52 protein-coding genes and 1 riboswitch (2 of these 53 only partly in view) are annotated in these 56,711 nt (G+C 64.0%); of the genes, 22 read left to right on the top strand and 30 right to left on the bottom strand.

The features are described from left to right. The 8 genes from BPRO_RS24280 to BPRO_RS24315 form a co-directional block, all read left to right on the top strand. Positions 1-406: the 3' portion of an FAD-dependent oxidoreductase gene (locus BPRO_RS24280; RefSeq protein ID WP_011485714.1), read on the top strand. Its footprint begins 932 nt before the window's first position; only the last 406 of its 1,338 coding nucleotides appear in the window; its start codon lies beyond the left edge, outside the window; the stop codon is at positions 404-406. Positions 407-600: 194 nt separating this feature from the next. Beyond that, a complete protein-coding gene (locus tag BPRO_RS24285) occupies positions 601-1,098 on the top strand; it encodes a rubrerythrin family protein (protein WP_011485715.1) in 498 nt (165 codons plus the stop codon). A 200-nt stretch (positions 1,099-1,298) separates the two neighbouring features. Then, a complete protein-coding gene (locus BPRO_RS24290) occupies positions 1,299-1,463 on the top strand; it encodes a rubredoxin (protein ID WP_011485716.1) in 165 nt (54 codons plus the stop codon). A 70-nt stretch (positions 1,464-1,533) separates the two neighbouring features. Further along, on the top strand, positions 1,534-1,794 hold the full coding sequence (locus BPRO_RS24295; protein ID WP_041389061.1) for a DUF2061 domain-containing protein: 261 nt from the start codon (positions 1,534-1,536) through the stop codon (positions 1,792-1,794). Continuing rightward, entirely contained in the window at positions 1,791-2,999 is a 1,209-nt protein-coding gene (locus BPRO_RS24300; RefSeq protein ID WP_011485718.1) for an FAD-dependent oxidoreductase, read from the top strand. Before BPRO_RS24295 ends, BPRO_RS24300 begins: the two co-directional genes overlap by 4 nt. 184 nt (positions 3,000-3,183) lie before the next feature. Further along, the gene (locus tag BPRO_RS24305) at positions 3,184-5,502 is read left to right on the top strand and encodes an NADP-dependent malic enzyme (protein WP_011485719.1); all 2,319 of its coding nucleotides are present in this window, start codon (positions 3,184-3,186) and stop codon (positions 5,500-5,502) included. Between the two features lie 180 nt (positions 5,503-5,682). Next, a complete protein-coding gene (locus tag BPRO_RS24310; RefSeq protein WP_049764297.1) occupies positions 5,683-6,111 on the top strand; it encodes a ribonuclease domain-containing protein in 429 nt (142 codons plus the stop codon). 64 nt (positions 6,112-6,175) lie between these two features. Further along, positions 6,176-6,601, top strand: a complete 426-nt coding sequence (locus BPRO_RS24315; RefSeq protein ID WP_011485721.1) for a barstar family protein — start codon at positions 6,176-6,178, stop codon at positions 6,599-6,601. Positions 6,602-6,840: 239 nt separating this feature from the next. On the opposite strand, the gene BPRO_RS24320 is transcribed toward BPRO_RS24315, so the two are convergent. The 3 genes from BPRO_RS24320 to BPRO_RS24330 all read right to left on the bottom strand — a co-directional run bounded on the left by BPRO_RS24320 (position 6,841) and on the right by BPRO_RS24330 (position 11,859). After that, the gene (locus tag BPRO_RS24320) at positions 6,841-7,782 is read right to left on the bottom strand and encodes a ribosomal RNA small subunit methyltransferase A (RefSeq protein ID WP_049764176.1); all 942 of its coding nucleotides are present in this window, start codon (positions 7,780-7,782) and stop codon (positions 6,841-6,843) included. Positions 7,783-7,976: 194 nt separating this feature from the next. Continuing rightward, positions 7,977-9,398: a peptidylprolyl isomerase gene (locus tag BPRO_RS24325; protein ID WP_011485723.1), complete on the bottom strand. Its 1,422-nt coding sequence runs from the start codon at positions 9,396-9,398 to the stop codon at positions 7,977-7,979. Beyond that, positions 9,391-11,859 (bottom strand): LPS-assembly protein LptD, encoded by a 2,469-nt coding sequence (locus BPRO_RS24330; RefSeq protein WP_011485724.1) that lies wholly within the window; start codon positions 11,857-11,859, stop codon positions 9,391-9,393. The genes BPRO_RS24325 and BPRO_RS24330 overlap by 8 nt, the downstream gene beginning before the upstream one ends. 117 nt (positions 11,860-11,976) lie before the next feature. Here BPRO_RS24330 and BPRO_RS24335 point away from each other — a divergent pair, with 117 nt between their 5' ends. The 3 genes from BPRO_RS24335 (at position 11,977) to BPRO_RS24345 (ending at position 15,283) form a co-directional block, all read left to right on the top strand. After that, positions 11,977-13,143, top strand: coding sequence for an aminoglycoside phosphotransferase family protein (locus tag BPRO_RS24335; protein WP_011485725.1), 1,167 nt, complete (start codon positions 11,977-11,979; stop codon positions 13,141-13,143). Positions 13,144-13,240: 97 nt separating this feature from the next. Next, positions 13,241-14,023, top strand: a complete 783-nt coding sequence (locus tag BPRO_RS24340; RefSeq protein ID WP_011485726.1) for a 16S rRNA (uracil(1498)-N(3))-methyltransferase — start codon at positions 13,241-13,243, stop codon at positions 14,021-14,023. A 9-nt stretch (positions 14,024-14,032) separates the two neighbouring features. Continuing rightward, positions 14,033-15,283 carry an MFS transporter gene (locus BPRO_RS24345; RefSeq protein ID WP_011485727.1) on the top strand — a complete coding sequence of 417 codons (1,251 nt, stop codon included), beginning with the start codon at positions 14,033-14,035 and terminating at the stop codon, positions 15,281-15,283. A 235-nt stretch (positions 15,284-15,518) separates the two neighbouring features. On the opposite strand, the gene BPRO_RS24350 is transcribed toward BPRO_RS24345, so the two are convergent. Continuing rightward, the gene (locus BPRO_RS24350; protein ID WP_011485728.1) at positions 15,519-16,505 is read right to left on the bottom strand and encodes an alpha/beta hydrolase; all 987 of its coding nucleotides are present in this window, start codon (positions 16,503-16,505) and stop codon (positions 15,519-15,521) included. 6 nt (positions 16,506-16,511) lie between these two features. After that, positions 16,512-18,014 (bottom strand): M20 family metallopeptidase, encoded by a 1,503-nt coding sequence (locus tag BPRO_RS24355; RefSeq protein WP_011485729.1) that lies wholly within the window; start codon positions 18,012-18,014, stop codon positions 16,512-16,514. 194 nt (positions 18,015-18,208) lie between these two features. Here BPRO_RS24355 and BPRO_RS24360 point away from each other — a divergent pair, with 194 nt between their 5' ends. Beyond that, positions 18,209-19,081 carry a DUF72 domain-containing protein gene (locus tag BPRO_RS24360; RefSeq protein WP_011485730.1) on the top strand — a complete coding sequence of 291 codons (873 nt, stop codon included), beginning with the start codon at positions 18,209-18,211 and terminating at the stop codon, positions 19,079-19,081. Between the two features lie 33 nt (positions 19,082-19,114). Here BPRO_RS24360 and asd read toward each other — a convergent pair whose 3' ends face one another. Together asd and BPRO_RS24370 are read right to left on the bottom strand one after the other, a co-directional pair. Continuing rightward, a complete protein-coding gene (asd, locus tag BPRO_RS24365; RefSeq protein ID WP_011485731.1) occupies positions 19,115-19,969 on the bottom strand; it encodes an archaetidylserine decarboxylase in 855 nt (284 codons plus the stop codon). A 115-nt stretch (positions 19,970-20,084) separates the two neighbouring features. Further along, positions 20,085-20,282 carry a heavy-metal-associated domain-containing protein gene (locus BPRO_RS24370; RefSeq protein WP_011485732.1) on the bottom strand — a complete coding sequence of 66 codons (198 nt, stop codon included), beginning with the start codon at positions 20,280-20,282 and terminating at the stop codon, positions 20,085-20,087. A gap of 358 nt (positions 20,283-20,640) precedes the next feature. Here BPRO_RS24370 and BPRO_RS24375 point away from each other — a divergent pair, with 358 nt between their 5' ends. From BPRO_RS24375 to alkB, 4 genes are all read left to right on the top strand, one after another. Continuing rightward, on the top strand, positions 20,641-23,091 hold the full coding sequence (locus BPRO_RS24375; protein ID WP_011485733.1) for a heavy metal translocating P-type ATPase: 2,451 nt from the start codon (positions 20,641-20,643) through the stop codon (positions 23,089-23,091). Then, positions 23,088-23,513, top strand: coding sequence for a Cu(I)-responsive transcriptional regulator (gene cueR / locus BPRO_RS24380; RefSeq protein ID WP_011485734.1), 426 nt, complete (start codon positions 23,088-23,090; stop codon positions 23,511-23,513). Before BPRO_RS24375 ends, cueR begins: the two co-directional genes overlap by 4 nt. A 66-nt stretch (positions 23,514-23,579) precedes the next feature. Continuing rightward, entirely contained in the window at positions 23,580-24,308 is a 729-nt protein-coding gene (locus BPRO_RS24385; protein ID WP_011485735.1) for a 2OG-Fe(II) oxygenase, read from the top strand. Between the two features lie 18 nt (positions 24,309-24,326). Further along, positions 24,327-24,980, top strand: a complete 654-nt coding sequence (gene alkB / locus BPRO_RS24390; RefSeq protein ID WP_011485736.1) for a DNA oxidative demethylase AlkB — start codon at positions 24,327-24,329, stop codon at positions 24,978-24,980. Between the two features lie 7 nt (positions 24,981-24,987). Here alkB and otnI read toward each other — a convergent pair whose 3' ends face one another. The 15 genes from otnI to BPRO_RS24465 all read right to left on the bottom strand — a co-directional run bounded on the left by otnI (position 24,988) and on the right by BPRO_RS24465 (position 41,018). Next, complete coding sequence (otnI, locus tag BPRO_RS24395; protein WP_011485737.1) at positions 24,988-25,809, bottom strand: 2-oxo-tetronate isomerase; 822 nt, start codon at positions 25,807-25,809, stop codon at positions 24,988-24,990. Between the two features lie 5 nt (positions 25,810-25,814). After that, positions 25,815-26,489 (bottom strand): aldolase, encoded by a 675-nt coding sequence (locus BPRO_RS24400; RefSeq protein ID WP_011485738.1) that lies wholly within the window; start codon positions 26,487-26,489, stop codon positions 25,815-25,817. Between the two features lie 72 nt (positions 26,490-26,561). Continuing rightward, complete coding sequence (gene otnK / locus BPRO_RS24405) at positions 26,562-27,845, bottom strand: 3-oxo-tetronate kinase (protein WP_011485739.1); 1,284 nt, start codon at positions 27,843-27,845, stop codon at positions 26,562-26,564. Beyond that, a complete protein-coding gene (gene denD / locus BPRO_RS24410) occupies positions 27,845-28,864 on the bottom strand; it encodes a D-erythronate dehydrogenase (protein WP_011485740.1) in 1,020 nt (339 codons plus the stop codon). Before denD ends, otnK begins: the two co-directional genes overlap by 1 nt. Before the next feature lie 77 nt (positions 28,865-28,941). Continuing rightward, positions 28,942-30,234 carry a TRAP transporter large permease gene (locus tag BPRO_RS24415; RefSeq protein ID WP_011485741.1) on the bottom strand — a complete coding sequence of 431 codons (1,293 nt, stop codon included), beginning with the start codon at positions 30,232-30,234 and terminating at the stop codon, positions 28,942-28,944. A gap of 157 nt (positions 30,235-30,391) precedes the next feature. Continuing rightward, positions 30,392-30,904, bottom strand: coding sequence for a TRAP transporter small permease (locus tag BPRO_RS24420; protein ID WP_011485742.1), 513 nt, complete (start codon positions 30,902-30,904; stop codon positions 30,392-30,394). Between the two features lie 41 nt (positions 30,905-30,945). After that, on the bottom strand, positions 30,946-31,914 hold the full coding sequence (locus BPRO_RS24425; RefSeq protein ID WP_011485743.1) for a TRAP transporter substrate-binding protein: 969 nt from the start codon (positions 31,912-31,914) through the stop codon (positions 30,946-30,948). A gap of 46 nt (positions 31,915-31,960) precedes the next feature. Next, complete coding sequence (gene ltnD / locus BPRO_RS24430) at positions 31,961-32,857, bottom strand: L-threonate dehydrogenase (protein WP_011485744.1); 897 nt, start codon at positions 32,855-32,857, stop codon at positions 31,961-31,963. Between the two features lie 185 nt (positions 32,858-33,042). After that, the gene (locus BPRO_RS24435; protein WP_011485745.1) at positions 33,043-33,819 is read right to left on the bottom strand and encodes a FadR/GntR family transcriptional regulator; all 777 of its coding nucleotides are present in this window, start codon (positions 33,817-33,819) and stop codon (positions 33,043-33,045) included. A gap of 48 nt (positions 33,820-33,867) precedes the next feature. Next, entirely contained in the window at positions 33,868-35,952 is a 2,085-nt protein-coding gene (locus BPRO_RS28145) for a SulP family inorganic anion transporter (protein WP_369794629.1), read from the bottom strand. A gap of 78 nt (positions 35,953-36,030) precedes the next feature. Beyond that, positions 36,031-37,401 (bottom strand): chromate efflux transporter, encoded by a 1,371-nt coding sequence (gene chrA / locus BPRO_RS24445; RefSeq protein WP_011485747.1) that lies wholly within the window; start codon positions 37,399-37,401, stop codon positions 36,031-36,033. Then, positions 37,398-38,291 carry a chromate resistance protein ChrB domain-containing protein gene (locus tag BPRO_RS24450; RefSeq protein WP_011485748.1) on the bottom strand — a complete coding sequence of 298 codons (894 nt, stop codon included), beginning with the start codon at positions 38,289-38,291 and terminating at the stop codon, positions 37,398-37,400. The genes chrA and BPRO_RS24450 overlap by 4 nt, the downstream gene beginning before the upstream one ends. Before the next feature lie 139 nt (positions 38,292-38,430). Continuing rightward, a complete protein-coding gene (metW, locus tag BPRO_RS24455) occupies positions 38,431-39,039 on the bottom strand; it encodes a methionine biosynthesis protein MetW (protein WP_011485749.1) in 609 nt (202 codons plus the stop codon). Next, positions 39,036-40,160 carry a homoserine O-succinyltransferase MetX gene (locus tag BPRO_RS24460; protein ID WP_041389063.1) on the bottom strand — a complete coding sequence of 375 codons (1,125 nt, stop codon included), beginning with the start codon at positions 40,158-40,160 and terminating at the stop codon, positions 39,036-39,038. Before BPRO_RS24460 ends, metW begins: the two co-directional genes overlap by 4 nt. Before the next feature lie 294 nt (positions 40,161-40,454). Then, positions 40,455-41,018 (bottom strand): TMEM165/GDT1 family protein, encoded by a 564-nt coding sequence (locus tag BPRO_RS24465; protein WP_041390253.1) that lies wholly within the window; start codon positions 41,016-41,018, stop codon positions 40,455-40,457. A gap of 1 nt (position 41,019) precedes the next feature. Beyond that, positions 41,020-41,222: riboswitch (yybP-ykoY riboswitch) on the bottom strand. Between the two features lie 164 nt (positions 41,223-41,386). Between BPRO_RS24465 and BPRO_RS24470 the strand changes: the two genes are divergently transcribed. The 4 genes from BPRO_RS24470 to BPRO_RS24485 all read left to right on the top strand — a co-directional run bounded on the left by BPRO_RS24470 (position 41,387) and on the right by BPRO_RS24485 (position 44,690). Further along, entirely contained in the window at positions 41,387-42,589 is a 1,203-nt protein-coding gene (locus BPRO_RS24470) for an ammonium transporter (protein ID WP_011485752.1), read from the top strand. Between the two features lie 92 nt (positions 42,590-42,681). Continuing rightward, positions 42,682-43,248, top strand: a complete 567-nt coding sequence (locus BPRO_RS24475; protein WP_011485753.1) for a sigma-70 family RNA polymerase sigma factor — start codon at positions 42,682-42,684, stop codon at positions 43,246-43,248. A 73-nt stretch (positions 43,249-43,321) separates the two neighbouring features. Continuing rightward, the gene (locus BPRO_RS24480) at positions 43,322-43,555 is read left to right on the top strand and encodes a zf-HC2 domain-containing protein (protein WP_232291468.1); all 234 of its coding nucleotides are present in this window, start codon (positions 43,322-43,324) and stop codon (positions 43,553-43,555) included. Between the two features lie 679 nt (positions 43,556-44,234). Beyond that, positions 44,235-44,690 (top strand): RNA recognition motif domain-containing protein, encoded by a 456-nt coding sequence (locus tag BPRO_RS24485; RefSeq protein WP_011485755.1) that lies wholly within the window; start codon positions 44,235-44,237, stop codon positions 44,688-44,690. Between the two features lie 237 nt (positions 44,691-44,927). Here BPRO_RS24485 and BPRO_RS24490 read toward each other — a convergent pair whose 3' ends face one another. The 5 genes from BPRO_RS24490 to ltrA form a co-directional block, all read right to left on the bottom strand. Continuing rightward, on the bottom strand, positions 44,928-45,704 hold the full coding sequence (locus BPRO_RS24490; protein ID WP_011485756.1) for an SDR family oxidoreductase: 777 nt from the start codon (positions 45,702-45,704) through the stop codon (positions 44,928-44,930). A gap of 57 nt (positions 45,705-45,761) precedes the next feature. Beyond that, entirely contained in the window at positions 45,762-46,472 is a 711-nt protein-coding gene (gene lptC / locus BPRO_RS24495; RefSeq protein WP_011485757.1) for an LPS export ABC transporter periplasmic protein LptC, read from the bottom strand. Then, entirely contained in the window at positions 46,469-47,068 is a 600-nt protein-coding gene (locus tag BPRO_RS24500) for a KdsC family phosphatase (RefSeq protein WP_011485758.1), read from the bottom strand. The genes lptC and BPRO_RS24500 overlap by 4 nt, the downstream gene beginning before the upstream one ends. Next, on the bottom strand, positions 47,065-48,072 hold the full coding sequence (locus BPRO_RS24505; RefSeq protein ID WP_011485759.1) for a KpsF/GutQ family sugar-phosphate isomerase: 1,008 nt from the start codon (positions 48,070-48,072) through the stop codon (positions 47,065-47,067). The genes BPRO_RS24500 and BPRO_RS24505 overlap by 4 nt, the downstream gene beginning before the upstream one ends. Before the next feature lie 72 nt (positions 48,073-48,144). Further along, on the bottom strand, positions 48,145-49,902 hold the full coding sequence (gene ltrA, locus BPRO_RS24510; RefSeq protein ID WP_011485760.1) for a group II intron reverse transcriptase/maturase: 1,758 nt from the start codon (positions 49,900-49,902) through the stop codon (positions 48,145-48,147). 1,051 nt (positions 49,903-50,953) lie between these two features. Between ltrA and BPRO_RS24515 the strand changes: the two genes are divergently transcribed. Both BPRO_RS24515 and BPRO_RS24520 read left to right on the top strand, forming a co-directional pair. Beyond that, complete coding sequence (locus BPRO_RS24515; RefSeq protein ID WP_011485761.1) at positions 50,954-52,948, top strand: monovalent cation:proton antiporter-2 (CPA2) family protein; 1,995 nt, start codon at positions 50,954-50,956, stop codon at positions 52,946-52,948. Positions 52,949-53,094: 146 nt separating this feature from the next. Beyond that, on the top strand, positions 53,095-53,658 hold the full coding sequence (locus BPRO_RS24520; RefSeq protein WP_011485762.1) for a histidine phosphatase family protein: 564 nt from the start codon (positions 53,095-53,097) through the stop codon (positions 53,656-53,658). 125 nt (positions 53,659-53,783) lie between these two features. Here BPRO_RS24520 and BPRO_RS24525 read toward each other — a convergent pair whose 3' ends face one another. The 3 genes from BPRO_RS24525 to mnmE form a co-directional block, all read right to left on the bottom strand. Next, positions 53,784-54,512 (bottom strand): hypothetical protein, encoded by a 729-nt coding sequence (locus tag BPRO_RS24525; protein WP_011485763.1) that lies wholly within the window; start codon positions 54,510-54,512, stop codon positions 53,784-53,786. 240 nt (positions 54,513-54,752) lie between these two features. Then, complete coding sequence (locus BPRO_RS24530) at positions 54,753-55,244, bottom strand: Crp/Fnr family transcriptional regulator (RefSeq protein ID WP_011485764.1); 492 nt, start codon at positions 55,242-55,244, stop codon at positions 54,753-54,755. A 169-nt stretch (positions 55,245-55,413) separates the two neighbouring features. Then, positions 55,414-56,711 carry the 3' portion of a tRNA uridine-5-carboxymethylaminomethyl(34) synthesis GTPase MnmE gene (mnmE, locus tag BPRO_RS24535; RefSeq protein ID WP_011485765.1) on the bottom strand. The gene runs 139 nt beyond the window's last position, so only the last 1,298 of its 1,437 coding nucleotides appear in the window; the start codon falls outside the window, past its right edge — the gene reads right to left on this strand; its stop codon occupies positions 55,414-55,416.

The following is a 56,711-nucleotide window of genomic DNA, read 5'->3' on the forward strand; positions in this document are numbered from 1 at the left end:
GGTGCAGGAGGAGGTGCAGGAGGAGGTGCAGCAAGGCGCGGCCGGTGAGAGCCGGGCCATCAAGCAAATCAGCACCCATTGCGGCCAGCTGTTCAGTGTCGACCACATCATCGTGGCCGCCGGCCTGCAAACGCCCCATCGGCTGGCCGACAGCGCGGGCCTGGCCTGGAACAACGGTATCGATGTGCATCCCGAGACGCTGGCCACCAGCGTGGAGGGCATTCACGCGCTGGGTGACTGCATCGCCATCGACGGACAGGTCAGCCGCTTCATCGAACCCATTGGCCGGCAAGCGCATACCCTGGCCGCGCACATTTTGGGCCAGCCGGCCGCGCCCTACCGGCAAACCGCCGTGCCCTTGCGCATCAAGACCGGCTCCTTGCCGTTCACGCTGCACCCGGCCTGAGCCCGGGCGGCAAGCGCCGGGTGGGCGGCAGCGCACCCCGAAGCCCTTGCTCGCTCACGGCGATGGTGTCAACCTGCGGCTCGTCATCGTTGCTATCAATCGCTTAGGCAAAACCAATTGGCTCATTCAATAGTATTTTTGTATCATTTCTCCTGTTACGATAATTTATAGCTATCAACCCACAGGAGTTCACGATGAGCACAACGCGACGCCCCGAAATCAAGACCATGGCCAATCTGGAGGCCGCCTTTGCCGGCGAATCCATGGCGCACATCAAATACCGCTATTTCGCCAAGCTGGCCCGCGAAGCCGGTGACGAAGCCACGGCGCGCACCTTTGAAGAAACCGCCGACCAGGAAGTCATGCACGCCTTCGGCCATCTGGACCTGCTCTACCCCAAGGCGACCATGACGCCCGCCAGGGCGCTGCAAATCGCCATCGATGGTGAAACCTACGAATACACCGAGATGTACCCGGGCTTCCGCGCAACCGCTGAAGCCGAAGGCAACGCGGCGGCCGTGGCTGAAATGGACGAGCAGATCGAGGAGTCCAAAGTGCATGCCGCACAATTCAAGGCCACCCTGGAAAAAGCCCAGAAACGCTTTGCGGCCCTGGCCCGGGTGGAAGAGCGCCACGCCAACCACTACCAGGCGCGGCTGAACGTTGTCAACGAAGGCGCCGCTGCGGCCTGAACCGGCGGACCCGCACGGCTGACCCGGCAAGGCAACCAAGTCTGTAAGACGCGGGCGCCAGCAGCGACTGATAGCCAGTACCATGAAAGCAGCAGCGCCGGCGCGATCGACGGCCCTGAGCGCTATATTTTTAATAGCTTGCAGCCCCGACAGCAAATGGTCCGGGAGCACTTTTAACACCTGAAACCGAAGGAATCCCCATGAAAACCTATCTCTGTATCGTTTGCGGCTTTGTGTACGATGAAGCGGCTGGCCGGCCGGAAGACGGCATTGCAGTCGGCACCCGCTGGGCCGATGTGCCCGAAAGCTGGGCATGCCCGGACTGCGGCGTTGCCAAGGCCGATTTTGAAGTGGTCGAAATTTAAGAAACCTACGCCCCCCGGCCCGTCATGCCGGCGTGGCCGGCCCTTGTTTATTGATTTTGTGGAGTCCGTGATGGCCAAACTTGCCCGCGCCAACTTAACTGCCCTGAAGAAAACTGCCAGCTACTACGTGCTGCACGTCACCGTCGCCGCATTGGTGGCCTACGCTGTCACGGGCAATTTTTTGCTGGCCCTGACGCTGAGTCTGCTGGAGCCCACGGTTCAGGCCTTTGCCTTTTTCTTCCATGAGAAAGCCTGGGAACGCTGGGGCGGACAGCGCAACGCGATGCGCGCCATGCCAGCGACGCCATTAACGGCAGGAGTAGCCGCATGACCCGGCCCGTGCTGGTCATTGGCGCCGGGCTGGCCGGCTGGACCACGGTGCGCGAGTTCCGCAAACTGGACAACGGCACGCCCGTGGTGATGATCACCGCGGACAGCGGCGACTTCTACGCCAAGCCGTCCCTGTCGAATGCCTTCGCGCAGGGCCGGCTGCCGGCGCAGCTCATCAGCACGCCCGCCGCCAAAATGGCCGAATCGCTGAATGTGACGCTGATGCCCCACACGCGGGTGGAAGCGCTTGATGTGGCGGCCAAAACCGTCAGCACGTCTGCCGGGACAATGGCCTACCGCGATCTGGTGCTGGCCACGGGCGCGCAGCCGATTCGCGTGCCGCTCGAAGGCCAGGCCGCGGACCGCGTGATCAGCGTCAATTCGCTCGAAGACTTCGCGCGTTTTCACGCGAAACTGCAGCCGGCGGGCGACGCCGCAGGCAACCGCGGCCGGCATGTGCTGGTCATGGGTGCCGGGCTGATTGGCTGCGAGTTTGCCAATGACCTGGCCCAGGCCGGCTACCGCGTCAGCGTGGTCGATCCCGGTACCCGCCCGCTGGCCGCCCTGCTGCCGGAAGCGGCCAGCGCGACCCTGCAGCAGGCGCTGGAGGGACTGGGCGTGCACTTTTATTTCGGCGCCACGGTGCGCGCGGTCGATCCTGTTGATCCGGCCACAACACAACCGGCAGGCGCGGATTCACTGGAAATTTCGCTGGCCAATGGGGAAGTCATTGACGCCAGCTGCGTATTGAGCGCCATTGGCCTGAGAGCCGACACGGCCCTGGCCCGGGCGGCAGGCCTGGCGGTCGACCGTGCCATTGTGGTCAATACCCGCCTGCAGACCAGCGCCGAGGGGGTGTATGCGCTCGGCGACAGCGCCCAGTACGCCAGCGCGGTGTCAAAACTGTCGGTGCATGGCAGCGCGCTGCCTTATGTCATGCCCATCATGGCGGCGGCCAAGGCGCTGGCCGCCAATCTGGCGGGCACACCGGCAGAACTGGTTTTCCCGCTGATGCCGGTTTCCGTGAAAACACCCTCGCTGCCGTTGGTGGTGGCCGCGCCGCAGCCCGGCACGGACGGCCAGTGGCACATGCCGGAAGCCGGTTTGTGGCAATGGATGGATGAGGCCGGCCTGCAGCGCGGTTTTGTGCTGGCGGGCGCGCAGACCGCCCAGCGCATGGTGCAGGCCAGGCGGGTCGCGCTGTAGGCGCTTGCACCGGCATGGGCCTGCAGGCCAGTGCCCATGCCCGGTTCCTTGGTAAAAAGTCAAAAGCGCAACACCTGATTTGCGTAGATTTACTGACTGGGGTTTTCCCCCGCAACGGCCTACAATCGCAGACCTTACAAGAAATTGACGGTCATACCGACCGTTTCTGCTGGAGACCCCCTAGATGCCGACACCCACCGCCGCGACGCCCGACAACCGTGACGAAAAACGCGCAGAACTGCGCCGCGCCGCGCTCGAATACCACGAGTTTCCCACCCCCGGCAAACTGGCCATCGCAGCCACCAAGCAACTCACCAACCAGCGCGACCTGGCGCTGGCCTACTCGCCCGGCGTGGCGGCGCCCTGCGAGGAAATTGTCAAGGACCCGAACGCGGCCTTCAAATACACCAGCCGCGGCAACCTGGTGGCAGTGGTGACCAACGGCACGGCAGTGCTGGGCCTGGGCGACATCGGCCCGCTGGCGTCCAAGCCGGTGATGGAAGGCAAGGCGGTTTTGTTCAAGAAGTTTGCCGGTGTTGATGTGTTCGACATCGAAATCGACGAAAAGGACCCGGCCAAACTGGTCGACATCATCGCCGCGCTGGAACCGACCTTTGGCGCCATCAACCTGGAAGACATCAAGGCGCCCGACTGTTTTTACGTGGAGCGTGAACTGCGCAAGCGGATGAAGATACCGGTGTTCCACGACGACCAGCATGGCACGGCCATCACGGTGGGCGCGGCGGTGCTGAATGCGCTGAAAGTCGTGGGCAAGGACCTGAAACAGGTCAAGCTGGTGACCTCAGGCGCGGGCGCGGCGGCGCTGGCCTGCCTCGGGCTGCTGATCAAACTCGGCATTCCGCGCGAAAACATCTATGTGACCGACCTGGCCGGCGTGGTCTATGAAGGCCGCACCGAACTGATGGATGAAGACAAGATCCAGTTCGCGCAAAAAACGTCGGCCCGCACCCTGGGTGAAATCATCGAAGGCGCGGACATCTTTTTGGGTCTTTCGGCAGGTGGTGTGCTCAAGAAGGAGATGGTCAAGAAGATGGCGGCCAAGCCCATCATTCTGGCCCTGGCCAACCCCAATCCGGAGATATCGCCAGAAGACGTCAAATCGGTGCGTGATGACGCCATTATGGCAACAGGTCGGACTGATTACCCGAACCAGGTCAACAACGTCCTGTGCTTCCCCTATATTTTCCGGGGTGCCCTGGACGCCGGCGCGTCAACCATCACCATCGAGATGGAAATTGCCGCAGTGCACGCGATTGCCGAGCTGGCCCAGGCCGAGCAGAGTGAGGTGGTGGCGGCCGCCTACGTCGGCGAGAAGCTCACCTTCGGACCGGACTACCTGATTCCCAAGCCCTTCGATCCTCGCCTCATGATGAAGATTGCGCCGGCCGTGGCCAAGGCGGCTGCCGACAGCGGCGTAGCCCTGCGGCCGATCCAGGACATGACCGCCTACCGCGAGAAGCTGCAAAGTTTTGTCTATGCCTCCGGCACCGTGATGAAACCGATCTTTGCCTCGGCCAAGACGGCGGCCCGCAAGCGCGTGGCCTATGCCGAGGGCGAGGAAGAGCGCGTGCTGCGCGCCTGCCAGATCGTGGTGGACGAGAACCTGGCGCGCCCGACCCTGATCGGCCGGCCCGCGATCATTGCCCAGCGCATTGAAAAGTTTGGCCTGCGCCTGAAGCAGGACCTCGACTACGACGTGGTCAATGTCGAGCAGGACCACCGCTACCGCGACTTCTGGCAGACCTACCACCGCATGATGGAGCGCCGCGGCGTGACCGTGCAGATGGCCAAGATCGAAATGCGCCGCCGCCTCACGCTGATTGCCGGCATGCTGCTGCACAAGGGCGATGTGGACGGGCTGATCTGCGGCACCTGGGGCACCACCGCCCACCACCTGGACTACCTGGACCAGGTGATTGGCAAGCGCGAGGGAGTATGCACCTACGCCTGCATGAATGGTCTGCTGCTGCCCGGACGTCAGGTGTTTCTGCTCGATACCCATGTGAACTACGACCCGACGGCGGAGCAGCTGGCTGAAATCACCACCATGGCGGCCGAGGAAATGGTGCGCTTTGGCATCAAACCCAAGGCGGCCTTGCTGTCGCACTCCAACTTTGGCTCGTCCAGCCAGCCCAGCGCCCTGAAAATGCGCCGCACGCTGGAACTGTTGCGCGACAAAGCACCCTGGCTGGAAGTCGACGGCGAAATGCACGGCGACATGGCGCTGGATGCCGATACCCGCGGCGTCATCATGCCCAACAGCACGCTGACGGGTGAAGCCAATTTGCTGGTGCTGCCCAACATCGATGCGGCCAATATTGCCTACAACCTGCTCAAGACTGCCGCCGGTGGCAACATTACCATCGGCCCCGTGCTGCTGGGGGCCAACAAGCCCATGCACATCCTGACTCCGACCGCCACCGTGCGCCGTATCGTCAACATGACAGCCCTCACCGTGGCGGATGCGAACGCGGCGAGATAACGAAGAATTAGACAGCTAGCACTAACTTACTAGCGGCTTATTCCCCGCTCTTGGTGCTTAAATTTTCAGCAGCCACTTGCGTTTTCCGTTCATATGCGGCAAACTACGCCTCTTGAAATTTAAGGGTTAACCCGAAAAATCTGGGTGGTTAAACCTGAATTCAAGAAAGGCATTTTTTGCATGTTGCGCAATGGTGGGCGCGGTGAACGGGGTCATTGGCGGGCGGCGGTAGCCGCTGGATTGTGGGTTCTGGCGGCAAGCCTGGTCGGGATAAGCCCCGATTTGGTGCAAGCCAGAACGCAAGCCAATGCAGGCCCGGTTGCAACGATTTCGGCAACCCAGCTGCCCCCTCAAGGGCGCGACATGATGAGGCTGATTTACCAGGGTGGGCCGTTCAGGTACGACAAGGACGGCGCAGTGTTTGGCAACCGGGAACGGATTCTTCCCGCCAGCCATCGCGGCTACTACCGCGAGTACACCGTCCGGACACCCGGTGAGCGCAGCCGGGGAGCCCGGCGCATTGTTTGTGGTGGCCTGAAACCCGCCGCACCTGATGCCTGTTATTACACCGATGACCACTATGCGAGTTTTCGCAAGATCGCTCCGTAAAGTTCAATAAATTGGACTGTGGTTGTTAATTCGAGTTTTTGACTTAAGAGAAAGAGAAGCGGAGATGGATACACCACTTCGTCGGGACAACGAAACGCCCTTGCGTGGCGTGCGGCCCAATATCGTGCAGTCCATACGCGCATTCCGCGTACAGGACCTGCAGGATGCGGCCACGCAGCTGAATCAGCATTTCCTGTATGCCAACCTGGGCAACGCCCAGAGCAAACAGGACGTGCTGGACATGATCGCGGCGCAATACACCTTCCCGGCACATTTCGGCAAGAATTTCGATGCGCTGTACGACTGCATGACGGACCTGGTCCACAAATCAGGCCCGCAACCCGGTTTCATCGTCGTGCTCGAGCAAATTCCGGCCAACGCCAAGTTTGACAAGGAAGCGCGGGAGCAACTGCTCGACATCTTCAGGGATGCCGCGGACTACTGGGCGGATCGAAAGATCCCGTTCAGATGTTTCTATTCTTTTCTGTAGCCCGCTCCCCAGACATTGGCCAAGGGGATCGGGCGAATGAGGCCCAGCAAGCAGTTGCAGACGGTGAAGAACCCATGCCTACCGACAAACTGGTAGACGTGTCACCGCTGGCGCTGCGCATGAGCAGTCCGTTTAACGCGGGGTACTGGCTCGCAGCCGCCTGACACCGAGGTTTCAGGCAAACAGAAAAAAGGCCGTCATCAGACGGCCTTTTTTCATGGCTGAACGCCTGGCAGGCACTACACGGCCATGGCAGCCACCTGCTGCGCCAGCGCCACATACTCGGCCACCGGCACCTCCTCGGCCCGGCGCTGCACATCAAATGCGCCCGGGAAGCCCCGCGCCGTCAGCCACTGGCCCAGGGTATGGCGCAGCAGCTTGCGGCGCTGGCTGAAAGCCACCTGCACGAGCTGGCTCAGCAGTTTGACGTCCAGCGCCGCAGGATGGGCATGCGGCACCATGCGCACGACCGCACTGTCCACTCGCGGCGGCGGGTCAAAGCTCTGCGGCGGTACAAACAGCACGTTTTCCATCGCGTAGCGCCACTGCAGCATCACGCTGAGCCGGCCATAGTCGCTGGTGGAGGGCGCCGCCACCATGCGGTCAATCACTTCCTTTTGCAGCATGAAGTGCTGGTCTTCAATCACGTCCACGGCATCCAGCAGGTGGAACAAAATGGGCGTGGAAATGTTGTAGGGCAGGTTGCCGACCACCCGGAGCTTATGAGCCCCCACGCTTGTCACTTCGTGTACTGCGCTGCCCCTCGAGGGGGCCGCTGCGCCTGCGGTCTGGCGAAGCCAGTCCCGCGGCCCCTGCTGGGATGAAGAGCCCGCAGGCTCCAGCCCCTTGGGAGCTGTTTCGGCTTGGGGCAGCCCTGCGCTGCGCACGGGGCCGTGTTGCAAGCGCTCTGCCAGTTGGCGAAAGTCCACCTTCAGGACATCCGATTCCACCACCGTCAGCTGCGGATGGGCGCGCAGCTGCTGGGCCAGATCACGGTCCAGTTCAATCACCGTGAGATGCCCCAGCCGCTCAACCAGCGGCTGCGTCAGCGCCGCAAGGCCGGGGCCGATCTCCACCACCGCCTGGCCCGCCCTGGGCGCAATCGCCTGGACAATACCTTCAATAATGCCCTGGTCCGTCAGGAAATGCTGGCCAAAGCGCTTGCGCGGGATATGTTTCACGATCAGTTCTGCCCGCCAAAGTTGGGGCCGCTCTCCGACAGGCTCAAGCAATTTCCCGCCGGGCCGCCCAGTGACAAGCGCGGGGACTCTCCAACCCAGCAGGGGCCGCGGGACTGGCTTTGCCAGACCGCAGGCGCAGCGGCCCCCTCGGGGGGCAGAGCGCTACACGCAGTGAGCAAACGTGGGGGCCACATTCACTGCGGCGATTCGCGGTATTCCACATAGGCACGGCCGCGGACTTCCTGCGCCCACAGCACATACGCTTCTTCCTGCTTTTTCCCGCGCAGGACGTTGCGCGCCATCTCCCGCTGGTCGCGCTGGGACATCTGCGCCTCGCGCCGCTCCAGCACCTGGATCAGGTGCACACCAAAGCGCGACACCAGCGGGTCGGAAATCTGGTTGGGAGCCAGGCCGTTCATGACCTTCTCGAACTCGGGCACAAACATGCCGGGATTGGCCCAGCCCAGATCCCCGCCTTGTTTGGCGGAGGCGTCTTCACTGTTTTCGCGGGCCAGGGCGGCAAAATCGGCCTGGCCGGCCAGGATGCGCTTCCTGAGCGCGGCCAGCTTCTCCGTGGCGGCGGTTTCGCCCTGCTTGGGGGACAGCCGCAGCAGGATGTGGCGGGCATGGGTCTGCGTGATGACTGAGCCGGGCATGCCAGCCTGCCTTTTTTCAATCACCTTCAGGATATGAAAGCCGGCACCGCTGCGTATCGGACCGGCGAGCCCGCCCACCTTCAGGCTCTTGGTGCTTTCCACAAAAAGCGGCGGGTAGCGGTCTGCCTCGCGCAGGCCCATCAACCCGCCAGTGCCGCGGGTGGGGGAATCGGAGAACTCATTGGCCAGGGCCGCAAAGTCAGCGCCCCCGCGCGCCTTATCCATCACCTGCTGGGCCTTGGCCTGCAAGGCTGCGACCTGCCCGGGCGTGGCATTTTCAGGGACCGCCACCAGAATCTGGGCCAGATTGAGGGCCAGCGAAGACAACTCGGTGCCGCCTTCCTGTTCGCGCAGGAACTGGTCAATGTCCTGCTCGGTCACCGTCACCCGCAAGTCGACCTCACGCTGGCGCAAGCGGCTGACCAGCAGCTCGTCGCGCAAATCAGACTCGAACTGGCTGTAGGCAATGCCATCGGCCTTCAGGCGACGGCGCAGTTCATCCACACTGATCTGGTTTTGCCGGGCGACCGTCTGCACGGCGGCTTCGACGGCGTTGTCGTCGACGCGCATACCGGCCGATCGGGCCAGCTGCAACTGGGCCTTGTCGCTGATCAACCGCTCCAGCACCTGCGGAACCAGTTCCCTGCGCGGGGGCAGGGGTGAGCCCTGCTGGATGATTTGCTGCTCGGTGCGGACCAGCTTGGTACGGACCTCGCTGTTGGTGATGGGCTCCGAATTCACGACCGCGACGATGAAGTCAGCCTGCCGCTGGCCCGAAGCGCTTCCGGCTGCAGCGCCCGCGCTGGCGGCGGGGGTGGGGAGCCGCAGCCCGCTGGAAGGCCGCAGGCTTTGGGCCTGCACGCCGATCAGGGGCAGGGTCAGCAGGAGCGCCAGCGCGGCAGCCAGGGGCCGGACGGAGAGCACTCTGGCGATTCCGGCGAAAAGACGGTCATTAGTCATAGGTGGTAAAGCGGCTTGGGGTGTTGATTTTCTCACGCAGGTATTGGTAGCGTGGAACGTTGGATTTGAGGGTTTCCAGAGGGTTCGCGCCAATGCGCGAAAAACCGACCAGTTCAAGCTGGAACAGGATCCGGGTGTCGGACGTTGCCGTGCCGTTTTGCGTGCGCTGCAGCACGACCCGGCCGATCCAGCAGCAGCCGTCGTATTCCACACCGACGATCGCGTCCACCAGCTTCCTGTCGGGCACGCTGTAATTCAGGCGCCCAACCGCATAGTAACGCCCTCCGCCCTGACCCTGCCCAGCCCCCAGGTCGCGCCCCTTGTCGCCCCACAGGTCATTGAGGGGCCACTGCCAGCCCACGTCAATCTGTTCGCTGATGTTGCGCTGGCGCCGGTACGCGGCGCTGATCACGCGGTAGTTTCCGGGGTTGTAGCGCACCCCGATCGAGCTGCGTTCGGACTGTTTGGTCTTGGGGTTGTATTGCACCGTGCTGTCAAAAGACCACTGCGGCACCCAGTTGACCGACGCGCCCACCAGCAAATCGCTGATGCGGTCGGTGATGGGCAAGGCGCCCGGCAAGGTCACGCGCTGGTCGGCAAAGCGCAGGCGCTGCGCGACACCCACGCGCACGGCCTCGGCACCGGTGGCAGGGTCCAGCAAACGGGAGGTCACGCCCAGGGTGAGCAGGTTGGCGTCTGAAATGCGATCGTTGCCGACAAAGGCATTCTCGGTAAACACCGTCGCAAAGTTGAAGTCATTGGCGCCCGAGTCGTAGTTGGGCAACAGGCTCTGGTCGCGGTAAGGCGTGCGCACATAAAAAGCCCGCGGCTCCAGTGTCTGGGTAAAACTGCGGCCCAGGAAGCCAGCCTGGCGTTCGAACTGCAGGCCGCTGTCCAGGCTGAAGGTCGGAACCGTGCGCGACGCCGACCGCGCGCCATTGACCAGCGGCGCGTCGAACTGGTAGCTGGTGGCGTGCAACTGCATTTTGGGGGTGATGAATCCGGCCGGCGACAGCCACGGGTGGCTGAGCTGGGCGCGGGTGAAGGCCCGGTTGCTATTGGGTTGCCCCGTCAACGTCCTGTCAGCGGAGAATCGGGTGTAGTCGCCCTCCACCGACCAGTCGAATCCGCGACCCAGGCCCAGCAGTGGCGCATCCACCCGGGTGTAATTGGCGGTGAACTGGGGCAGGCGGTCGTAGGGCGGGACGATGGGCGCGCTCAGGTCCTGCAGTGTCTGCCATTTGAGGGTGCGTACGGCAGCGGCAAAGAACCCACGGTTCCAGCTCACGGTGGCGTCCTGGGCTAGCAGACGCTGGGTGGTGGAGTTCGAGGCGATGGGGAAATCGCGCCAATAATCGTTGTCGCTGACCCGGCTCAAATTGAGGTTGACGCCCAGATTGCCGATGGCGGACAGCCCGCTGTCGATGGTGCCGCTGTGCTGGTAGCCGTAGGACCAGCGATCCCGGTTGCGCAACTTGTCGCCGGGCAGGATGTTGGCGCGCAGCTCGCCCTTGTAGGTCGGCTCCAGGTAGCGGAACTCGCCGGCCAGATCCACGCCGCGCTTGGTCATGATGGCGGGCGAGAATGTCGCATCGCGGTTCGGCGCAATGTCGAAATAATACGGTTGCCGCACTTCAAAGCCGTTGACCGAACTCATGTTGAGGGTCGGCGGCAGCAGGCCCGACTTGCGCTTGTCGCTCAGCGGAAAGCTGAATTTGGGAAACCCCAGAATGGGCACGTTCTTGAAACGCAGCACCGCGCCGTTGGCCACGCCGACTTCCTCGTCGAAATCAAATTCGAAGCTCCTGGCGCGCAATTCCCAGGCGGGCTTCCAGCTGGCTTCGTTGTCGCGCTCGCAGGTGGTGTAGCTGGCACGGTGCGCCGTGAGGTGTTTGTCATCGATAAAATCGACCCGCTCGGCCTGGCCGTTGCCGCCATTACTCAGAAAGCGGTAGCGCGGCTGGGTGAAAAAGCCCTCAAACCGGTCCAGCGTGATCTCCAGCTCGGGACCTTCAAACCGGTTGCCGGCGTTGTTGATGCGCACGTTGCCACGGCTTTTGACGCGATCTTCGGGCTGGTAATACTCGATCCGGTCGGCGCGTATGCTGGTGGCGCCGCGGCGCAGTTCCGCGTTGCCATCGATCACGGTTTCCAGATTGGGGCGGCCCGAGACGCTGTCGCCGAACACAAAGGTCGGCCCTTCATCTCCGGGTCCGTTGGGCACCTCCTCGGCCAGCGCCGGAGAGCTTTTGAGCTTGAGCGGGGTTTCCTGCTGCGCCGCAACCGGCGCAGAAGCGGGCGGGCGCGCTCCCAACGGGACTTCAGAGCCCCCCGCAGGCGCAGGCACCTGGGCATGCCCCGACCCGGCGTACGTCCAGCCCAGCGTGGCGCACAGCACCAGACGGGAGACGGCGTGAGCCACCGGGGAAAGAATAAAGGGGGAGCGGGATGCGCGGCGCATCGTTTATGTGAGATAAACCCGTTTGTAAAATCAAGGCCGATTATCCATGACCCTCCACTCCATCCTTGGCGCCGCGAAGCAGCGCCGGGCCGCCGCCCTGACGAGGGCCCGCCAATCATGATTCCTTCCCCTGTCGTCTGGGCCGATCCGGCGCGTGCCAGCGCCTTTGACAGCTGGCTGGCCGACATGGCCGGGCAGCACCGCCTGCGGGCCGATAGCGTGAGACTGGCTTCCGCTGACGCGAGCTTTCGCCGTTATCTGCGGGTAGACCGGGCAGACGGTGCGGGCAGTTTCATCATCATGGACGCGCCGCCGGCCCAGGAAGACTGCAAGCCCTTCGTCAAGGTGGCGGGGCTGATGCAGGACGCGGGCCTGAATGCGCCGCGCGTGCTGTCCTGGGATGAGCCCCTGGGCTTCATGCTGCTCACGGACCTGGGCGCGCAGACCATGCTCGACGTGATCGGACCACCCCAGGCCGCCGATGCCATCGCCAGCCCGACGGCTGCACACCATGCGCTGTACATGGATGCGGTGGATGCGCTGGTGCGCTGGCAGCTCGCCTCCCGGCCGGACGTGCTGCCGCCCTATGACGATGCATTGTTGTCGCGCGAACTGGCGCTCTTCCCCGAGTGGTATGTCGCCCGGCACCGCGGCTTGGCACTGGATACCGGACTGCAGGACAAGCTCGATGGCCTGTTTGCGCAGATCAAAGCCAGCAACCTGCAGTCGCTGGGCGGGGCGCGCGTCTATGTGCACCGGGACTTCATGCCCCGAAATTTGATGGCCCCCACGCTTGTCGCTTCGCGTGCTGCACTGCCCCCCGAGGGGGCTGTTTCGCCTTGGGGCGGCCCGGCGGCGAAACCTCATGGTGAGTCCAGCACGCGCTTGGGCATCCTGGACTTCCAGGATGCGGTGTACGGCCCCATCACCTATGACATTGCCAGCCTGATGCGCGACGCGTTCCTGAGCTGGGACGAGGACTTCGTGCTCGACGTCACCGTGCGCTACTGGCAAAAGGCGCGCACGGCCAGCCTGCCGGTCGGTGATGATTTCGGCGAGTTTTACCGCGCCGTGGAATGGATGGGCCTGCAGCGCCACCTCAAGGTACTCGGCATCTTTGCGCGGCTCACGCTGCGCGACGGCAAGCCCAAATACCTGGCGGACACGCCGCGCTTTATCAAGTACGCACGCAACACCGCCGCCCGCTACCGGCAGCTCGGTCCGCTGATGGTCCTGCTCGACGAGATTGAAGGCAACGAAACCCGCGTGGGCTACACTTTCTGATGCGAATCGACGCACCAGCCCATACACCACGGCACCTGACAGCTATTGTTTTTGTAGCCATCGAGTCATGCTGCCGGCCTAACCCTGTCCCGACGCCGTGACCGCCCGCTTCCACGCCGACCTGGCGCTGGTGCCCGGCAGTTCCGTCAGCCTGCCGGATCAGACCGCCCGCCACGTGCAGGTCCTGCGCCTGCAGCCCGGTGATCACATCACGCTGTTCAACGGGGCAGGTGAGGGCGGCGGGATCGGCGAAGGTGAGTTTGACGCCACCATTGAACACATGGGCCGCAGCGATGTGCGGGCGATGGTGGGGGCCTATACCGCAACGCGGCGTGAAACAGACCGCGCCGTCCACCTGGCGCTGGGCATGCCCGCCAATGAACGCATGGACTGGCTGATCGAAAAAGCCACCGAACTGGGCGCGGCCAGTATCCAGCCGCTGATGAGCGAACGCAGCGTGCTGCGCATCAAGGGCGAGCGGGCCGACAAGAAGCTGGCGCACTGGCGGGGCGTGGCCGTGGCGGCATGCGAACAATGCGGCCGTAACCGCCTGCCGGCCATTCGCGAGGTGATGGGCCTTGGCGACTGGCTGAAAGCCCAGGCCGGGCAGACCGCTGGCGTTACGCAAGATAGCGCGGAGGCAGTGGGCACAAGGCTGCTGCTGTCACTGCAGGCGGGCACACGCCCGCTGGCCCAGGCCGTGGCCAACACCGGTGCCCTGACCTTTCTGAGCGGCCCCGAAGGCGGCCTGAGCCCTGCCGAAGAAGCCGCCGCCATCGCCTGTGGTTTTGTCCCCGTGACCCTGGGCCCGCGCGTGCTGCGCGCCGAAACCGCGCCGCTGGCCTGCCTGTCGCTGCTGATGCTGGCGTCTGCGCTTTAAGCTTTACCCATGAACCGCAACCTCTGGCTGCTGGCGATCTGCCAGGGTTTGTTTCTGACCAACAACGTCACCTTCATTGCCATCAATGGGCTGGTCGGCCTGAATCTGGCGCCACTGGGCTGGATGGCGACGCTGCCCGTCATGGGCTATGTCGTCGGCGGTGCGCTCTCGACCGGGCTGGTGGCGCATACGCAAAGCCGCTTCGGCCGCAAAACCTCGTTCCAGCTCGGGCTGGCGGTCGCCCTGGCGTCGGCCTTGCTCTGCTGCTATGCGGCTTACAGCAAAAACTTCTGGCTGTTGGTCACGGCGACCGTGGTGGCGGGTTATTACAACGCCAATGCGCAGTTGTACCGTTTTGCAGCCGCAGAGTTGGCGCTTCCGGCCTTTCGTGAAAAAGCCATTTCATGGGTGATGGCCGGCGGGCTGATGGGCGCGGTGGCGGGTCCGAATCTGGCGGCCTACACACGCGGCCTGACCGAGGTGCCCTTTGCCGGCGCCTACCTGGCGCTGGCCGGCGTGGCACTACTGGCCATGGGGCTGCTGGCCTTCATCCATTTTCCGCCGGCCGAATCCGGCGATGGCCATGGCCGCCGCGCCGGGCCGCCCCAAGCAAGGCCAGCCCCCTCGGGTGGCAGCGAAGTACACGAAGTGACAAGCGTGGGGGCGCCTGAAGGCCGGCCGCTGGGCCTGATCATGCGCCAGCCGGTCTTCATTGTCGCCGCGGCGGCGGGTGCGCTGGGCTATGGCGTGATGAACCTCCTGATGGCGGCGACGCCGATTGCCATGCAGGTCTGCGGCCTGCCGTTTTCCGATGTGGCGGTGGTGCTGCAATGGCATGTGATCGGCATGTTTGCGCCAGGCTTTTTCACCGGCCATCTGATCAAGCGCTACGGCACCCTGCCCATCATGGCGGTGGGTCTGGCACTGAACATCCTGTGCGTGGGCATTGCGCTGTCGGGCGTTGATTTCAGGCAGTTTTTGCTTGCGCTGTTTTTACTCGGCCTGGGCTGGAACTTCCTCTTCACCGGCGGCACTGCACTGGCGCTGACCGCTTACCGCCCCGAAGAAAAAGACAAGGCCCAGGGTGCGCTGAATTTCTGCGTGTTTGCGGTGCTGGCGGTCTCTTCCCTGGCGTCCGGCGTGCTGGTGACCACCCAGGGCTGGGCACTGCTGAACCTGGGCTCGTTGCTGCCACTGGGTCTGACCGGACTGGCACTGGGCTGGCTTGCCCTGAAGCAGCGCCGGTACCAAACTGCCTGAGTGGGTGGGCCCGGTTTTTATCCATACTGGGAGCAGCTCGTCGGTCTGCTTGATTCCCTGTTGGGTGCAGTCGTGAACGGGCGGCAGCCGCAAAGCGGTGACAGCGCCGCCAGCGGCGGCTTGGGTGGGCTGGGCGGCCTGCTGCAAAAAGGCTGAGCCGTCGTCCACGTCCCGCTTTTGTTATCAATTCAATCGCTCACCACGGCTGCAGAGCATGGGCTGCGGGCTGTTTTCTCTAAAACCTGGCGTCCAGCCAGTCCTTGAGCGTGTCAAACACCTGCGCGGCATCCACCTCGTTGAAAATCTCGTGATAGAAGCCCTCGAAGCACTTGCTAGTCACGGTGCCGGGCGCCACGGCCGATGAGCTGGCGGCAGCCTCCGCAAAAGCGCGGCTGCCTGCGGGGTTGACGAGGCGGTCGGCGCCGGCGTACATCAGCAAGGTGGGCGTGCTCCAGCGGGCGGCGGCCGCCACGGTGGCCGGCCCTCCGACGGCAATGAACTCACCCAACCGGGAAGATATCTTGTTGTGCACCCGACGGTCAGCCAGGTATTTTTGAACCACCAGGTCATCGTGAGAAAGGGCATAGGGGTCCAGCCCATTGCTGACGCACAGATTGGGCGCCAGCCTGGGCATCACGGCCAGCAACAGTTTCTGCAGTGCATTGAGCCCCGGGTCCAGCGCCGGGGACGACATCACCAGACCGTCCACCGGGCGCATATTGAGCGCGACGAAGCGGCTCACGACAAGACCACCCAGGCTGTGCCCCAGCAGGATCAAGGGCAGGGGCTGCGGCTCCGGCTGCGAGGCGCTGCCGGCAGGCCGCAAGCGCCTGCAGTGCAGCCGCATATCATCGACCATCTCTGCCAGGTCTTCGAGCAGGGCTGTGTCATCGGGCAGCACACCGCGCGCGCCACCCGACCGCCCGTGGCCGCGCTGGTCGTAGGCCCGTACTTCAAAACCCCATTCCAGCAGCCGGCGGGCCACCGGCGCATAGCGGCCGGCGTGCTCGCCCAGACCGTGAACCATCAGCACCACCGCGCGGGGTGGCCGCCTGATCCGGCCCATTTCATTGGCCCAGTCATCCAGCGGCCACTCGTACAGCGCCAGGTTTTCGCCGTCGCGGGCAGTGAAGGGCACGACCACCGTGGAGGGTGTGTGGTGAGGCTTCGATTTGGGGAAAACGACTTTGGGCGCAGTCTTGTTGAAAGAAAAAACAGCCATGCGCATTCAACCCGGCATCCGGGCCATGACATGCGCTACCGCTGCGGTCAGCTTCTTGGCATAGGGCACGTTCAGGAATTCATTGGGCCCATGGGCATTACTCTTGGGGCCCAGCACGCCGCAGACCATCATCTGCGCCTTGGGAAAGCCATGGCTCAGCATGTTCATGAGCGGGATCGTGCCGCCCTGGCCAATGGTGCCGCAGGGCGCGCCAAAGAAACTCTGCGAGGCATCGTTCAGCGCCTGCTCAAACCAGGGCACGGTACCGGGGGCGTTCCAGCCGGTGGCGCCGCCGCTGCTTTCAAAGGTGACCCGGGCCTGGTAGGGAGCGTTGTCTTCGAGCAGGGTTTTCAGTTCCTGCACGGCGGCGCTGGCGTCAATCAGCGGCGGAAAGCGCAGCGAGAGCTTGAAGGCGGTGTAGGGTCGCAGCACATTGCCCGCATCCTGGAGCGCCGGAAAACCTTCCGCGCCGGTCACGCTCAGGGTGGGCCGCCAGGTGCGGTTGAGCAGCGCCTCCACCGGGTCGTTGGTGGTCGGCAGGGCCAGGGTGTTTGAGCCTTCGCAGTCGTAGTGGGCCCACGGAAAGCGCTTGTAGATTTCATCGCCCAGAATTTGGGCCGTGGCCTGCGCCTGGGCCAGCCGGTCGGCCGGGATTTCACAGTGAAAGCTCTGCGGCAGCAGGCGCCCGGTCTTGCTGTCCTCCAGGCGGTCCAGCACCTGCCGCATGATGCGAAAGCTCGACGGCACCAGCCCGCTGGCATCGCCCGAATGCACGCCCTCGGTCAGCACCTCGACCTTGAGCACACCGGCCGCATTGCCGCGCAGGCTGGTGGTGAGCCAGAGCTGGTCGTAATTGCCCGCGCCGGAGTCCAGGCAGACCACCAGCGCCACGTCGCCCAGCCGGTCTTTGAGCGCGTTCACATAGGGCAGCAGGTCATAGGAGCCGCTTTCTTCGCAGGATTCGATCAGGCCGACGATGCGCGGGTGCGCCACGCCCTGCGCCTTCAGGGCCTGTACCGCGGCAATGCTGGCATACACCGCATAACCGTCATCGGCGCCGCCGCGGCCATAGAGCTTGCCGTCCTCGTATTTCGGCGTCCACGGGCCCAGGTCATTGCGCCAGCCGGTGAACTCGGGCTGCTTGTCGAGGTGGCCGTACATCAACACCGTGGGACGTGCCCCCACGCTTGTCGCTTCGCGTACTGCGCTGCCTGACGAAGCCGGAATCTCAAAAAACAGCACCGGCGTGCGCCCTTCCAGCCGCACGATCTCCAGCGTCAGGCCTTCGACTTTTTGCGCCTCCACCCAGCTGGCGGCGTTGCGCATGACGGTGTCGATGAAACCGTGCTGCGCCCAGTCGCTGTCAAAAGTGGGCGACTTGGCGGGAATGGCGATGTAGTCGGTGATCTGTTGGACGATGTCGCCGTCCCACTGAGCGGACACCTGCGACAGGGCTTGGGCGGCGTTGAGGACGCTGGCGGGAATTTCGCGGTGCAGGGGGGCATTCATGGGGGCAAACTCCGGGAACGAAAAGTGCGCGCTGGGCAATGGCTGCTACTTTACGCTGACCTTAAAAATCGCGCCACTGAATACTGGCGCGGAATGCGACTTACAGCTGCAGTTGCGGCCCCGGCCTGTTTGATCGATGATTTCTGGCCCAACTATCTCCTTCATTTAGAGGAGATCCCGCACATGGAGACCTGATGACCCGTCCATCCAGCGAACGACTGCAAGCTACATCCGACCCTGTTACCGCGCAAACCCCGACATCCATCCGTGTCGGTGTGGGTGGCTGGACCTATGAACCCTGGCGGGGCAACTTCTTTCCGGACGGCCTGCCGCACAGCCAGGAACTGGCCTACGCAAGCCGCCAGCTCAGCGCCATCGAGGTCAACGGCACCTACTACGGCACGCTCAAGCCGGCCAGCTTCAAAAAGTGGCATGACGAAACGCCGGATGATTTCGTTTTTTCGCTCAAGGCCTCGCGTTACGCCACCAACCGCCGGGTACTGGCCGAGGCGGGCGACTCGATCACCCGCTTTGTGGAGAGCGGCATCAGTGAACTGGGCCGCAAGCTCGGCCCCATCGTCTGGCAGTTCATGCCCGGCAAGGTGTTTGAGGCGCAGGATTTCGAGGCCTTCCTGGCGCTGTTGCCAGCGCAGGTTGATGGGCGAGCGCTGCGCCATGTGGTGGATGTGCGCCATGAAAGCTTCATGGACCCGGCGTACCTGGCGCTGGCGCGGCGTTACCGGGTGGCGACGGTGTTTACCGACGCCGACAAGTTCCCCTCGTTTGCCGACCTGACGGGCGACCTCGTCTATGCCCGGCTGATGATGAGCGATGCCGCACTGGCCACCGGCTACGCGGAGGCGGCACTGGACGCCTGGGCGGAGCGCGCCCGCCGCTGGGCCGCCGGCGAGACGCCGGAAGACCTGCCGGCCGTAGAGGCGCCGCCAGCTCCCGTTCGGTCCCGCGAAGTGTTCATTTACTTCATCAATGGCGCGAAGGAAAAGGCACCTGCTGCAGCGATGGCACTGCTGGCACGCCTGGGCTTCCAGCCAACGCCCGCACCCTGAAAGTAAAGGCCCGGATTTTTTAACCCGACTTCTTCAGGCGTAGTTGGCCATGGCTTCGCCCAGCCGGATGAGGCGGCCGGGCGCCCAGTCGGGATTGAAGTGCAGCGGTCCGGCGGGAAAGAGCATGACGACCGTCGAGCCGAGCAAAAAGCGGCCCATCTCCTCGCCGCGCCGCAACACCACAGCGGCCTCGGCGTTGGGGTCGTAGTCCCAGGCGCGCACCTGCTTGCCGCGCGGTGGATTCACCACGCCATGCCACACCGTGGCCATGCTGCCCACAATGGTGGCGCCGACCAGGATCAGCACAAACGGTCCGCGCGGCGAGTCGAACACGCACACCACACGCTCGTTGCGCGCAAACAGCCCGGGCACGCCGCGTGCGGTAACGGGGTTGACGGAAAACAGCTCGCCAGGCACGTGGACCATGCGCGCCAGGCGCCCGTCGCAAGGCATGTGAATGCGGTGGTAATCCTTGGGGCTCAGGTACAGCGTGGCAAAGCTGCCGTTCTGGAATTGCGCGGCCAACGCGGCGTCGCCACCCACCAGCGCCGTGGTGGAATAGTGGTGCCCCTTGGCCTGGAAAATCTGGTCATGCTCAATCCGGCCGAACTGGCTGATCGCACCGTCGACCGGCGAAATCAGGTCGGCGTCAGCCAGGGGCCGCACACCGGGCTTGAGCGCACGGGTGAAAAAATCATTGAATGTCAGGTAACTGGCGATGTCGGAACGGGCGGCTTCCTCCATGTTCACCTGGTATTTGGCAACAAAGCGACGAATGATTTCGGTGGTGATCCAGCCACGCTCCCGCGATGCAACGAAACCTGCGAAAGCAGTCAGCGCCTGCTTGGGCAGCAGGTATTGGGGTAGTACGGAAAAGCGGTGGGACACAGGCGCTGGCGGTAGTGAGGGGAAGAATCATTCTATCGGCGCACACAACACGCCCCCTGTGGCCGCACCCGCACCTCATGCGCCTGCTCCCGCGAGACCCACAGGATGCGGAGGTTCAGTGGGTGGGATAACCGGCTTGCGACAGCGCCGCCGCGATCTTTTGCCGGTCTTGCGTGGTCTGGACCATCACCTTTTTACGGGCCAGGTCCACATTGACCTCCGCGGCGGGATCCAGCCCCTTCAGCGTCTGGGTGATCGCGCTGGCGCAGTGCCCGCAGCTCATCGAGGGGACATCGAATTCCTTGAGTTCCATAAAACCTCCTTGAACAATTGAAGCAAGTGCAGTGTTGCATGCTTGATGGAACCCATAAACGCGATGGATGTTGGGTCAGGGCAAGGCGCAAACCACCGCGATACCCGCCGGTATCGCGCGGATTTGCAACGCCGCCATGGCGCAAAAGACGCGGTTTTATGTTCCAGATAGCATGCAACACTGCACTCACAGTTTGAACCTTCCCACGGGGGCAGGGTCAACCCGCCCGACCCAAAGTCCCGGCGAATTGAGGGTTATTGGCGGCACAGGCTTGACCCTGCCATGATGGTAAGGTTCAGACTGCGGTTTCGCCTCTTCCCTCCATCCCTCTCCAACCACCTGCCGCAGGAGCGCACCCATGAGCATCGCAGAAACATTGACAACGCCCGATACCACCGTGGCGCTGAACGATTGGCGCTTTCCGGTGCAGGGCATGACCTGTGCGTCCTGCGTCGCCCGGGTGGAGCAGGCCCTGCGCGGCATTGCGGGGGTGCTGGAGGTCAATGTCAATTTTGCGACCGAGCAGGCCGCCGTCAAGGCGCGTGGTGATGTAGCGATGGGAACGCTGAAGGCCGCCGTGGAGAAGGCGGGCTATGCCGTCACCGAGCAGCCGCTGCGGCTCGGCATAGAGGGCATGACCTGCGCGTCCTGCGTCTCGCGCGTGGAGAAGGCGCTCAGGCAGCTGCCCGGCGTGCTGTCGGCCGAGGTCAATCTGGCCACCGAGACGGCCGAGGTCAATCTGATGGGTGGCACGATCTCGATGCCTCAACTCATCGCCGCGGTGGCCAAGGCGGGCTACCAGGCCCACGAAATGCGGGCCCCCGGCGACAGCCTGGCCGATCAGGCCCGCGCCGCCGGCAAGCCCGGCGCGCCGTGGTGGCCGGTCGCGCTGGCGGCGCTCCTGTCCGCGCCGCTGATCCTGCCCATGCTGGGTGCGCTGGCCGGCCGGCACTGGATGCTGGACGGCTGGCTGCAATGGGCGCTGGCCACGCCGGTGCAGTTCTGGCTGGGTGCGCGCTTTTACCGCGCGGGTTTCAAGGCCCTGCGCGCCCGGACCGGCAACATGGACCTGCTGGTGGCCATCGGTACATCAGCCGCCTATGGCCTCAGTGTTTACCAGCTGCTGGTGCACGGCGAACACGCGATGGATCACCTCTACTTCGAGGCCTCGGCCGTCGTGATCACGCTGGTGCTGATGGGCAAATGGATGGAAGCGCGCGCCAAGCGCCAGACCACCGAAGCGATCCGCGCGCTCAATGCGCTGCGGCCGGACACCGCACGCCGGCGCCGCGACGGCCGGGACGAAGAGGTCGCCATCTCCGAGGTGCGGGTGGGCGACCTGGTCGTGGTGCGCCCCGGGGAACGCATCGCCGTCGACGGTAACATCATCGAAGGCGACACCCAGGTCGACGAGTCGCTGATCACGGGCGAAAGCCTGCCCGTCAGCAAGCACGCGGGCGACCGCGTCACCGGCGGAGCCATCAACGCCGAAGGCCTGATCGTGGTGCGCACCGCGGCCGTCGGAGCCGAATCCACGCTGGCGCGCATTGTGCGCATGGTGGAGTCGGCGCAAGCCCGCAAGGCACCGATACAGCGGCTGGTCGACCAGGTCAGCGCGGTGTTCGTGCCGGTGGTCATGGCCATCGCGCTGCTGACGCTGCTGGGCTGGGGCTTACTCACCGGCCAGTGGGAGGCCGCCATCCTGCATGCCGTGGCCGTGCTGGTGATCGCCTGCCCGTGCGCGCTGGGGCTGGCCACACCGACGGCCATCATGGCCGGCACCGGGGTGGCCGCGCGCCATGGCATCCTGATCAAGGACGCCGAGGCACTGGAAGTCGCGCACCGCGTCAAGCTGGTGGCCTTTGACAAGACCGGCACGCTGACGCAGGGCCATCCCGAGCTGGTCGCGCTGGAGCCTTACGGCGGTTCGCGTGATGCCCTGCTGGCCTGGAGTGCCGCCATCCAGGCCGGCAGCGAGCACCCGCTGGCCAAAGCCGTGGTCGCGCAGGCCGCGCGGGACGGCCTGCACGTTCCTGCCGCGTCACAGGTGCAGGCGGTCGCCGGGCGCGGCATGTCGGCAGTGGTCGAGGGGCGGGCACTTCGGCTGGGCAGCCCGCGCTTCATGCAGGAGCTGGGGGTCGACCTGGGTGCCTGCGCGGCACGCGCCCAGGCGCTGGAGGACGAAGGCCGCACCGTGTCCTGGCTGGCCGACGTCACCGTCCAGCCGCAACTGCTGGGCCTGATGGCGTTTGGCGACAGCCTCAAGCCGGCCGCAGGCCCGGCCATTGCCCGGCTGCACGCGCTGGGCATACAGACCGCCCTGATCACCGGCGACAACCGCGGCAGCGCTGAAAGCGTGGCTCGCCAGCTTGGCATTGACCGGGTGCATTTTCAGGTGCTGCCGGAAGACAAGGCCGGCATCCTCAGCCGGCTCAAGCGGGAGCTGCAGGGCACGGCCGGCCACACCGCGATGGTGGGCGACGGCATCAATGACGCACCGGCCCTGGCGGCCGCCGATGTCGGTATTGCCATGTCCACCGGCACCGATGTGGCCATGCATGCGGCGGGCATCACGCTGATGCGCGGCGACCCTGCGCTGGTGGCCGATGCCATCGACATCTCGCGCCGCACCTACGCCAAGATCCGGCAAAACCTGTTCTGGGCATTTTTCTACAACGTGGTGGGCATACCGCTGGCGGCCTTTGGCCTGCTGAACCCGGTGATTGCCGGTGCCGCCATGGCCTTGAGCAGCGTCAGCGTGGTGATGAACGCGCTGCTGCTGCGGCGCTGGAAAGGAAGCACGACATGATGGACAAACACATCGCACACATCGCCAACGGCCCCTTCAACATCGGCCAGGCGGCCGCCCGCTCCGGCGTGTCTTCCAAGATGATCCGCCACTACGAATCCCTGGGCCTGCTGCCGGCCGTGCACCGCACCGGCGCGGGCTACCGCCAGTATGGCGAGAAGGAAGTGCACACCCTGAGCTTCATTCGCCGCGCCCGCACGCTGGGCTTCAGCATGGCCGAGATCGCCGAGCTGCTCAAGCTGTGGCAAAACAAGCGCCGCGCCAGCGCCGACGTCAAGCGCATCGCGCTGGCCCATGTGGCCGACCTGGAACGGCGCATTGCCGAGATGGCGGCGATGAAGCAAACCCTGCAGCATCTGGCGCATTGCTGCCAGGGCAACAACCGGCCGGATTGCCCCATCCTGACCGAGCTGGCTGCCTGAGCCGGGGTCGCCATGAAATGTCCGGATACGGCGTGCATACAGGGGCCCGCCGATTTATGCTGATGCATGGACCTGTTTGCTTCACGCCTTGCTTCACACCTCACGCCCGACGCCGCTCACTGGAGCGAGACCACGGCCGAGTTGAACCGCCAGGGCAGCGCGATCATCCCGCAGCTGCTCAGCGCCTCTGAATGCGAGGCCCTCGTCAGGCTCTACCCTGACGGCCGGCACTTCCGCAGCCGTGTCGTGATGCAGCAGCATGGCTTTGGGCGCGGCGAATACCAGTATTTCAGCTACCCGCTGCCCGAAACCGTGGCGCGCCTGCGCGCCACCTTGTACCCCGAACTGGTCGGCGTGGCCAATGCGTGGAACGAGGCCATGGGCCTGGAGGTGCGTTACCCCGAGGACCACGCCAGTTTTCTGGCGCGCTGCCATGCGGCCGGCCAGCAGCGCCCGACACCGCTGCTGCTGCAATACGGGCCCGGCGACTACAACTGCCTGCACCAGGACCTGTATGGCGAGCATGTCTTTCCGATCCAGGTGACGGTATTGCTGTCGCGCCCCGGTGAAGACTTCACGGGCGGCGAGTTTGTACTGACCGAACAGCGCCCGCGCATGCAGTCCCGGCCGGAAGTGGTGCCGCTGGCGCAGGGTGATGCCGTGGTGTTTGCGGTGCACCACCGACCGGTGCAGGGCAGCCGGGGGGTTTACCGGGTCAACATGCGGCATGGGGTCAGCCGGCTGCGCGCTGGCCACCGCTACACGCTGGGTGTAATCTTTCATGATGCGCAGTAAGCACCCGGGGAAAGCCCTTTGACCCAAGACCTTTTCGAGGAAGAGCCGCTGGCCTATGTTGCGCCGCAAGTGATGGCGCCGGGTGCCGTATTGCTGCGCGGTTTTGCCTGTGATGTGGAGCAAGCATTGATGCACGCGGTGGAGCAGGTCACCGCTGCCGCGCCGCTGCGCCATCTGGTCACACCGGGCGGCTACACCATGTCGGTGGCCATGAGCAATTGCGGCGCGCTGGGCTGGGTGTCGGATCGCACCGGTTACCGCTACACCGGCACCGATCCGCTGTCTGGCCAGCCTTGGCCACCCATGCCCGACTGCTTTGCCCGCCTGGCCCGGCGCGCGGCGGCCGAAGCCGGTTTCGGCGGCTTCAGGCCGGATGCCTGCCTGGTCAACTGCTACGAACCCGGCGCGCGCCTGTCGCTGCACCAGGACAAGGACGAGGGCGACATGAGCGCGCCGATTGTGTCGGTGTCGCTGGGTTTGCCGGCCGTGTTTTTATTTGGCACCACGCGGCGCAAAGACCGCCCGGCGCGTTACCGGCTGGTGCACGGCGACGTGGCCGTGTGGGGCGGCCCCTCGCGGTTGGCCTACCACGGCGTTGCGCCGCTGGCCGCGGGCGAGCACGCCCTGCTGGGACGGCAGCGCATCAACCTGACTTTTCGCTGCGCAGCCTAGGCGCTGGTTAGGCGCTGGCTTTCGCGTTCGCCTTCATCCAGCCCAGCCCGGCCGACGTACCGCCCGCCTGCGCGCCACGGCTGGGCCGGTATTCGCAGCCGACCCAACCGGTCCAGCCGCACTGCTGCGCCACCTCGTCGATCACCTTGAACAGGTAGGGGTAGTTCATCTCCCCGATATCAGGCTCATGGCGCTCGGGCACGCCGGCGATCTGAAAATGGCCGACGCGGCCGGTGGGCAGGTACTGGCGTATCTTCATGGCCACATCGCCCTCGACGATCTGGCAGTGGTACAGATCGAACTGCACCTTGACGTTGGGCGCGCCGATCTCGGCGACCAGCTCATGCGCATGGTCCTGCCGGTTCAAAAAGAAGCGCGGGATGTCGCGCGTGTTGATCGGTTCGATCAGCACATCCACGCCCTGTTTCGCCGCCTCGGCCGCGGCCCAGCGCAGGTTGTCCACATAGGTCGGGCGCACCGCCTCGCGCTCGCTGCCCGCAGGCAGCAGGCCGGCCATCACATGGACACGCGGGCAGTTCAGCGCCGCCGCATAGTCCAGCGCCCGGGTGATGCCACTGCGAAACTCCGCCTCGCGCCCGGGGAGGCAGGCCAGGCCGCGTTCGCCCTGGTCCCAGTCACCGGGAGGCGCATTGAACAGCACCTGCTGCAGGCCATTGGCCTTCAGCCGGGCGGCGAGCTCATCCTTCGCATAGGCATAGGGGAACAGGTATTCGACCGCCTGGAAGCCGTCTTTCGCGGCCGCGTCAAAGCGGTCCAGAAAGTCGAGTTCCGGGTACATCATGGACAGGTTGGCAGCAAATTTTGGCATGGGGTTCACCAGTGCGCGCCAAAGGTCTGGCGCAATTGATCGATCTGGATGTCGGTCAGGGGTTGGGGTAAGGGCTGGCTCAGGGCCATCAGCCTGGCGGTTTCTTCCAGTTCTTCCAGCACGGCCATGGCTGCGGCGGGCGAGTCGTGCCAGACATTGGGCCCCAGGCGCTCCAGCATGACAGCACGGATCGGCGTGCCGCGCTCACCATAGCGCGTGATGGTTTGCGCCACCAGGGCCGCTGCATCGGGGTCACCGGGGCGGTGATAGGGGATCAGCGGCACATGGCCGACCTTCATCACGAAATAGGGCGTGATCGGCGGCAGCAGCTCCGTCCCCTTGGCCTGCAGGCTCAGCGCCACGCAGTGCGTGCTGTGGGTATGGATGACGCAGCAGGTGTTGGCATCAAACCGGCCCGCAGCGCCATAGATATGGGCATGCAGTGCAATGGTCTTGCTGGCCCGGTCGCCGCTGAGCTGTTGCGCGTTGGCGTCCAGCCGCGCCAGCCTGGCCGGATCGAGAAAGCCCAGGCAGGCGTCCGTCGGCGTGATCAGGAAGCCGCCGCCCGCCGAAGCATCGAGCCGTACGCTGATATTGCCGGCAGTGGCGTGCACATAGCCGCGCTCGAACAGGCTTTTGCCCACGCGGCAGATTTCTTCACGGGCCTGGTTTTCAGTCATGCGGACCGCTCCAAGGAAAGCATGCGCCCCTCAGGGGCAGTGCAGCCGCGCAGCGGCAAATGTAGGGGCTCATCATTGCAGCATCGTAAAGGCTTTGGTGAAGAAGTCATCACTGCCGAAGTTGCCCGACTTCAGCGTCAGGTGCACCCCTTGACCGGCAGCGGCGTCCGACAACGCATGGCACCAGGGCACGCCCGGATCGATCTGCGGGCCGATCTGCAGCTGGGAGATGTTCAGGGCCTGCACGCAGGCGCCCGAGGTTTCCCCGCCGGCCACCACCAGCTGGCGCACGCCGCGCTCGACCAGGCCGCGCGCAATGGCCGCAATGGTGCGCTCAACCATGGCGCCGGCTTCTTCGACGCCGAGGCGGCCTTGCACCGATTTCACCGCATTCGAGTCCGCCGTGGAATACACCAGCACCGGGCCTTGCTGGATCAGCGGCGCAGCCCAGGTCAGTGCCTCGGCCGCAACGTCCACGCCGGCCGCGATGCGCAGGGGTTCGATGGCCAGCGCCGGCCGGCCGGACTTGATGAAGGCCAGCACCTGGCGGTTGGTGGCCAGCGAGCAGCTGCCCGACACCACGGCCTGCAGGCCGCCTGCCGGGGGCAGCTCGCTGGCTTTGGAGGAGGGCGTGATGCCGAAGTTCTGCGGCAGGCCGATGGCCACGCCGGAGCCGGCGGTCACCAGCGGCATGCCCTTGAGCGCCGGGCCAAGGCGCAACAGGTCGTCGTTGGACAGCGCGTCCACCACGGCGACCCCGATCCCCTCGGCCTTGAGCTGGTCAATGCGCGCACGGATCGCTGCCTCGCCCCGGGCCACGACACGGTAGTCAATCAGCCCGACCTTGCGCCGCGTCTGCGCCTGCAGCACGCGCACCAGGTTGGCGTCGGTCATAGGGGTGAGCGGGTGGTTCTGCATGCCGCTTTCATTGAGCAGCACGTCGCCGGCAAACAGGTAGCCCTTGAAGACGGTGCGCTGGTTGTCGGGAAAAGCGGGTGTGGCGATGGTGAAGTCAGTCTTCAGCGCATCCATCAGGGCTTCGGTCACCGGGCCGATGTTGCCGCGGGTTTCTCCGCTGAAGGTGCTGTCGAAGGTGGAGCAGTACTTGAAATAGATTTGCTGCGCGCCCTGGGCCTGCAGCCAGGCCAGCGCTTGCAGCGATTGCGCCACGGCCTCGGCCGGCGCAATGGTGCGCGACTTCAGCGCCACCACCACGGCATCCACTTCGGCGCCGAGCGGGCCGGCCGGCACGCCTATGGTCTGCACCACGCGCATGCCGGCGCGCACCAGGTTGTTGGCCAGGTCGCTGGCCCCGGTGAAGTCGTCGGCAATACAGCCCAGAAGAATCTTGCCCATTACTTTTCCTTTTGCAATGACAACTTCACGGCCTCTGGATTCTCACGCACGTAGGCGCGGATCACCTCCTCGAAGTTGCCGTCAGCGCGCAGTCCCAGCGCGCCGGCGCGCGCCGTGTCAATCCGGCTGGGCCAATTGCCCACGATGGCCGTGATGCCCGCATCGACATCCCAGTCGAGCAATGCGGTCGCAGCCGGCCCGGCAACACGCTCCAGCGCCGCGGCCATGTCACGCACGGTGACCGTGAGTGCCGGCAGGTTGACCGCCGTGCGGGCGCCCCACTCGCGGGGGCTGGCCTGCGCCGCGCGCAACAAGCCTTCGATGGTACTCGCCGGGGAGGAGAGCGCAACGGCCGTGTCGGGGTGGACCGGCACACGGGCACGCTCGCCGGCCAGTGGCTCGCGCAGCATGCCGCTGAGAAAGCTGGATGCCGCACCGTTGGGGCGGCCCGGGCGCACCGACACCGTCATCAGCCGGACATTGCGGCCCTGCACAAAGCCCTTGCGGGTGTAGTCGGCGACCAGCTGTTCGCCGATGAATTTCTGGATGCCGTAGCTGCCCTGGGGTGTGGGCAAGGTCATGTCTTCGATCACGGCCGGCAGCGGCTGCTCGGGGGAATTGCCGAATACCGCGACCGAGCTCGAGAACACCAGCACCGGCTGGGTGCCGAGCGCGCGACAGCCTTCGAGCAGTGCACGCGTGGCATCGAGGTTGCTGCGCATGCCAAGATCGAAGTCGGCCTCGCAGTCGCCGCTGACGGCAGCGGCCAGGTGAAAGATCAGCGCCGCACCCGCGTTGGGAAGCTGCCGGCAGTCCAGCAACGCATTGAGGTCGCCGCCAACGAAGGCAATGCGCGGGTCCTTGGCCAGGTCGGCGGGCGGCGGCGCACGGTCGGCCAGCGTGATGCTGGTGATGGGCTGCGCGGCCGCGCCCGCCAGGGACAGCGTGCCCCGGGCCAGCAGCGTGCGCGCCAGCCGCGCACCGAGAAAGCCGCAACCGCCGGTGATCAGGATATGCATCTCAGGGTTTCCTTCAGGAGGTGGAATTCGACAAAGTTGACTTCGCTGCGCTTTGCGCCAAAACGGTCAGGCCTGCGCTATTTAAACCCCATGGCATGCGGCAGCCAGTTGCTCAGCGCCGGCACAAAGGTCAAAAGAACCAGCACCACGCCGTGCGCCCACAGGAAGGGTTTCAGTTCACGCGTGAGGGCGCTCAGCGGAACGCGCGACACGTTCGAGGTGACAAACAGCAGCCCGCCCACGGGCGGCGTGATCATGCCCAGCGTCAGGTTGTAGATGACGATCATGGCGAAGTGGATCGGGTCGATGCCGACCTTGGCCGCGACCGGCGCGAGAATCGGCACCAGCACCATCACGCCGGGCAGCGGCTCGATGAAGATGCCGAACAGCAGCAGGAAGACGTTCACCACCAGCAGGAACATCCAGGAGCTCAGCTGCATGTCAGCGATCCAGTTTGCGGCCAGTTGCGGCACGCCTTCGATCGTCAGCACCCATGCAAACGATGCCGACATGGCGATGATGACCAGCACCGAGGCGGTCAGCAGCGCCGAGCGCGACAGAATGTCCGGTACCGCCTTCCATTCCAGCGTGCCGTACACGTATTTGCCGCAGACCAGCGCGTAGAAAACGGCTACGACGGACGCTTCGGTCGGCGTGAACCAGCCGGCGCGCATGCCGCCCAGGATCAGCACCGGCAGCAGGATGGCCGGCAGCGCCTTCCAGGTCGTGCGCAGGATTTCCGCCATCGTGGGATGTTCGTTGTCACCGCGGTAGTTGCGCCGTTTGGACACATGCCAGTTCACGACGCACATCGCCGCCGCAATCAGGATGCCGGGCACCAGGCCCGCAATGAACAGGGCACCCACCGACACGTTGTCGTCGGCCAGCGCGTAAATGATCATGATGATAGAGGGCGGGATGATAGGCCCCACGATCGCGGTTGAGGCCGTCAGCGCCGCGGCGTAGGCGCGGTCGTAGCCGGCCTTGTCCATCATGCGGATCATCATGGACCCGGGCCCGGCGGCATCAGCCAGCGCCGAACCGGAGATGCCCGAGAAGAAAGTCAGCGACACCACGTTGGTATAGCCCAGGCCCCCGCGCTTGTGGCCGACGAATTGCCCGGCAAAGCGCAGCAGCACCTCGGTCAGCGAGCCGCCGCTCATCAGTTCTGCCGCGAGGATGAAAAAGGGCACCGCCATCAGCGGGAAGCTGTCAATGCCGGTGAAAGTCTCCTTGAGCATCACGATCATCGGAAACTGGTCCGACAGCACCAGCGCGGTCACGGTGGACAGCCCCAGCGCAAAAGCCACGGGCACACCGATGGCGAGGTAGATGCAAACGGAAGCGAGAAGGATGGCACTGGCGGTCATAAAGCCCCCACGTTTGCCGCCAAGGCGGCTGCACTGGACAGGCCGCCGCCAGAGTCGGCGGCTCTTCGTCCCGTCCCAGCCTGCGAAGGCAGGCTGGGAGCCGCGGGACTCAGCCCCTCGGGGACACAAGCTTGCTTGAAGCGGTTCTGCGCGGCGCTCATAGGGAAGCACTCGCGTTGGCGTCAAAATGGGCGTCGGCGGCAAACTCGCGGCGCGCCACGTAGCCGCGCACGATCAGCAGCCAATGCACGACGGTGAATGCGATGCCCAGGGGCAAAGCCATGTAGACATACGCAAACGACAGCTGCGTGGCCGGCGTCTGCTGGTACTGCGTGCGCTGCATATATTCGATGCCGAACCAGACAATGAACACGAAGAACCCGAGCAGCAGCACCGCAATCACCACGCGCAAGGCCACGGCCAGCCGGGCCGGCAACGCGTCCTGCAGGTTATCCACGGCAATATGGCCGCCGTAGCGCAGCACCGGGCCACAGCCGAGAAAAGTCAGCCAGATCATCATGTGGCGGGACACTTCCTCAGCCCACTCGAGCGACTCGCTGGTGAGGTAGCGCAGGCAGACATTGGTGAAAATGATGACCGCCATGGTCGCCAGCAGGCCGATCAGCGCCCAGCGGTTGGCCGAAAGAAACAGTCGTTCCAGGTTTTTCATGGGGAGCTCCGGTGCCGCGATACCGCGGCACGCGCTGCAAGTTACTTGACGGCCTGGATGGCGGCGATGCGCTCGGCGCCGAACTCTTTGGCGTATGACGCATAAGCCGGCTTGAGGGCATCGCGGAAGCTGTCCGCACGCACCTGCTCAATCACCTGCATGCCGTCCTTGCGGAGCTGGGCGACACCGTTGGCCTCGTCGTCATTGACTTTCTTGCGCTGGGCGGCGACGCTTTTCTTCGCGGCTTCAGTGAAGATTTTCTTGTCCTGCTCGCTCAGCCTGGACCACACGCGGGGCGAGGTCAGGATCAGGGCAGGCGAGTACACATGGGACGTCAGCGACAGGTGCTTCTGCACCTGGGAAAACTTGGACGCCAGGATCACCGGAATCGGGTTTTCCTGGCCGTCAACGACGCCTTGCTGCAGCGCACCGAACACCTCGGGAAAAGCCATCGGCGTAGGCAGGATGCCGAAGGTGCGGTAGCCTTCCATGTGGACCTTGTTTTCCATGGTGCGCATCTTCAGGCCCGATGCGTCCGTCGCCTGCACGATGGGGCGCTTGCTGTTGGTCATGTGGCGAAAACCGTTTTCCGTCCAGGCGAGTGCAACCAGACCTTTCGACGGGAACTTGGTCAGCAGCTCCTGGCCGGTCGCGCCGTCCAGGGTGTGTCGTGCATGCGCGTAGTCGCGAAACAGAAAAGGGATATCCAGGATCTTGATTTCAGGCACGAAATTTCCCGCAGGGCCCGTGGAAGTGATCACCATGTCCTGGGTGCCGAGCTGCACCGCTTCGATCTGTTCGCGCTCACCGCCCAGCGCGCCTGCCGGGAACTGCTGGCATTTGTAGCGGTTCTGCGTGGCCTTCTCGATGTCCTCGCAGAAGACGTTGGCGCCCACGTCGTAGTGGGAACCTTTGGCCAGCACATGGCCGAGCTTGATCACGGTTTGGGCCTGGATGGCCTGGCAGGCGAGGGCCAGGCCGGCAAGGGCGGCGAGCTTGAAGAGTTTCATCGGTTGTCTCCGTTGAGGGTTGGAAGGCCGGCTTGCGGGTGCAGGCTCAGCTGGTGCTTTTGGGCAGCTGGATGCCCGGGAAAATCTTGATCACGGCGCTGTCGTCTTCCCTGGCGAAGCCAGCAGTCGAGGCCTGCATGAACATCTGGTGCGCGGTCGACGACAGGGGCAGCGGGAATTTGCTGGCGCGCGCGGTGTCGAGCACCAGCCCCAGGTCCTTGACGAAGATGTCGACCGCCGACAGCGGCGTGTAGTCGCCAGCCAGCACATGGGCCATGCGGTTCTCGAACATCCAGCTGTTGCCGGCGCTGTGGGTGATGACCTCGTACAGCGCGTTTGGATCCACACCTTCGCGCAGCCCCAGGGCCATGGCCTCGGCGGCAGCAGCGATGTGCACGCCGGCCAGCAGCTGGTTGATGATCTTGACCTTGCTGCCCGCGCCGGCACAGTCGCCCAGGCGGTATACCTTGCCCGCCATCGCCGCGAGCACGTCTCCGGCTTTTTCATAGGCCGCGGGCCGCGCAGAACTCATGACGGTCATCTGGCCAGCCGCGGCCTTGGCCGCTCCGCCCGAGATGGGTGCGTCCACATAGTGAATGCCCAGCTTGTCCAGGCGGGCCTCGGTGGCGATCGACCATTGCGGATCAACGGTTGAGCACATCACGAAGACACTGCCGGATTTCATCGCAGAGGCAACGCCCTGTTCACTCCACAGCACATCTTCCGTCTGAGCGGCATTGACCACCACGGACACCACGACCTCGCAGGCGGCGGCCAGCTGCGTCAGGGTGTCGCATGCGACGCCGCCAGCGGCGACAAATTCCTGGACGGCCTGCGCGCGGACGTCGTACACATGCACCGCGTAGCCGGCGCTTCTCAAGGTCTGGGCAATGCCCCTGCCCATGGCGCCCAGGCCGATGACGCCCACGTTGGTCTTGCTCATTGGTTTTCAGTCCTTTTTGACGTTGGTGGAGGCAATCCCCTTGCATCCTTTGGCGACTCCGCCGGCGTTGCCGGCCTGGCCGGCCCCGGTTTGGCCAGCATTGAGTCGTATGGTTATCATACAACTTTGGAGTTTTTGACCTCTTGGGGTTTTCCCGAAGGACAAGGCTGACGATTGGGGCCGGCTCAGGCGCCGGGATGCAGGCTGGTAACCAGCGGATGGGCCAGTTTCATGCCCTCCTCCTGCCAGAAGGAGGGGTCGGCCTGCTCGATGCGCTTGATGGCGTTGTCCATGTGGCGCGCGGCCGATCGCCGGGCGGCGGCCACATCGCCGGCCTCGATCGCCTGGAAGATGTGTTCGTGTTCGTCGGCCACCTGCCGGGCGAAGTCGGCGCGCCGCGCTTCGTTGGCCCGGGTGACGCGCGTGGCCCCCTGCAGGAACTGCCCCAAGTACTCCAGCGTGCCGATGAGGAAAGGGTTGCGCGCTGCGTCGGCGATGGCGCGATGAAACTTGACATCCTCGCTCACGCCGTCCCCGCCAGCCAGCACGGCCTTTTCCAGCGCGGCAATCGACTGGCGGATGCGTTTCACGTTAGCCTGGGTGCGCCGTTGGGCCGCGAGCGCGGCGACCTCGGCCTCCAGCGCGCGCCGCACTTCGACCATCTGGATCACCGCCTGTTTGGACAGCGCGGAACGGGCGTCAAAGTTCAGCGGCGAAAAGCCCGCCTCCTTCACATAGACCCCGCTGCCTTGCCGGGAGTCGACCAGCCCCAGCGACTTCAGGCGCGAAACCGCCTCCCGCACGACCGTGCGGCTGACCGAGAACTGCCCGACCAGCACCGCCTCGGTCGGAAGCTTGTCGCCCGCGACCAGGCGGCCCGCGCGAATCTCTGCGGCGAGCGCCTCGGCAACCCGGTCTGACAGTTGGGCGCCGGGAGTGATGGACTTGAAGTGGCTGATCATGGGTACGACTTAATTTATCGTACAACTTTAACGCACCGGCCCGAAGTTTCAAACAGGGTGGGTATCCGTGTCCGTGTCCGTGTCGGTGTCCGGTCCAGGCACGCTCTGGCACTCCCAGAAAATGCGCGCCGTGCAGCGCCGGCATATCGCGGGATCGAGCTTGTTGAAAATCGTCGCGATCGCGGTGAACTTGTCGGGAAACTGGTGCTCGGGACCCAGCACACGGGTAAAGCCGGTCTTGCGCCACATGCGGATCACCTCGGGCCGCGGCCGATGAAAATACAGGTCGCCCCCCATGGCGCGGCGCGCGGCCAGCTCGGCCTCCCACAACTCGGCGCCGGCCAGGTCAATGAAGTTCATGCTCTTGCCCATGACCAGCAAATGCTTTTGCGGTTGCGGCTGGTGGCGCAGTGCATGCAGGATGTCGGCTACATGCTGGGTCGCCCCGAAATACACCTCGCCCTCCATGCGCAGCAGCTTGAGCTGCGGGCATTCAGGCAAGAATGTGGCCCCCACGCTTGTCGCTTCGCGTACTACGCTGCCCCCCGAGGGGGCTGAACTTGCTTGGGGCGGCCCTGCGCTGCGTTCGCTGGCCCCCACGCTTGTCGCTTCGCGTGCCTTCGGCGTTGCGCTGCCCCTTTCACGGGGAAACGGGGCTGAACTTGCTTGGGGCGGCCCTTCGCGGCGTTCGCTGTCGTCATCCGCTTTCTGCGGCAAAGTCATCTCAGTTTCAAGCCCGGCATCGGGGGTGCTGTCGATCACCACAAACTGCCGGTCCAGCCCGCGGCTGTCAAAGCCCATGGTGCGCATCGCGGGGCGCGAGGTGCGGTACAAAAAGGACATCAGCGACAGGATCATGCCCAGCAAAATGGCAATCTCCAGCCGAATGGTGACCGTCGCGACCATGGTGGCCAGCGCCACCGCAAAATCGCTGCGGCTCAAGCTGAACAGCTGGCGCCAGCGCGCAAAGTCCAGCAGGGCGACAGCCACCAGCACCAGCAAGCCGGCCAGTGCAGCCATGGGAATGAGCGCCAGCAGTGGTGCGCTGACTGCAACCAATACGAGCAAGAGCAGTGCAGAAAACACCGAGGCCAGTGGTGTCCGGGCACCCGCTTGCAGATTGGGCATGGAGCGGTTCATGGAGCCGCAGGACACATAGCAGGAGAAAAACCCGCCGACGATGTTGGACAGCCCCTGGCCGCGAAACTCGCGGTTCGCATCAATGCGCTGGCCCGAGCGCAGCGCCACCGTCTTGGCAATCGAAATCGCCTGCCCCAGGGCCACGATGGTCAGCGCAAATGCCAGGCCGACCAGGTCTGTGGCTTGGGCCCAGCTGATGCGGGGCAGCTCAAAGCGCGGCCATGGCACAGGGATCTGCCCCACGGTACGCAGCGCGAAAGATGGCGTGGCGCTGCCGGCGTTCAGGAAATGGCTCCACAGCCACGCCAGCGCGGTGGCTACCACCAGGCCGATCAGCATGTGCGGCCAGCTGCGACGCAGGCGGCGCAGCAGCAGTGCCACGCCGATGGTGATGGCGCCCACCGCCAGCGCCACAGGTTGCACCAGATACAGCTGCGTGAACACATGCCTGAGCACGGCCGCGGCGCTGTGCTCGGGCGCGGCGGGCAAGCCCAACAGGTCGGGCAGTGCATGCACCGCAATCAGCAATGCCGCGCCCGAGGTAAAGCCAAAGAGCGTTGCCGGAGAAATGAAATTGGCCAGCACGCCCAGGCGCAGCGCGCCAATCAGCCACTGCATCACGCCGACCATCACGGTGATGGCCAGCGCCAGCTGGATGTACTGCGGGCTGAAGGCCATGGCCAGCGGCGATAGCATGGCAAACAGCGCCAGCGAATTGGCGTTGGTGGGGCCCGACATGACGTGCCAGCTGGAGCCAAACAGCGCGGCGATGATGCAGGGAATGACGGCGGTGTACAGGCCATATTCCGGCGGCAGCCCGGCCAGCGTGGCAAAGGCAATGCCCTGCGGCAGCACCAGCACCGCGCCGAGCAGGCCGGCCATGGCATCAGCGCGCAGTGTGACGGGCGACACCTGCCGCACCCAGTCGCCAAACAGGCGCTCAACCCTGGTGCGGGTGGGCGCTTCCTGGTGTTTTTCGGGGTCTCCTGCCATGGGCTTGAGCATAACGCGCCGCGCGCTCACCGGGCACGCCGGCACCTGGGCGCCACCACAGCCGGCGCAGCGCCAGCCTCAGGCCAGACCGCTCCAGCGCAGCAGCAAGCCGGCCACGGCGCAGGCGGCGATCAAGGGAATCACGCCCACCTTGTAACGCAGCAGCGCCACCCCGGCCGCCACCATGATGAGCAGCGAAGGCCACGCCACATTGGAGGGGAAACCAGCCGCAGCCTCCTTGTTGAAAGCGATATGCACTATAAAAAACAGGGCAAGACTGGCGATAACGCCAACCACCGCGGCGGTGATGGCCGCCAGCGGCGCGGTGAACTGCAGCTTGCCATGGGTGGACTCCACCAGCGGCCCGCCCGCCAGGATGAAGATGAAGGACGGCAGGAAGGTGAACCAGGTGACCAGCGTCGCCGCCAGCGCGGCGCCGAGGAATAGCGCGTCCGGACCCAGCACCTGCCGGGTCCAGCCGCCGACAAAGCCGACAAAGGCCACCACCATGATCAGCGGCCCCGGCGTGGTTTCGCCGAGCGCCAGCCCGTCGATCATCTGTGGCCCGGTGAGCCAGCCGAACTGCTCCACCGCACCCTGATAAACATAGGGCAGCACCGCGTAGGCGCCGCCAAACGTCAGCAGCGCGGCCTTGGTGAAAAACCAGCTCATCTGGGTCAGCGCACCGCTCCAGCCCTGCCAGGCCATCAGCGCGCCCATGGGCAGCAGCCAGAGCGTGGCCCCGATCATCAACACCGCCGCCAGCCGCGATGTCTTGAAGCGTGCATGCTCGGGCGTCGGCGTGTCATCGTCGATCAGTGCCGGACCCTGCGCCACGAGAGCGGCCCCGTGCCCGCCGCCGCTGGCAAACTGCCCCGGCGCGAACTTCGCGCACAGCCAGCCGGTCAGCGCCGCGCTCAGCACCACCCACGGAAACGGTACGTGCAAAATGGCAATGGCCAGGAAACTGAGGACGGCCACCGCCCACGGAACCGGAGCTTTCGCCGGGTTTTTCAGCGATTTGCTGCCGATGCGATGCACCGCCTGCACCACGATGGCCGCTACGGCGGGCTTGATGCCGTAGAAGATGCCGGCAATCAGCGGTACGTCGCCAAAGGCGACGTAAATCCAGCTGAGCGCCACCAGGATGAACAGCGAAGGCAGCACGAACAAGGCACCGGCCACCACGCCGCCCCAGGTCCGGTGCATCAGCCAGCCGATATAGGTGGCCAGCTGCTGCGCCTCGGGCCCGGGCAGCAGCATGCAGTAGTTCAAGGCGTGCAGGAAGCGCTTTTCCGAGATCCAGCGTTGTTGTTCCACCAGCTCGCGGTGCATGATGGCAATTTGCCCGGCCGGCCCACCGAAGCTGATGAATCCCAGCTTGAGCCAGAACCTGAAGGCCTGCGCAAAGCTCACTGTGGCGGGAAGGGACGTTGCAATGTGGCTCATGCGGTGGTCGCTTTCACGATCATGGTTTCGGGTTTCCAGCTGTGCGTCTCGGCTTGCGCACTGCGGCACCAGGCATACAACGCGTCATACAGCGGCAGGGCGGCTTCCAGCATGCCGGCGTCGCTGGTGGCGTGCAGCTGTGACAGCCCCAGCGAGAAGGCCAGCAGACCCGCCGACTGCGGTGCGAGTTCAAGGCGGTCGGTGTCGGCGCCGCGCACGATGCGGGCGAGTATTTCAAGCGCCGGATCGCTCAACTCAAAGGCGCGCAGCAGGGTGTCGAAGCTGCACAACTCACCCTCGTGCGAGACCGGCGCGCCGGGAATGTCGTAAGCCACAGCGCCCAGGCGTGCCGCCTCGTCAAACACCCGGGCCGTGGGCACATAGAAGAACTCCGACCGTGAGTCGATAAAGCGGCGGATCAGCCAGGGGCAGGCGATGCGGTCAATCTTGGGGCGTTCGCGCGTGATCCAGCGCGACGCCTGCTCGCTACTTCCGCCGCCGACGCCCCAATCGGGCCGCTTGAGCATGGTCAGCGGGCGATGCGCGCGCCACTGCGCGATGTCCTGCGGTGAGTCGACGCCATCTTCGCCGCCCTCGATGCCGCCGGCCAGCGCGCGTGCGTTCCAGTCCGCTGCACGCAGCGTGGCCACGGCATCGGCACTCACGTTGTGGCCATAAACACAATAAACCACCACCTCGCGGTGACCCGATGCGGCGCGCTGCGACGTGGCGAAGGCCGCCACGTCTTCAGGCGCGCAGCGCCTCGCGCCGGCGAGCAGGTATCGGCTTTCAAGAAATTTGTTTTCGCGCCGCACGTCGAGCAGCAGCGGTGCATCGGCGCGACCCATGCGGGCGGCCAGTTCCTGCGGGGAAATGATAGAGGTGTCCACGGAAATACTCCAAGTCAATTGCCAGCGCTTGGACGGGACACCGTCTATCTGTGAAGAGTCGGGAGGCTGAAATCCCGATGGCTAAATGGTAACACCGCCGCCGGGGGCGCGCCACCCCTGGGCCTGCGCGTCGGGGCCGTCAGGCGCGGCGGAACTTGAAGACCGCTCGGCTGGCCCGGGCATTGGGCCAGAAACGGACCTCCCGGCCATCCTGCAGTCCAAACTGGTCGAGAATCTCCAGCCGGTTTTGCAGTGCCAGCGCTTCAAAATCCTGCAGCGTGCCGACACGGATGTTGGGGGTGTCGTACCACTGGTAGGGCAGCACCTTGGTGACCGGCATGCGGCCGCGCAGCACCGCCAGGCGGTTCGGCCAGTGGCCGAAGTTCGGGAAGGCGACGATGCCGATGCGGCCCACGCGGGCGGTTTCGCGCAGCATGATTTCAGCATTGCGCAAGTGCTGCAGCGTGTCGATCTGCAGCACCACGTCAAACGAGCCGTCGCCAAACATCGCGAGGCCTTCCTCCAGGTTCAGCTGGATCACGTTCACACCGCGCGCCACGCAGGCCTGCACATTGGCGTCGTTGATCTCGACGCCGTAGCCGGAACAGCCGCGCTCGCGGATCAGGTGGGCCAGCAGCTCGCCGGTGCCGCACCCGAGGTCGAGCACGCGCGAGCCATGCGGCACCAGCCGGGCAATCGACAGCAGATCCGCCGAGGGCTCCACATTGAGTTCGACAGGCAGGTTCATACGGCCACCTTGCTCTGGAAGTAGGAGCGCACCACGCCGAGGTAGCGCTCGTCCTCCAGCAAAAACGCATCATGCCCGTGCGGCGCATCGATTTCGGCATAACTCACGTCGCGCTGGTTGTCGAGCAGGGCCTTGACGATTTCACGGCTGCGGGCCGGCGAAAAGCGCCAGTCGGTGGTGAAGCTCACCAGCAGGAATTTGGCCGTGACGCCGGCCAGCGCCAGGGTGAGGTTGCCGCCAGATGCCTTGGCCGGGTCAAAGTAGTCGAGCGCGCGGGTAATCAGCAGATAGGTGTTGGCGTCGAAGTACTCGCTGAACTTGTCGCCCTGGTAGCGCAAGTAGCTTTCAATCTGAAACTCGACCTCCTGGGTTGAAAACCTGTACCCGCTGGCGTGGCTGCCGATGGCGTCGCGCAGCTTGCGGCCAAACTTCTCGTTCATCACATCGTCGCTCAGGTAGGTGATGTGGCCAATCATGCGCGCAATGCGCAGGCCGCGCTGGGGCAGCACGCCATGGCGGTAAAAATGGCCGCCATGAAAGTCGGGGTCGGTGACGATGGCGCGTCGCGCCACCTCGTTGAAGGCGATGTTCTCGGCCGTCAGGTTGGGCGCGCTGGCCACCACCACCGCATGGCGCACGCGGTCCGGGTATTGCAGCGTCCAGCTCAAGGCCTGCATGCCGCCCAGGCTGCCCCCCATGACGGCGGCCAGCGTCTGGATGCCCAGCGCATCGAGCAGCCTGGCCTGCGCGCAGACCCAATCCTCGACCGTGACCACCGGGAAGTCGGCGCCGTAGATTTCATGCGTATCCGGATTGACCTGCATGGGGCCGGTGGAGCCGAAACAGGAGCCCAGGTTGTTGACGCCGATGACAAAGAACTGATTCGTGTCCACCGGCTTGCCCGGGCCGATCATGGTGTCCCACCAGCCTTCGGATTTGCCTTTGATGTGCCCGGTCTCGTCGAGGTAGACGCCGGCCACATGATGGGAGGCATTCAGCGCGTGGCAGATCAGCACCGCGTTGGATTTGTCGGCATTGAGCTCGCCATAGGTTTCGTAGCTCAGGTCATAGGCGCGGATCGATGCGCCGCTTTGCAGCGGCAGCGCGTCTGCAAAATGCATGGACTGTGGCGTGGCAACAAGAACTGGGGCAGAAGACACAATAAGAAGACCCGTGATCGGAACAAGACTGGAGACGGACTGACCGGAAAGTGAAACGGCAAAAAGAAAACCCGGCATCGCTAAGGGCGAGTCCGGGTTCATGGATGTTCGTCTTTAGCGGTACTTTTTAAGCGCCCGCAAGCTGAGCAAATCGGCGCTGCGGCAAGTATAGCAAGGCTGAAGCGGGGCCACCCCGCTCGCCCTGTGCCCCGCCCTGTGCCCCGCCCGGTGCGCCTGTCGGGCACTGGCAGTCGATCAGGCGGGTATCAGCAGCGCCATGACACCCAGCACCGCAAAAATCACCGCCGACACGATGTGGACCACGCGCAGCGGCACCAGGCGGGTGACGCGCTCCCCCAGCCACACCACCGGCACATTGGCCAGCATCATGCCCAGGGTTGTGCCGGCCACGACATACAGGTAGGCGTCATAGCGGGCGGCCAGCATGACCGTGGCGATCTGGGTTTTGTCACCCATTTCTGCCAGAAAAAACACGAGGACGGTGGTGCCGAACACACCCAGGCTCGGCGACCGGCCTTCGTCGTCATCCTCGAGCTTGTCGGGGATCAGCATCCACGCCGCCATGAGCAGAAAGGACGCACCCAGGATCAGGCGCAAGGCTTGGGGGCCGATCAGCGTGGTGACCCAGGCGCCCAATGCGCCGGCCATCGCATGGTTGGCAATGGTGGCGACCAGAATGCCCATCACGATGGGCCAGGGTTTGCTGAACCGGGCGGCCAGCAGCAAGGCAAGCAGCTGGGTTTTGTCGCCCATTTCGGCGAGGGCAACGATGCCGGTGGAGATGAGGAAAGCTTCCATGAATGACTCCGGCCGGTACAAACCCATGACTGCACGACGACCCCGGCCTATAACTTTTTCAAGCTATGGAGGCTGTGCAGTCAAAGGTCTCGCCAAGTCCGGAAAACCGTTTGCGCCATGCCGGCCCTGTTGCAAGGCCAGACAAGTCTGTTGACGCAAACCCCTCTCACTCAAGGAAGGAGGCTACTCCCCAATGACAGCCTGCATTCTACCCGCCCACGATGACGTTTGCCCCATGAACCGACGCCGGAGCGCTATTTTGCACACTTGTGGCGCATTTCTTGCTTGTATTTGGTGCGATTTTTGGACTTTCCCAATAAACGCACCAAAACAGCACTAAAACACCCCATTTCACCCAAGAGGAATTTATGGAAGCACTAAAACAGGGCTCGGATGCCCTGTTCATTCTGCTCGGCGGCATCATGGTGCTTGCCATGCACGCCGGTTTTGCCTTTCTCGAGCTCGGCACGGTCCGCAAAAAGAACCAGGTCAATGCACTGGTCAAGATACTGGTCGACTTTTCTGTGTCTACCGTGGTCTATTTTGTGGTGGGCTATGCGGTGGCCTATGGCACCCATTTCTTCGTCGGGGCGGAGCAACTGGCCGCCAAAAACGGTTATGAGCTGGTCAAGTTCTTCTTTCTGCTGACATTTGCGGCCGCCATCCCGGCGATTATTTCCGGCGGCATTGCCGAACGCGCCCGCTTTTACCCGCAACTGATCGCAACAGCAGTCATCGTCGGGCTGGTCTATCCGTTTTTCGAAGGCATCGCCTGGAACCAGCATTTTGGCGTGCAGGCCTGGATCAAGTCGCTCACCGGCGCGGAGTTTCACGATTTCGCCGGCTCCATCGTGGTCCATGCGGTGGGTGGCTGGCTGGCGCTGCCGGCCGTGATTCTGCTCGGCGCACGCAGCAACCGTTACCGCAAGGATGGCGCAGTCTCGGCCCACCCGCCGTCCAACATCCCGTTCCTGGCGCTGGGCGCCTGGATCCTGACCGTAGGCTGGTTTGGCTTCAATGTGATGAGCGCGCAAACCATCGACAAGATTTCCGGCCTGGTGGCGGTGAATTCCCTGATGGCCATGGTGGGCGGCACCCTGGCCGCGCTGGTGTTCGGCAAAAACGACCCCGGTTTTGTGCACAACGGGCCGCTGGCCGGGCTGGTGGCCGTGTGTGCCGGCTCCGACCTGATGCATCCGCTGGGCGCACTGGTAGTGGGTGGCGTGGCCGGCGGCGTGTTTGTGGTGATGTTCACGCTGACGCAGAACAAATGGAAAATTGACGACGTGCTCGGCGTCTGGCCGCTGCATGGCCTGTGTGGCGCGTGGGGCGGCATCGCCGCCGGCATTTTTGGCAGCCGGGCGCTGGGGGGCTTGGGCGGGGTGAGCCTAGGCGCGCAATTGATCGGCAGCGCCATGGGCGTGGCGTGGGCGCTGCTGGCAGGCTTTGTCGTGTACGGCACACTCAAGGCCACGCTCGGGCTGCGGCTGAGCCAGGAAGAAGAGTTTGAAGGCGCCGACCTGTCGATTCACCGCATCGGCGCTACGCCTGACCGTGAAGTCAATTGGTAATAGACACTCTGCCGGGTTTGGTGCGGCGAGACGCTCGCCGCCCGTTGCAGCGTTGTGCACACAAGCGGCTCCGCTGCCGCTAGACTGCCCCCATGCCGACCTTTGAAGAACAGCTGGTTGAACACCGCGTCTACCTGATGCGCTTTGCGCGCCTGCAGCTGCGCAGTGACGACTGGGCAGAAGATGCGGTGTCGGAAACATTGCTGGCGGCGCTGTCCAAGCCGCAGAGTTTTGGCAACCGCTCGCAACTCAAGACCTGGCTGGTCGGCATCCTCAAGCACAAGGTCATTGACCTGATTCGTAGCAACGCACGGCTGGTGGCCATGCCGGATGCTCAGACCGACGAGGACGGCGACGAGCTTGACCGACTGGCATTCAAGGCCGACGGCCACTTTGCCGAGATGCCAAATGATTGGGGCGACCCCCACCAGACCTTGCAGCAGGTGCAGTTCTTCGAGGTGCTGGACGCCTGCATGGAGCGGCTGCCGCCGGCATTGGGCCGGCTGTTCCTGATGCGTGAGTGGCTGGAGCTTTCCTCGCAGGAGGTCTGTAAGGAGTTGTCCCTCACCCCGACCAATTTGTATGTCCAGTTGCACCGGGCCCGGTTGCGCCTGCAGGAATGCCTGAACATTCACTGGTTTGGCAAACACAGTACCTGACTATTTATATTTACCTGACTGTCTACCTGACGATTTAACCTATCAGCTTTTTGGCGTGAAACCGAATATCACTTTGCTCAGACGCACCTGTCGGCAGGCTGCCGCGCTGCTGATCGCCCGGGAAGACCGCGTGCTCAGCCTGCCCGACCACCTTGCGCTGAAATTGCATCTGCTGGCTTGCAAAGCCTGCCCCAAATTCGAGAACCAGGTGCTGACCATGCGCGCCGCCATGGGCCGCTGGCGCAACTACACCAGCGATGCGGAACGGGCGGCCGCCGACACGTCAACCGGCCCATCGCCGGAGTGAAGAAACCGTCACGACCATCGCGGTGCAGCTGGCACGTACCAGCCCTCCGGCCCAGATCCGGCGCAAAAGACAGCGAGTGGCACTGCAAATTTGTGTAATTATTTACCCCGCTGCTGCAAGGCTTGTTTCCGCCGCACCAGCGGCGGGGATAGCGTTTGGGACGGTTGGGCAGCCGATGGCCTGCACCCCTCCATGGCTTGAGGGGGTTCACCGGGAGGAAGCTTGAGGCAGATCCTGTGCCGGATATATTTTTTTGTATGTATGCACTAACTCCCACCGATTATCAATGTCAGCCGTGATTAAAGCCTGATGTTCCTGCGGCATTGGGGTGCTGGCCCCAGGATCGTCGTCAGACGCCACCCGCTCTCATTGCACCCAGCCGCGCCATCCCCAATGGACCAGGCGACAACCGACAGGCGGCGCACATGACGCGCTGCCCACCTCCGTGATGCCTACCAAACCGTCAAAGCCCCTGTTTATGCGGGCTTTCACTACCCGGGTAATCGAGATAACTGGTTGTCTTTTGAATAAGTGAAGCATAATATGGGGGTGTGCATGCCAAGCATGTGCACACGTTAGGTGATCGGTCAGTTTCGCGCGCTACAGCGGTACGTATCAAGATTTGTTGTGCTTTCGGGACCCCATCGCTTTTGTTTTTGTGTTTTAGAGGAGTCCCTTCATGGGCAACAAACTATACGTCGGCAACCTGCCTTACTCGGTGCGTGACGAAGACCTGCAACAATCTTTTGGCCAATTCGGCTCTGTCACCAGCGCTAAAGTCATGATGGAACGCGACACCGGTCGCTCCAAAGGCTTTGGCTTTGTCGAAATGGGCAGCGATGCAGAAGCCCAGGCAGCTATCAATGGCATGAACGGTCAGCCTCTGGGCGGCCGCAGCGTCGTCGTGAACGAAGCGCGCCCCATGGAAGCACGTCCTCCACGTAGCGGCGGCTTCGGCGGCGGCTCTGGTGGTGGCGGTTACGGCGGTGGTGGTGGTGGTGGCGGCTACGGTGGTGGCGGCGGCGGCCGTTCCGGTGGCGGCGGCAGCGACGGTGGTTTCCGCAGTCCTTACGGCGGCGGCGGTAGCGGCGGCGGCCGTTCCGGCGGCGGCGGCGGTGGACGCGGCGGCTACTAAGCCCTGCAATCCCCGGTAGCTGGCCAACGCGCCAGCACATCCCCGGTCTCTATCAGGGATGACCTTAAAAAGGCTTCAAGACTTCGGTTTTGAGGCCTTTTTGCTTTGTGGCACCCGTAGGCAGGGCGCAGATTGCTTCTGTTTTTATAGCAGTCACGCACGGAACAGGCTTGCGTGCCGCACCGGTCGCACCGATCGCACTGGTCGCACGCAGACAGAGTCGTCCGGAAAGCTGAATCAGCCCAGGCTCTGCCGGTGCTTGCGGGGCCGGCCGGCCAGGGCCCTGTCAAACACGGCATTGGGCAGCAAGCGCAACAACTTGGCCACCACACCCATTTGCCACGGAATCACGCAGTAACTGCGGCCGGCCTGGATGGCGGTGAAGGCCTTGTCGGCAAACACCTCCGCCTTCATCAGGAAGGGCATGCCATAGCGGTTTTGCCGTGTCAACGGTGTGTCGATATAGCCCGGGGAGATCGTCACCACCTTGACGCCGCTGGGCCGGAGTTCGCCGCGCAGGCTTTCGCAGTAGCCAATGACGGCCGCCTTGCTGGCGCAGTAGGCGCCGTGGCCCGGCAGGCCGCGTATGCCGGATACGCTGGCAATGCCCACCAGCGCACCGGTACCGCGCGCCACCATGGCCGCAACAAAGGGATGAAAGGTGGCGGCCATGCCGATGTTGTTGGTAGCAAAGGTCTGCGCCATGACGTCCAGATCTGCTCGCTCGGTGGTGTCCATGCCGATGCTGATACCGGCATTCGCGATCACCACATCGGGCACGCCCTGCGCCGCCATGCAGGCTGTCCCGGCCGCCACAATGCTGTCGATGGAGGACACGTCGGCACTATAAATCTGATAGCGGCCAGCATGCAGTGTGTTTGCCTCCGCCCAAGACTGGACCTCTGCGGTGCGGCGGGCAGCGAGTGCCAGCCGGTCGCCCGCCGCGTAAAACCGCAGGGCCAGCGCCTGGCCAATGCCGCTAGAGGCGCCGGTGATGAACACGAGTCTGGACATGCGAGGCTCCGGCGCGGGTTGGAATGACGGGCAGGCCGTGGGGCAATGGCGCCGCGGTCAGCGGGCGGGCAGGCCCGGGGCAGCGGCGCTGGCCGCAGACCTGGGGACCAGCACGCCACGGACACGTCCCTTGAGATCGGCGACCTGATCGAGATTGTCGTAGGCAAAGTTGTCGCCGGTGAACTGGTCGGTGCCGCGGATCAGGAGCACCGGCTTGTGTGACTTGACACGCTCTTCGTTCAAAAAAGCGTGCAGAAATTCGCCGCGAAACTCCAGCCGCGGCGTCTGCTTGCCGCTCGCGTCCTGGCTGGCCTCGCGCACCACCCGAGCGTTGCCCGTCAACTGGACTTCCGAGCCATCGCCGTTGCTGTAGGCGCGATTGGCGGTGGCCGTGGTGATTTGCCCCTCCGCGTTGATGCTGCGAATTCGGGCTTGGTCGATTTCCAGAATGTCGGTGTCGGGAAAATGCCGGGCCTCGACGCCGTAGACTTCACTTTTGAGCTTGCCGCCTTCGTCAAATGTTTTGACGGTGAACTTGTGCATGAAATAGTCCACGTCGTGGCTGACCTCTTTGGCCTGCTCGGGTGCGCTGAAGATCGGCGTGTTGCGCACCAGCCAATAAGTGCCCAGCGCCAGCGCGCCCATCATCAGCAGCGGCATGTAGATAGCGATGCTGTCCCACAGGCGGTAGGCCCTGCGCCACGAGCGCCTCAGCTGGTACAGCGCGCCGCTTCGTACGCGGACTGTGCCGGTCGTCGTCGTGGTCATTGTGTGTAGGCCTGCAGCAGACCGGCATAGCGGCCGCTGGCAACGAGCAGCAGGTCGCACAGCTCGCGGGCCGCGCCCTGGCCGCCGCAGGCCTGCGTGACGTGGTCGGCTTGCGCCCGGACCTCCGGATGCGCATTCGCCGGCGCACAGCTCAGCGCCGCGCGGCGCATCACGGGCAGGTCGGGCCAGTCGTCACCCATCGCGGCCGCCGCGCTCCAATCCAGACCCAGGACCTGCAGCGTGATTTCGGCGGCAGGGCGTTTGTCTTCGGTGCCAAAGTGCGCGTGGGTGATGCCCAGGGCTTGCAGCCGGGCGCGCAGCACCGGGCTGTCGCGTCCTGTGATCACGGCCGGTGTGATGCCCGCCTTTTGCAGCAGCTTCAAGCCCAGGCCATCCAGAATGTTGAAACGCTTGAGGGTCTCGCCGTCCTCGGACATATAGAGACCGCCGTCCGTCAGCACCCCGTCCACGTCGAAGAAGGCGACGCGTATTCCCTGGGCCTTCAGCAACAGCTCGGGTGCGAAATTCAGGGCGGGGGCGCTGCTGCGTGTCTCGCGGGACAGCGCAGCCGGCGAAGTGGCACGCGGGGGGCTCATATGACCTTGGCCCGCATCAGGTCGTTGGTATTGAGGGCGCCGCACAGCACGCCGGCGTCGTCGACCACCAGCACGCTGGTGATGCTGAACTGCTCCATCAGCTCCACCGCTTCCACGGCCAGGGCGTCCGGCCGCACCGTGCGCGGATGGGCATGCATGACGTCACCGGCCCTGCTGCTGCGCAGGTCCACGCCCTTTTCAACGAGACGGCGCAAGTCGCCATCGGTGAAGATGCCGAGCACGCGCTGCTGCGCGTCCACCACCGCAGAAGCGCCCAGGCCCTTGGCGCTCATCTCGCGCATGAGCTCGGTAAAGCTGGTGTCGGGCCCCACCTTCGGGACCGCGTCGCCGCTGCGCATGACATCACTCACATGGGTGAGCAGCTTGCGACCCAGCGCGCCACCGGGATGGGAGCGGGCAAAGTCTTCTTCCCTGAAACCGCGCGCATCCAGCAGCGCTACAGCCAGCGCATCGCCGAGCGCGAGCTGGGCGGTGGTGCTGGCAGTCGGCGCCAGGTTCAGCGGGCAGGCTTCCTGCGCGACGCTGCTGTCCAGCGTGACGCGCGCCTGTTTGGCCAGCGCAGACTGCAAGCCGCCGGTGATGGCCACCAGCGGCACGCCCTGGCGGCTCAGCACCGGCAGGATGGACGTGAGTTCTTCGCTCTCGCCGCTGTTGGAAATGGCCAGCACCACGTCCAGGCCCGTGATCATGCCAAGATCGCCATGGCTGGCCTCGGCCGGGTGCACAAACATGGCGGGGGTTCCGGTGGAGGCCAGCGTCGCGGCAATCTTGCGCCCGATGTGGCCGCTTTTGCCCATGCCCATCACCACCACGCGGCCGCGGCAGGTCAGCATCAGCTCGACCGCCCGGGCAAACTCCGGCCCCACGCGGCCGGCCAGCCCCTGCACCGCCGCCGCCTCTATTTCAAAGGTCTTGCGGGCCAGGGCAAGCGCCTGCCCGGCATTGAAGTTCACTGCGTCAAAGCTGGAGGGTAGGGATACCATCTCTCGATGATATCCCCCCCATCGAACCGAGCTTGCGACTTTCACCGCACCCGGCTCACGTACGACCACTGACTACACAGCTTCAACAGGTTGCATAACCTTCGACTGCTTCGCCAGATTAAAGTCCCCCGTACCGGGGACCGGCTTGATAACCTTCAAACCTAGGGCGTGGACACGCCTGTGACAGATCGGATGTAACAGCACCCGATTGGAAAGAGCATCACTCCCTCCTAGCTGCCGATAGACGATATGGTGGTCGTCCATGTTTTCATCAGCCATGTCGATTTCTTGTTGACAGAGAGCGCATTTACCACCTTGGTCGAACCACAGAGAGGCCCTTTGAGCGCTCCAAATGGTTTCACCCATTCGTTGCACTCGCAGTTTCTCCCCGTAGGCAACCCAGTCCGGGTGGAAGGGGTTGTAATCCCCCTTGACCTTGATGTGCCGGACAATTTTCATGTCCGACAGGCGATACAGCGGCAGCGGTATCCTTTCATCACCTCCGGACGGGTCATCCTGCAAGCCCGCGAACTGTTTGCGTGAGCCACACTGTTTCCAGTAATGTCCGTACACCCAGCCCGCCGTCTTGCGCGGGTGCGTCCGCATACCCCAGCGCATCAGTCTCCAATAAATCAGAGAATCCACTTTGCTGAAAATCTGCTTGGCAACCGTGCCCTTGTGGTACTGAGCCCAACCTTTGAGGATTGGGTTCAGGCGCTTTATCAACGTTTCTACTGGAACCTTCGATAGCGATTCAACGATTTCCTTTTTTACCTTGGCATAGAACGCTTTCACGTTTTTCTGGCTCGGTTTGATGAGTAGCTTGCCCCCGTATTTACGGAAGTTCCACCCCAGAAAATCAAAACCCTGGTCAATCTGCACAATGCGCGTCTTTTCCTCGGACAGTGTCAACCCCCGCTCGCGCAAGAATTCAACAATCCAAGGTCGGACAGTGGTCTCAAGGAAGCCTTTTGAACTACCCGTCACCACGAAGTCATCTGCGTACCTTACCAAGTTCACCTTCACCTTTATTGCCTGCTTGACGCCCAGCTTTTCCCGGAGGAATTGCATGAGCCCCGTTTCCAAGCCATTCAGGGTGATGTTCGCTAACGCCGGCGAGATGACGCCGCCCTGCGGCGTACCGTCATCCGTGCGCTGGAGCTGACCCGCGTCAACAACTCCAGATTTCAACCACTTGCGCAGCATCACCTTGTCCATGTGGACGTGGTTCAGCAACCACTCATGGTTGATGTTGTCAAAGAACCCAGCGATGTCCGCATCCAATACCCATTGGGCCGAAGCCTTTTTGGATAAAGATACAAACAACTGAGACCGCGCATCATGGGCTGATCTGCCCTTCCGGAACCCATATGAGTTCGGATCGGACGCACATTCCACAGCCGGTTCCAGTGCAAGCAGATAAAGTGCTTGCATCGCTCTGTCCTTCATAGTCGGCATGCCCAAGGGGCGTTCCTTTCCGTTGGCCTTCGGGATGTAGACCCGCCGGAGGGGGCGGGCCCGATACCCTTTAGGGTTCAGACAACCAATCGCATTCCATTTCTTTGTTGGCGTGTCCCAGAGCACGCAGTCGACGCCACTCGTCCGCTTCCCCTGGTTTTCCGTTACTCGCCTGACTGCCAATGCCTTGGCTTGCCAGGATCGGATGAGACTTCGTGTGAGTCTTGCAACTCGTCGGAAGTCCTTCTCCTGTTCTGCCTGCGCTATGCGCATCTGCGCCTTTCCTACGAACCGCGTGACAGCCCTCCAATCGATGGAGTGCCATTCACTTGATTCGCCCGAAGACGCAGCATCGTTGCCGATGTTTTCCATGCCTTTCTCCAGTGTGGTTTAACCCATTGAAGACGGCACTGACCCAGAGGGTCAGATGCCCTCTGGGTCGTTGATAAGTCGCGGCGGCTTTACGCTGTCGCACCTGAGGCAAGTCTGCCGGCTTTCGCCGCAGGTCATGAGCCCTATCCTGTCCATTACAGACAGGCATTTGCTTTTTGCCTCTTCCTCTACCCCCTCCACCGTGGCCTTTGATTGCTCGCGGGTTGCCGGCCTCTTGCGGGGCTGGCGGTGAGTGGGGCTTACCTCGTTTCCCTCTGTGCCCAGTCTGGTGGCTACCAGACCGATGGGGTTAGGGACTCTCTATCCGCCGGAAGTCGTTTTGGGAACGATGCGAAGTCCATGACATGCGCATCCTGACTCCGTGCCTTTTGGCCGCAGCTCCTCCTTTGCGGGAGAGACAAGCGTAAGCTGCCTAATGCTGACGACGGTTCAAACGAGAGTTCACATTACATTTCCCATACCCTGTACCTTCGCGTCTCCGCACAGTCTTGCTCTGTGAGTCGGCCAAGCTCGCGCATGACCTGTGTGCCGGGGCACGGGACGTTTAACCACAGCTCCGCACCCCCCGATTACTCAGGACGCACGTGTGGTGAAGGTCACCCCGTTCCAGGGGTGGTTTTGGTGGAAAACAAGACACAGAGAGCGGTTACGCTCCCCTACCAGTACAACCTGCTGCAAGTTAATTTGCAGCAAGAAGTAACAAGGCCTTTCCTTGCGGAAATATGTCTCTGATTGGCAACGAATTGCGTCCCTTGGGAACGCAATTCACCATTCCCGCGCCCTGAGGGAGCGGGCTGGAGCAGCCAAATAGAGCCATTTGGCTGCTACAAAGTTAACCCCTTTTGAGGGGGGCAGAATGGAGCCTCCTGAGAGGGCAACCATCCACTGATAAAGACGATCACATGGATCGAATGAAGCGACTTCGAGTCGCACCATGGCTGCATTCTATAGAGGAGCGCATGGCCCACGATGCCTGTTGTTGGCATTAAAACCGCGCTGTTCCTGCAACCTCATCAGCTACCATCAACGCATGAGCGCGCTTGAACTGACCCTGCTGTACCTGCTCGCCGCCGTGCTCGGCGTGGTGGTCTGCCGCTCGTTCAAACTGCCGCCCATGCTCGGCTACCTGGCGGTGGGCGTGGTGATCGGGCCCAATGCGCTGGCGCTGGCGCAGAACTCGGATGGCGTGCGCCATCTGGGCGAGTTCGGTGTCGTATTCCTGATGTTCGTGATCGGGCTGGAGTTCAACCTGACCAAGCTGCGCTCCATGCGCCGCCATGTCTTCGGGCTGGGACTGCTGCAGGTGACGCTCACCATCGTGCTGGCGACGCTGGGCTCGCTGTTCCTGGCCAGCCTGGCACCCACCCTGTGGAAAATGGGCTGGCAAACCGCGCTGGCGCTGTCCGGTGCCATGGCCATGAGCAGCACGGCCATCGTGGTCAAGCTGCTGGCCGAGCGGCTGGAGCTCGACTCCGAACACGGCAAGCGCATCATGGGTGTGCTGCTGCTGCAAGATCTGGCCGTGGTGCCGCTGCTGGTGCTGATTCCGGCCCTGGGCTCCTCACCCGACAAGCTGCTGGTGGCGCTGGCGATCGCCACACTGAAGGCCAGTGTGCTGGTCGGTCTGCTGCTGACCGGTGGCCGGCGCGTCATGCGCTGGTGGCTGACGCTCGTGGCGCGGCGCAAAAGCGAAGAGCTGTTTGTGCTCAACCTGCTGCTGGTCACGCTGGCGCTGGCCTGGCTGACCGAGCGGGCCGGGCTGAGCCTGGCCCTGGGGGCCTTTATTGCCGGCATGCTGATCTCGGAAACCGAATACAAGCACCAGGTGGAGACCGATATCCGGCCTTTTCACGATGTCCTGCTGGGCCTCTTTTTCATCAGCATCGGCATGCTGCTGGACTGGCGGGAAGTGGCGGTGCACTGGCGGATGGTGCTGCTGCTGACGACCGTGCCGGTCGCGTTCAAGCTGCTGCTGATCACGGGACTGGCCCGCTCGCTGGGCGCGACGGGGGGCGTCGCATTGCGTACCGGCCTCTATCTGGCGCAGGCAGGTGAATTCGGCTTTGTGCTGCTGTCACTGGCGCAGGCGAACCGGCTGCTGCCAGCGGCCCTGGTGAACCCGATCCTGGCCAGCATGGTGCTGTCGATGCTGGCCACGCCCTTCATCATCATGTACAGCAACCAGATCGTCATGCGGCTGGTCTCCAGCGAATGGCTGCAGCAATCGCTTCAGATGACCACGATTGCGCGCAAGTCCCTCAACGCCAACAAGCATGTGATCATCTGCGGCTATGGCCGCTGCGGTCAGAATCTGGGCCACATGCTGGAGCGCGAAGGCATCCAGTACATGGCACTCGACCTGGACCCCGACCGCGTCCGGCAGGCCACGGCAGCGGGCGACTCGGTGGTGTTTGGCGACGCCGTGCGCCTGCAGGCGCTGGTTGCCGCCGGGCTGTCACGCGCCAGCGCCGTGGTGGTGACCTATCTGGACACCGCCAGCGCACTCAAGGTGCTGGCCAACATCCGCGCCCATGCGCCCACCGTACCGGTGATTGTGCGCACCGAGGACGACCATGACCTGGAAAAGCTGCAGGCCGCAGGCGCCACGGAAGTGGTGCCCGAGGCCATCGAAGGCAGCCTCATGCTGGCCAGCCACGCGCTGGCACTGGTCGGTGTGCCCATGCGCCGCGTGATCCGCGTGGTGCAGGACCAGCGCGATGCGCGCTACAACCTGCTGCGCGGCTACTTCAGGGGTGCCGATGACGACACGGTCAATGAACTTGAGCAGGAGCGCCTCGCGACCGTGACGCTGCCCCTCGGCACCAGGTCGCTGTGCCAGCCCTTGGGCTCGCTCACACTCGACGCGGCGGGGGTGCGCGTGGTCAGCCTGCGGCGCAGCAACGGCAAGACGCTGGATGCCGATGCGTCCACGCTGCTCGACGACGGCGATACCCTGGTGCTGTCAGGCAAGCCCGCTGCACTGGCTGTGGCCGAGGAAATGCTGTTGCGCGGCCGTCCTTCCTGACGTCCTTTCTGACGGCATATCCCCGCGGATGAGGCAGGTATCGACGGCTGGCGGCGTTAGCCGACGGTTTCGCGGCCCATCATGCAGGCCTGGTGCAGTTACAGGGACGCCTCCCGGTGGGTTGGCTCCGCGTGAAAGGACACTTCATGAAACGACGTCCGTTTTTGCTGGCACTGGCTGCGGGCAGCGGTTGCTGGCCATGGCCGCTGACACACGCCCAGGCCAGTGCCGACGTAGCGGCGCTGTTGCGTGCCGGAGGCTGCGTGGTGATGCTCAGACACGCGCAAACCGAGGCTGGCATCGGCGACCCGCCTGGTTTTCGCGTCGACCAGTGCAGCACCCAGCGCAACCTCAGCCCCGAAGGCAGGGCGCAGGCGCGCCGCATCGGCGAGTGGTTCAAGGCACGCGACCTGCAAGCCCGGGCGGTTCAATCAAGCGCCTGGTGCCGTTGCCGGGATACCGCCGATCTGGCCTTTGGCCGCCATACCGTGCTGCCGGCGCTGGCGTCCACCTTCAACAGAGGTGCCGACGAAGCGGCTCAGACGCGGGTGCTGCGCGGCCTGCTGGATGCCGTACCACCCGGACAATTTGACGTCTGGGTGACGCACCAGGTCAACATCTCGTCACTGACGGGGGAAGGCCCGGCCATGGGCGAGGCCTTCATCCTCGGCGCGGGTGGCAAGATACTGGCGCAAACCCGCTTTGGATGAACCAGGCAGTATCCTCCAGTATCCTCAAGATTCGGATCCACGGGCGCCGCCAGCCAGTCCGTCAACAAACACCGCCGCCTGCATGCCCGGGAAGCCCGGACGCCGCAGGGACGCGAGGCGGGCGCTTAAGTCAGATCGCCGTATTGCGTGCTGCTGAGTACCGGCGACACAGCAGATGAGGCCATCTCGGTGTCTTCAAAGCCTGTCAGCAGGGTGTAGGAGTGCGGGCCACTGCGGGTCTTGGCGCTGTATTCCGGCACGCCCCCCGGGCCTTGCGCAGAGGCGGCCATCAGGGCTTGCTTGAATGCCACGACCTCATCGGCCTGGATCGGCTCGTAGCGCGGCGCAGATGACCCGTCCTGCTTGACCAGGGAAGGCTCTGTCACGGCGCCGCGCACCGGCAGGGTCGCCGTTTGCGCCGTCGTCTGGGACGCTGAGCCGGGTTTGCCCACGGCAACCGCCTCGTCTATACGCCAGTAAACAGCCGGCACCGTAATCTCAAAACGCGCCTTGGCGTTCTGCACGATCAGGGCTTCAATGTCACCCAGCAACTCGGGCGATCCGCCAAGGGCCTTCAGGTCCATCATGACCAGAAACTCGTTGCCGCGCGAGTCCAGGGAAAGCACCTTGAATTTATAGCTGGCCGACAGCACCCCGGCCCGGGTCATGGCCTCCCGGATCGCGACATAGAGCTGTTCGCGGCGGGCGTGGCGCTTGACTTTGCGGCCATCACCGATTTCTTCAGCCTCCGGCGCCTGACGCGGGGACGAGGCGGCTGATCCGCGTTTTTTTTCCTCGCGTACAGCAGCCTTGCTTTGGCGGGACTTGGCGGAAAACCAGTTGAAAAAGGACATAGTCGGAGTTCTCGGGATGGATGCCGCCTCCTTGTCGGTCAGGAGAGGGCGCGTTACTGCGAAGTCACAGGCTTGTGGTCGTTGTAGTTTACTCAGCGGATTTCGTTTCGCCAAACACGACCGCACCCTCCCGGCACAGTTACCTGGCAAAGCCCGGTAAAAAATCACAATAAATCCGATTCGCTGCCCCGGGGCACTGCCGAGGGACCCCGTCCCCCACCCCCAGTGATTGCCCGTGCGTCAGGTCACCGCCACACGACGGGGACGGTTGTACAGGCGCTTGGCCATCACGGCGCCCATCGCCACGGTCAGTTCCAGCGCAATCGGGCTGTGGCGGTTGGCCATTTCCAGAAAGCGCATGGGCGTCAGGCACCAGAGTTTGCAGGGTGTGGAGGCATTCACCGTGGCACTGCGTGGCTGGTGCGAGAAAAATGCGCCTTCACCCACGACCGTGCCGGCACCGACCAGTGCCATCCGAACGCGCGCTTTCTCATCTTCATAGTGCACGCTCAAGGTACCGCTTTCAACAAAATACAGCGTGCGGTCCAGCGCTCCCTGCTCAATCAGCACCTGGCCGCTGTTGACGGCAAAGGGCTGTAGATAGCTGGCAAGAATGTCCCAATGTGGCTGGTTGAATTGGCAGCGCAAGGCGTCGCCACTGTGGCAATTCGTGATGGCCTGGGCCAGACCCTGAATGTCAAAACTGATGGGGGCGGCTAGGGGGGCGTTCATGGTATGCCCGACGATACCTTTGCCTTGTGGGCGCAGCAAGGGACGCTAACGCTCACTTACACCTGATACAGGCGGTCCGGATTTTGTAAATCAGGCATTGGCAGCGCGCATCCGGCCATTCGTCCCAGCCGCTCGTAACGCCCCGGCAGCGTCCGGTAGCGCCGCCGGGCTACTTTCCGATACAGAATCTGGAAAAAATCTCGCCCAGCAGATCGTCAGGCGTGAACTCACCCGTGATCTCGCTGAGTTGCCGCTGCGCCTGCCGCAAATCCTCCGCCAGCAGGTCCAACGCCGGCCGTGCAGCCTGCAGCTGGCGCCCGGCGGTGGCCAATTGGTCCTGCACATGATGCAGCGCGCGCACATGGCGTTCACGCGCCATGAACACGCCTTCCGGTGCTGCCTGCCAGCCCACCACCTGCAGCAGGCGCTGGCGCAGGGTCTGCAGGCCGGCGCCGGTTTTGGCGGAAATCAGTACGCCCCCCTGCACCTGCTGCAGCCCGGCCGGGCTGGTCAGGTCGGATTTGTTCCAAACATCGATGATGGCCGTGTTTTCAGGCAGCTTGTTGGCCAATGTCCGTGCGATACGGTCATCGGCTGCTATGTAGTTGATGGTGTCCTGCGCCGGCAGGGCGGCGTCCCGACGGCTCAGGTCATGCAGAAACAGGACCGCGTCGGCGCTTTCAATTTCCGCCCAGGCGCGTTCCACGCCTATTTTCTCCACCTCGTCCAGTGCCTCGCGCAGGCCGGCAGTGTCGACCACGTGCAGGGGGACGCCTTCGATCTGGATCAACTCGGACACCTTGTCGCGCGTGGTCCCGGCAATCGGTGTCACGATGGCCAGTTCGGCACCGGCCAACGCATTGAGCAGCGAACTCTTGCCGGCGTTGGGCTGGCCCGCAATCACCACCTTGATGCCCTCGCGCAGGATCGCGCCCTGCGTGGCGCGCTGCATCACGCCTGTCAGCGTGGCCTGCAGCCGCGACAGCTGGCCCTGGGCATCGGCCTTTTGCAGAAAGTCGATGTCTTCCTCCGGAAAGTCCAGCGTGGCCTCCACCAGCATGCGCAGGTGAATCAGCTGCTCCAGCAAGGTGTTCACCGCCAGCGAGAACTCGCCCGACATGGACCGCGCCGCCGAACGGGCCGCCGTTTCGGTGCTGGCATCAATCAGGTCGGCAATGGCCTCGGCCTGCGCCAGGTCGATCTTGTCATTAAGAAACGCGCGCTCTGTGAATTCCCCGGGCTGCGCCACCCGCAGCTGCGCCAGCCACGGTTGCCCGATGGCGGGGTTGAGCGCGGCACCGGCTTCCAGGCAGCGCGCCAGCAGCAGCTGGAGCACCACCGGCCCGCCATGCGCCTGCAACTCCAGCACATCCTCGCCGGTGTAGGAGTGGGGGGCCGGGAAGTGAATCGCCAGGCCCTGGTCGATCACCTGGCCTTGCGCGTCGCGAAACGGCAGGTAGGTGGCCT

The organism is Polaromonas sp. JS666, assembly GCF_000013865.1.
Classification (GTDB): Bacteria; Pseudomonadota; Gammaproteobacteria; order Burkholderiales; family Burkholderiaceae_C; genus Polaromonas.

Coding starts and splice junctions, on each gene's coding strand:
- BPRO_RS24420 (WP_011485742.1), bottom strand. CDS start 30,904: ATGAAAAACCTGGAACGACTGTTTCTTTCGGCCAACCGCTGGGCGCTG.
- BPRO_RS24310 (WP_049764297.1), top strand. CDS start 5,683: ATGTTGCGCAATGGTGGGCGCGGTGAACGGGGTCATTGGCGGGCGGCG.
- BPRO_RS24475 (WP_011485753.1), top strand. CDS start 42,682: ATGCCGACCTTTGAAGAACAGCTGGTTGAACACCGCGTCTACCTGATG.
- BPRO_RS24345 (WP_011485727.1), top strand. CDS start 14,033: ATGAACCGCAACCTCTGGCTGCTGGCGATCTGCCAGGGTTTGTTTCTG.
- ltrA (WP_011485760.1), bottom strand. CDS start 49,902: ATGGAAAACATCGGCAACGATGCTGCGTCTTCGGGCGAATCAAGTGAA.
- BPRO_RS24520 (WP_011485762.1), top strand. CDS start 53,095: ATGAAACGACGTCCGTTTTTGCTGGCACTGGCTGCGGGCAGCGGTTGC.
- BPRO_RS24305 (WP_011485719.1), top strand. CDS start 3,184: ATGCCGACACCCACCGCCGCGACGCCCGACAACCGTGACGAAAAACGC.
- ltnD (WP_011485744.1), bottom strand. CDS start 32,857: ATGAGCAAGACCAACGTGGGCGTCATCGGCCTGGGCGCCATGGGCAGG.
- denD (WP_011485740.1), bottom strand. CDS start 28,864: ATGCATATCCTGATCACCGGCGGTTGCGGCTTTCTCGGTGCGCGGCTG.
- BPRO_RS24350 (WP_011485728.1), bottom strand. CDS start 16,505: ATGGCTGTTTTTTCTTTCAACAAGACTGCGCCCAAAGTCGTTTTCCCC.
- chrA (WP_011485747.1), bottom strand. CDS start 37,401: ATGAGCCACATTGCAACGTCCCTTCCCGCCACAGTGAGCTTTGCGCAG.
- BPRO_RS24325 (WP_011485723.1), bottom strand. CDS start 9,398: ATGACTAATGACCGTCTTTTCGCCGGAATCGCCAGAGTGCTCTCCGTC.
- BPRO_RS24300 (WP_011485718.1), top strand. CDS start 1,791: ATGACCCGGCCCGTGCTGGTCATTGGCGCCGGGCTGGCCGGCTGGACC.
- BPRO_RS28145 (WP_369794629.1), bottom strand. CDS start 35,952: ATGGCAGGAGACCCCGAAAAACACCAGGAAGCGCCCACCCGCACCAGG.
- BPRO_RS24425 (WP_011485743.1), bottom strand. CDS start 31,914: ATGAAACTCTTCAAGCTCGCCGCCCTTGCCGGCCTGGCCCTCGCCTGC.
- BPRO_RS24530 (WP_011485764.1), bottom strand. CDS start 55,244: ATGAACGCCCCCCTAGCCGCCCCCATCAGTTTTGACATTCAGGGTCTG.
- BPRO_RS24465 (WP_041390253.1), bottom strand. CDS start 41,018: ATGGAAGCTTTCCTCATCTCCACCGGCATCGTTGCCCTCGCCGAAATG.
- BPRO_RS24385 (WP_011485735.1), top strand. CDS start 23,580: ATGGACCTGTTTGCTTCACGCCTTGCTTCACACCTCACGCCCGACGCC.
- BPRO_RS24460 (WP_041389063.1), bottom strand. CDS start 40,160: ATGCATTTTGCAGACGCGCTGCCGCTGCAAAGCGGCGCATCGATCCGC.
- BPRO_RS24330 (WP_011485724.1), bottom strand. CDS start 11,859: ATGCGCCGCGCATCCCGCTCCCCCTTTATTCTTTCCCCGGTGGCTCAC.
- metW (WP_011485749.1), bottom strand. CDS start 39,039: ATGAACCTGCCTGTCGAACTCAATGTGGAGCCCTCGGCGGATCTGCTG.
- BPRO_RS24285 (WP_011485715.1), top strand. CDS start 601: ATGAGCACAACGCGACGCCCCGAAATCAAGACCATGGCCAATCTGGAG.
- BPRO_RS24370 (WP_011485732.1), bottom strand. CDS start 20,282: ATGGAACTCAAGGAATTCGATGTCCCCTCGATGAGCTGCGGGCACTGC.
- BPRO_RS24490 (WP_011485756.1), bottom strand. CDS start 45,704: ATGTCCAGACTCGTGTTCATCACCGGCGCCTCTAGCGGCATTGGCCAG.
- BPRO_RS24505 (WP_011485759.1), bottom strand. CDS start 48,072: ATGGTATCCCTACCCTCCAGCTTTGACGCAGTGAACTTCAATGCCGGG.
- otnK (WP_011485739.1), bottom strand. CDS start 27,845: ATGGGCAAGATTCTTCTGGGCTGTATTGCCGACGACTTCACCGGGGCC.
- BPRO_RS24290 (WP_011485716.1), top strand. CDS start 1,299: ATGAAAACCTATCTCTGTATCGTTTGCGGCTTTGTGTACGATGAAGCG.
- BPRO_RS24515 (WP_011485761.1), top strand. CDS start 50,954: ATGAGCGCGCTTGAACTGACCCTGCTGTACCTGCTCGCCGCCGTGCTC.
- BPRO_RS24335 (WP_011485725.1), top strand. CDS start 11,977: ATGATTCCTTCCCCTGTCGTCTGGGCCGATCCGGCGCGTGCCAGCGCC.
- lptC (WP_011485757.1), bottom strand. CDS start 46,472: ATGACCACGACGACGACCGGCACAGTCCGCGTACGAAGCGGCGCGCTG.
- BPRO_RS24400 (WP_011485738.1), bottom strand. CDS start 26,489: ATGACTGAAAACCAGGCCCGTGAAGAAATCTGCCGCGTGGGCAAAAGC.
- cueR (WP_011485734.1), top strand. CDS start 23,088: ATGATGGACAAACACATCGCACACATCGCCAACGGCCCCTTCAACATC.
- otnI (WP_011485737.1), bottom strand. CDS start 25,809: ATGCCAAAATTTGCTGCCAACCTGTCCATGATGTACCCGGAACTCGAC.
- BPRO_RS24485 (WP_011485755.1), top strand. CDS start 44,235: ATGGGCAACAAACTATACGTCGGCAACCTGCCTTACTCGGTGCGTGAC.
- BPRO_RS24315 (WP_011485721.1), top strand. CDS start 6,176: ATGGATACACCACTTCGTCGGGACAACGAAACGCCCTTGCGTGGCGTG.
- BPRO_RS24375 (WP_011485733.1), top strand. CDS start 20,641: ATGAGCATCGCAGAAACATTGACAACGCCCGATACCACCGTGGCGCTG.
- BPRO_RS24360 (WP_011485730.1), top strand. CDS start 18,209: ATGACCCGTCCATCCAGCGAACGACTGCAAGCTACATCCGACCCTGTT.
- BPRO_RS24525 (WP_011485763.1), bottom strand. CDS start 54,512: ATGTCCTTTTTCAACTGGTTTTCCGCCAAGTCCCGCCAAAGCAAGGCT.
- BPRO_RS24435 (WP_011485745.1), bottom strand. CDS start 33,819: ATGATCAGCCACTTCAAGTCCATCACTCCCGGCGCCCAACTGTCAGAC.
- BPRO_RS24295 (WP_041389061.1), top strand. CDS start 1,534: ATGGCCAAACTTGCCCGCGCCAACTTAACTGCCCTGAAGAAAACTGCC.
- BPRO_RS24500 (WP_011485758.1), bottom strand. CDS start 47,068: ATGAGCCCCCCGCGTGCCACTTCGCCGGCTGCGCTGTCCCGCGAGACA.
- BPRO_RS24355 (WP_011485729.1), bottom strand. CDS start 18,014: ATGAATGCCCCCCTGCACCGCGAAATTCCCGCCAGCGTCCTCAACGCC.
- BPRO_RS24415 (WP_011485741.1), bottom strand. CDS start 30,234: ATGACCGCCAGTGCCATCCTTCTCGCTTCCGTTTGCATCTACCTCGCC.
- BPRO_RS24470 (WP_011485752.1), top strand. CDS start 41,387: ATGGAAGCACTAAAACAGGGCTCGGATGCCCTGTTCATTCTGCTCGGC.